The following is a 56762-nucleotide window of genomic DNA, read 5'->3' as shown; positions in this document are numbered from 1 at the left end:
CCGACCAGGATCACGCACGTCTCGCGCTCGCCGCGCGCGCCACGCAGGCTCGCGGAGGTGGCGAATGACCCGGCAAGCTGACGCGATGTTTTCCCTGCGCGAAGCCGCCGCGCTGATTCCGGGTGCCACCGTGCTGGGCGACGACAACGTCGCCTTCGAGCGCGTCTCGACCGATAGCCGCACCGCCGGTCCCGGCGATCTGTTCGTCGCGCTCAAGGGCGACCGTTTCGACGCGCACGATTTCCTGCCGGACGTGGCCGCGCGCCAGATTGCCGCAGCGCTGGTGACGCACGTGCCCGCCGACTGGCGGATTCCCGCGCTGAAGGTAGCCGACACGCGCGTCGCGCTTGGCGCGCTCGCGCGCGGCTGGCGCCGTCGCTTCACGATGCCGCTCGTCGCGGTGACGGGCAGCAACGGCAAGACGACGGTCAAGGAAATGATCGCGTCGATTTTCGCGGCGGCGGTTGGCGCAGACGCGCGGCTTGCCACTGCGGGCAATTTCAATAACGACATCGGCGTGCCGCTGACGCTGTTCCGCCTGAGCGCGGCGCATCGGTTGGCGGTGGTCGAACTCGGCATGAATCATCCGGGCGAAACGGCCTTGCTCGGCAAGCTCGCGGAGCCGACCGTCGCGGTCGTGAACAACGCGCAGCGCGAGCACCAGGAATTCATGGCCACCGTCGAGGCGGTCGCGCTCGAACATGCCAGCGTGATTCACGCGCTTGCGCCGGACGGCGTCGCCGTGTTCCCGGCGGACGACGCCTACGCGGGCATCTGGCGCGTCGCGGCTACCGGCAACCGCATCATCGACTTCGCGCTGAACAACGACGGCCGCGCGACCGAAGCCGCCGTCAAAGGCGTCTTTACCGGCGCTCTGCTGAGCGTCGATACGCCCGAAGGTCCGCTCGAAGTCACGCTGCAAGTGCTCGGCGACCACAACGCGCACAACGCGCTGGCGGCCACTGCCGCCGCGCTGGCCGCAGGCGTCACTCTCGACGCCATCAAGCGCGGCCTCGAATCGTTCGGCGCGGTGAAGGGACGTCTGCAGGTCAAGCGCGCGGCGCTCGGCTCGCTTGCGGGCGCCATGGTGATCGACGACACCTACAACGCGAATCCCGATTCGATGCGCGCCGCCATCGACGTGCTCGCTTCCCGTCCCGCGCCGCGCGTGCTGGTGATGGGCGACATGGGCGAAGTCGGCGATAACGGCCCGGCGTTTCACCGCGAAATCGGCGCATATGCGAAAGAGCGTGGCATCGACGCGCTGTACGCGCTCGGCGCCGCGTCGCGCGATGCCTGCACCGTGTACGGCGCGGGCGCGCATCACGTCGACGATGTCGCCACGCTCGTCGCCCAACTGCTGCAGGCCCCGGAGTTATCCGGCAAGGGCGCTGCCGCAACGCTTCTCGTGAAAGGCTCGCGCTTCATGCAAATGGAGCGCGTGGTGGACGCCGTAACGAGTCCACAACCCATCGCACCGGGCGCGGCGCCCGGTGCACATTGAAATAGAAGGACCGAAGCATGCTACTGGCGCTGGCGCAATGGCTGCAGAATGACGCAAGCTTCTTGCGCGTGATCAGTTACCTGACTTTCCGTGCGGTGGCGGCGACCATCACCGCGCTGTTGATCGGACTCGTCTGCGGCCCGGCGGTGATCCGCAAGCTGACCGCGATGAAGGTAGGGCAGGCTGTCCGCAAAGACGGCCCGCAAACTCACCTCGTGAAATCCGGCACGCCCACCATGGGCGGTGTGCTGATCCTGCTCGGCATCGCAGTGTCCACACTGCTGTGGGCCGATCTGACCAACCGCTTCATCTGGATCGTGATTCTGGTGACGTTCGGCTTCGGCGTGATCGGCTGGGTCGACGATTACCGTAAGGTGGTCTACAAAGATCCGCGCGGCATGTCGTCGCGCGAAAAGTATTTCTGGCAATCGGTGATCGGTCTGTTCGCCGCGGTGTATCTCGCCTTCAGCGTCTCAGAAGCGAGCAACGTGCGCGTGTACGACCTGTTCATGGCGTGGGTGCGCAGCGGCCTTTCCATGGGCTTGCCGCCGCACGCCGACCTGATGCTGCCGTTCGTCAAGTCGATTAGCTATCCGCTGGGCGTGTGGGGCTTCATCGTGCTGACGTATCTGGTGATAGTCGGCGCCAGCAACGCCGTGAATCTCACCGACGGCCTCGACGGCCTCGTGATCATGCCGGTGGTGCTGGTGGGCGCGTCGCTGGGCGTGTTCGCGTATGTGATGGGCAGCTCGGTCTATTCGAAATACCTGTTGTTTCCGCACATCGCCGGCGCCGGCGAGCTGCTGATTTTCTGCTCGGCCATGGGCGGAGCAGGGCTCGCATTCCTCTGGTTCAACACGCATCCGGCGCAGATGTTCATGGGCGACGTCGGTGCGCTGGCGCTGGGCGGCGCGCTCGGCACCATCGCCGTGATCGTGCGCCAGGAAATCGTGCTGTTCATCATGGGCGGCATCTTCGTCGCCGAAACGCTTTCCGTGATGCTGCAGGTGACGTGGTTCAAGTTCACCAAGCGCCGTTTCGGCGAGGGCCGGCGTCTGTTCAAGATGGCGCCGCTGCATCACCATTTCGAATTGTCCGGCTGGAAAGAGACGCAAGTTGTCGTGCGGTTCTGGATCATTACGTTGATGCTGTGTCTGTTCGGTTTGTCCACGCTCAAGTTGCGTTAAGCAGCACATAAAGGGAAGCAGGCGATGTTTGGCGAGAAGTTTCGGGATCGGCAAAAGCCGATGGTGCTCGTGCTGGGACTCGGTGAATCGGGTCTCGCGATGGCGCGCTGGTGCGCGCGGCACGGGTGTCGGCTGCGCGTGGCGGATACGCGCGAGGTGCCGCCGAATCTGTCCGCCCTGGAAGCGCATGGCGTCGACGCCGATTTTGTCGGCGGCCCGTTTTCGCCGGTATTGCTCGAAGGTGTCGAACTGGTGGCGATCAGCCCCGGTTTGTCGCCGCTCGCCGCCGACTTGCTGCCTTTGATCAACGAAGCGCGCGACAAGGACATCCCGGTCTGGGGCGAACTCGAATTCTTCGCTCAGGCGCTAAAGACGCTGGGTGAAAGCGGCTACGCGCCGAAGGTGATCGCGATTACCGGCACCAACGGCAAGACCACCACCACGAGCCTGACTGGCCTCCTGTGCGAACGCGCCGGCAAGAAGGTGGCGGTGGCGGGCAACATCAGCCCGGCCGCGCTCGACAAGCTCACCGAAGCCATCGACAACACCGCGTTGCCCGACGTGTGGGTGCTCGAACTGTCGAGCTTCCAGCTGGAAACTGCGCACACCTTCGCGCCGGACGCGGCGGTCATCCTCAACATCACGCAGGACCATCTCGACTGGCACGGCGGCCTCGATGCCTACGCCGCCGCCAAGGGCCGCATCTTCGGACCGCGCACCGTGCGCGTGCTCAATCGCGACGACGCGCGCGTCATGGCGCTCGCCGCGACTCCCGCAAAAGATGCCGCTGCGGGCGACGCCGTCGCGCCGGTGCTCACCTTCGGCGTGACCGAACCGACCCGTCTCGGCGACTACGGCCTGCTGCGCGAGAACGGCATCGTCTGGCTGGTCGAAGCGCACGACCGCGACGCCTCGGACGAACCCGCGCCAACGCGCCGTCGCAAGGGCGAAACCGCCGCGCCACCGAACCTCGGGCTCAAGCGCCTGATGCCGGCCGACGCCTTGCGCATCCGTGGCCTGCATAACGCCTCCAACGCGCTCGCCGCCTACGCGCTCGCGCGAGCCATCGATCTGCCGGGCGCGCCGCTGTTGCACGGCTTGCGCGAATATCGCGGCGAGCCGCATCGCGTTGAATTGATCGCGTCGATCGAAGGTGTCGATTACGTGGATGACAGTAAGGGCACCAACGTGGGCGCGACGGTCGCGGCGCTGGACGGTCTCGCACAACGCGTGGTGCTGATCGCCGGCGGCGACGGCAAGGGTCAGGAATTCGAACCGCTCGCCGCACCGGTGATGCGCTGGTGTCGCGGCGTCATGCTGATCGGCCGCGACGCGCCGCTGATCCGCGCCGCGCTCGCCGATACCGGCATCGCGATGACCGAGCACGCCACGCTCGAAGAAGCGACGCGTGCCGCAGCGGCGCTCGCGCAGGCGGGCGACGCCGTGCTGCTGTCGCCGGCCTGCGCGAGCTTCGACATGTTCAGGAATTATGCGCATCGCGCCGCGGTATTCCGCAGCACGGTGGAAGACATCGCGGCCGAACGGGGGACGATGATATGAGCTGGTCGGAACGCTTCGGTTCGCGCCTCTCCAAACAACGCGGCTCGGTCGGTGACGCCAGCGCCGGCCGCACCGCCAGCGGACTCGCGAGCGCCGTCAACGGCGTGCGTCCGCTGCGCTCGCGCATGCTCGATTACGACCACTCGCTGCTGTGGGTGGTGATCGCGCTGCTGGGCCTCGGTATCGTCATGGTGTACTCGGCGTCGATTGCGATGCCGGATTCGCCGAAGTATTCGTCATATCGCGACTGGGCTTTCCTGGTCCGCCAGATCATCTTCGTGGTGCTCGGCTCGGTGATCGGCGTGGTCGCGTTCCGCATTCCGGTTTCGACGTGGGACAAGTACGCGCCGAAGATCTTCCTGCTGGCGCTGGCCAGTCTCGTGATCGTGCTCGTGCCGCACATCGGCAAGGGCGTGAACGGCGCGCGCCGCTGGATTCCGCTTGGCATCACCAACATGCAGCCGTCGGAAATCATGAAGCTCGCGGTGACGATCTACGCGGCGAACTACACGGTGCGCAAGCAGGAGTACATGCACAGCTTCGCCAAGGGCTTTCTGCCGATGGCCTTCGCCGTCGGCGTGGTCGGCGCGCTGCTGCTGCTCGAACCGGACATGGGCGCGTTCATGGTGATCGCGGCCATCGCGATGGGCGTGCTGTTTCTCGGCGGCGTGAACGGCAAGCTGTTCGGCGGCCTCGTGGCCACGGCGGTCGGCACGTTCAGTTTGCTGGTGTGGGCGTCGCCCTGGCGTCGCGAGCGGATCTTCGCTTACCTCGATCCGTGGGACGACCGTTACGCGCAGGGCAAGGCATATCAGTTGACGCACTCGCTGATCGCTTTCGGGCGCGGCGAGTGGTTTGGCGTGGGTCTTGGCGGCAGCGTCGAAAAGCTCAACTATCTGCCGGAAGCGCATACCGACTTCATCCTCGCGGTGATCGGCGAGGAACTGGGTTTTGTCGGCGTGCTGGTGGTGATCCTGATGTTTTACTGGATCGTGCGCCGCTCGTTCGAGATTGGCCGTCAGGCGCTCGCGCTGGACCGCACGTTCGCCGGCCTGGTGGCGAAGGGCATCGGCCTGTGGTTCGGCGCGCAGACCTTCATCAACATGGGCGTGAACCTCGGTTTGCTGCCCACCAAGGGTCTGACGTTGCCGCTCGTCAGTTATGGCGGCTCGGGCATCTTGCTGAATTGCGTGGCGGTGGCGCTATTGATGCGCGTCGATTACGAGAACCGGGTGCTGATGCGCGGAGGGAAGGTATGACCCCCATGCAACAGCGCACGCTGATGGTGATGGCCGGCGGCACCGGGGGACACGTGTTCCCGGGGCTCGCGGTCGCGCATCTGATGCAGGCGTGGGGCTGGAAAGTCGTGTGGCTCGGCAATCCCGCGGGCATGGAAGCGACGCTCGTCGCCAAGCATGGCATTCCGATGGAATATGTGAGCTTTGGCGGTGTCCGCGGCAAGGGTGCGAAGACCAAGCTGATGCTGCCGCTCAATCTGCTGCGCGCCTGCACGCAAAGTCTCAGCGTGCTGCGGCGCGTGAAGCCCGATGTGGTGCTCGGCATGGGCGGCTACATCACGTTTCCCGCTGGTTTGATGACGGCCCTGAGCGGCCGTCCGCTCGTGCTGCATGAACAGAATTCGATTGCCGGCCTCGCCAACAAGGTGTTGGCGAAGCTCGCGCGGCGCGTGCTCGTCGCCTTTCCGAACGCGTTGCCGCATGCCGAATGGACCGGTAATCCGATTCGTGAGGAACTTGCGCGCACATTGGCACCCAAAGCACGCTACGCACAACGCAGCGGTCCGCTGAACGTGCTGGTGGTGGGCGGCAGCCTCGGCGCCGCGGCGCTCAATGAAATCGTGCCGCGCGCGCTCGCGATGCTCGATCCGCAGCAGCGTCCGCGTGTCGTGCATCAGGCGGGCGCGAAGCATATCGAGGCACTGCAGGCGAACTATGCGCAAGCCGGCTTGCAAACGGGTGCGGATGTCCAGCTCGTGCCTTTCATCGACGACATGACGAGCGCCTACGCGAACGCGGATCTGGTGATCTGCCGTTCCGGCGCGATGACCGTCGCCGAGATCGCGGCGGTGGGCGTGGCGGCGTATTTCGTGCCGTTCCCGTTCGCCGTCGACGATCACCAGACCACCAACGCAGCGTTTCTCGCCGATCACGGCGCGGCGCGGGTGGTGCAGCAACGCGACCTCACGGCGGATGGTCTCGCCGCCTGGTTGCGCGGCCAGAGCCGCGAGAGTCTCGCGGAAATGGCAGAGCGTTCGCGCTCGCTCGCGAAACCCGACGCCACGGAGCAGGTCGCGCAGATTTGCGCGGCCGTGGCAGGCGTAGTCCCGAGCGCGAGCCCGAGCACAGAAGGAAGGCAACAATGAAACACATCGTCAAACATATTCATTTCGTCGGCATCGGCGGCGCGGGGATGAGCGGCATTGCCGAAGTGCTGGTGAATCTCGGCTATCAGGTGAGCGGCTCGGACCTGTCGAACAACGCAGTGACCGATCGGCTCGCCGCGCTCGGCGCGCGTATCTCGATCGGCCACGACGCCGGGAACATCGAAGGCGCGAACGCCGTCGTCGTGTCGACGGCGGTGCGCAGCGACAACCCCGAAGTGCTGGCCGCGCGTCAGCGGCGCATTCCGATCGTGCCGCGCGCCGTCATGCTCGCGGAGTTGATGCGCCTGAAGCAGGGCATCGCGATTGCCGGCACGCATGGCAAGACCACCACCACCTCGCTGGTGGCGAGCGTGCTGGCGGCGGGCGGACTCGATCCGACTTTCGTGATCGGCGGCCGGCTGATCAGTGCGGGCGCGAATGCGCGACTCGGCACCGGCGACTTCATCGTCGCCGAAGCGGACGAGTCGGACGCGTCGTTCCTGAATCTGTTCCCGGTGATCGAAGTCATCACGAACATCGACGCCGATCACATGGACACCTACGGCCACGATTTCGCGCGGCTCAAGCAGGCGTTCATCGAGTTCACGCACCGGCTGCCGTTCTACGGCATCGCCGTGCTGTGCGTCGACGATCCGAACGTGAAGGAGATCCTGCCGTTCGTCTCGAAGCCGATCATCCGCTACGGTCTCGCGGCCGATGCGCAGGTGCGCGCGGTCAACGTCGAGGCGCACGACGGCCGCATGCATTTCACGGCGCTGCGCGAAGACGCGGCGCCGATCGACATCGTCCTGAACCTGCCCGGCACCCACAACGTGCAGAACGCCTTGGCCGCGATTGCCATTGCGACTGAACTTGAGGTGAAAGATGCCGATATCCAGCGAGCGCTGGCAGATTTCAACGGCGTAGGCCGCCGCTTCCAGCGCTACGGCGAGGTGCCGGTCACGACAGACGGCAAGTCCGGTGGGACGTACACGCTGGTCGACGACTATGGCCATCATCCGGTCGAAATGGCCGCGACGGTCGCGGCGGCGCGCGGGGCGTTTCCGGGCCGCCGTCTGGTGCTGGCATTCCAGCCGCACCGTTTCACGCGCACGCGTGACTGCTTCGAAGATTTTGTGAAGGTGTTGTCCACCGTCGATGCCCTCGTGCTGACCGAAGTCTATTCGGCCGGCGAGGCCCCGATCGTCGCCGCCGACGGCCGCGCGCTCGCCCGCGCGATCCGCGTGGCCGGCAAGACCGAGCCGGTGTTTGTCGAAACGGTGGATGAGGTGCCGGAGGCGCTCGCTGCAGTCGTGCGCGAAGGCGATGTGGTGATCACGATGGGTGCGGGTTCGATCGGCGGTGTGCCGGGTCGTCTCGCGCAAAACGAAGGTGTGAAATGAGCAGTATCGATCCCAAGACATTCGACAAAGTGGCCGTTCTGCTGGGCGGTGAATCCGCCGAGCGCGAGGTGTCGCTCAACTCGGGCCGCCTCGTGCTGCAAGGGCTGCGCGAAGCCGGTATCGACGCCCATCCGTTCGATCCCGCCGAGCGTCCGCTCGCGGCGCTGAAGGAAGAGGGTTTTGTGCGCGCGTTCAACGCGCTGCATGGCGGCTATGGCGAAAACGGCCAGATTCAGGGCGCGCTCGATTTTTACGGCATTCGCTACACGGGCAGCGGCGTACTCGGTTCGGCGCTCGGTCTGGACAAGTTCCGCACCAAGCTCGTGTGGCAGCAACTGGGCGTGCCGACGCCGCCGTTCGAAGCCGTGCTGCGCGGTGACGACTACGCGGCGCGCGCCGCAGATATCGTCGCCAAACTCGGCTTGCCTTTGTTCGTCAAGCCGGCGAGCGAAGGCTCGAGCGTCGCGGTGATCAAGGTGAAGAGCGCCGCCGCGCTGCCGGCCGCACTCGAAGAAGCCGCGAAGTTCGACAAGATCGTGGTGGTGGAAAAGAGCATCGAAGGCGGCGGCGAGTACACCGCGTGCATTGCGGGCGATCTGGACCTGCCGGTCATCCGCATCGTGCCGGCGGGCGAGTTCTACGACTATCACGCGAAGTACGTCGCCGACGACACGCAGTACCTTATTCCCTGCGGCATCGCACCGGCGGAAGAAGCACGTCTGAAGACGCTGGCGCGCCGCGCCTTCGACGTGCTCGGCTGCACCGATTGGGGCCGCGCCGATTTCATGCTGGACAGCGCGGGCAATCCGTATTTCCTGGAAGTGAATACAGCGCCGGGCATGACCGATCACTCGCTGCCGCCGAAAGCGGCGCGTGCGGTCGGCATCAGCTACAAAGAACTGGTCGTGAGCGTGTTGGCGCTCACGCTGAAGGACTGACGTCACCGTTATGTGGAACAACGTTCGCCAGCTCAATTTCGCCGCCAACGCATTGCATGCGTTGCTGGTGCTCGTGCTGCTGGCGGCCGGGGGAATCTGGCTGGTGCAGCGGCCGAGTTTCGCGCTGCGCGAAATCCAGATCGACGGCGACACCGAGCACATCAATTCGCCGACGGTCCGCGCCGGCGTCGTGGGCCGGCTGAAGGGCAATTTCTTCACGGTGGATCTGGATGCGGCGCGCCAGGCCTTCGAGCAGATGCCGTGGGTGCGTCATGCGAGCGTGCGGCGCGTGTGGCCGAATGCGCTGGCTGTCACGCTGGAAGAGTACAAACCGCTGGGAACGTGGGGCAGCGATCAACTGGTGAGCGTGGACGGCGAACTGTTCACGGCGAACCAGGGCGAGCTCGAAGCGGACCTGCCGGCCTTCGACGGCCCGGATGGCACCGCGCAGGAAGTGGTCGCACGTTACCGCGACTTCAAGAAGTGGTTTGCCCCGCTGGGCGCGACGCCGGACGAAGTGACGCTGTCGCCGCGTTATGCGTGGACGGTGAAGTTGTCGAACGGCACGCAGATAGAACTGGGTCGCGAGCGCAATCAGCAGACGCTGCTCGATCGCAGCAAGCGCCTGACAGCGGCGTGGGCAGCGGTGACGCAACGTTGGGGGAAGGATATCGAGTATGCGGACTTGCGCTATCCGAACGGTTTCGCGATTCGCGCAGCAGGGATGCGCTTTATCACCGAACCCGACAAGGGCAAGAAGTAACAGGACATCACACGCAATGGGCACGCTATGAGTAAAGACTATAAAGATCTGCTGGTCGCCCTCGACATTGGGACGTCGAAGGTCGTGGCCATCGTCGCCGAGCTGAAAGGCGAAGGTCACTACGAGGTGATCGGCCTCGGCCAGAGCGAATCGAAGGGGCTCAAAAAAGGCGTGGTGGTGAACATCGAGGCCACCGTGCAGTCTATTCAGCGCGCGCTCGAAGAAGCCGAGCTGATGGCGGACTGCAAGATCACCAACGTATTCACCGGGATCGCCGGCAGCCATATCCGCTCGTTCAATTCGAGCGGCATGGTGGCGATCAAGGAAAAGGAAGTGACGCAGGCGGACGTGGCCCGCGTGATCGAGACGGCCAAGGCGATCAACATCCCGACCGATCAGCAGGTGCTGCACATCCTGACCCAGGAATTCATCATCGACGGTCAGGAAGATGTGCGCGAACCGATTGGGATGAGCGGCATTCGCCTCGAAGTGAAAGTGCATATCGTGACGGGCGCGGTGAGCGCGGCGCAGAACATCGTCAAGTGCGTGCGCCGCTGCGGGCTCGAAGTGAACGATCTGATCTTGCAGCCGCTGGCGTCGTCGCTGGCGGTGCTGACGGAAGACGAGAAGGAACTGGGCGTGGTGCTGGTGGATATCGGCGGCGGCACGACGGACATCGCGATTTTCAGCGAAGGCGCGATTCGCCACACCGCGGTGATTCCGATTGCCGGCGACCAGATCACGAGCGACATCGCCATGGCGCTGCGCACGCCGACGCCGGATGCGGAAGACATCAAGGTCGACTACGGCATCGCCAAGCAGGCGTTGGCCGATCCGGACGAGATGATCGAAGTGCCGGGTCTCGGCGAACGCGGTCCGCGCACGCTATCGCGCCAGGCGCTGGCGGCGGTGATCGAGCCGCGTGTCGAAGAACTGTTTTCGCTCGTGCAGCAGGTGGTGCGCGAGTCGGGTTACGAGGAACTGCTGAGCTCCGGCGTGGTGCTGACGGGCGGTGCGTCGATGATGATCGGCATGGTCGAACTGGGTGAGGACATCTTCCTGAAGCCGGTGCGCATTGGCGTGCCGGAGTACGCGGGCGGTCTCGCGGACGTCGTGCGCAATCCGCGCTACTCGACGGCGATGGGCCTGCTGGTGGAAGGACGTTCGCAACGGATGCGCGGCCGCAAGGTGGCGGTGCAATCCGGCTCGATGGGCCAGGTGTTCACCCGCATGAAGGACTGGTTCCTCGGCAATTTCTAAAGCATTCGCGGTACGGGACAGTTTCCCGAAGAGTTTCGAAATACGCGCTGGTGCCGGCGGCTGGCGCGCGACAGGAGGTTGCCCGATCTCCTGCCGAATAACGGCCGAGTGGCTGCAATTTTTTATCTTGACGGAGGCAACATGGAATTCCAGATGCTGGAAACCGAAACCAACGGCACCATCATCAAGGTGGTCGGAGTCGGTGGCGCTGGCGGCAATGCCGTTCAGCACATGATCAACCGCGGCGTGCAAGGCGTCGATTTCATCGTGATGAACACGGACGCGCAGGCTTTGTCGCGTTCGCGCGCCACCGCGGTGATCCAGCTCGGCAACACCGGTCTCGGCGCTGGCGCCAAGCCGGAAATGGGCCGCGCCGCAGCGGAAGAAGCACGTGAGCGTATCGCAGACGCACTGCGCGGCGCGCACATGGTGTTCATCACCGCGGGCATGGGTGGCGGCACGGGCACGGGGGCAGCTCCGGTCGTGGCGCAGATCGCCAAGGAAATGGGTATCTTGACTGTTGGCGTGGTCAGCAAGCCGTTCGAATTCGAAGGCGGCAAGCGCATGCGTGTAGCAGAAGCCGGATCGCAGCAACTGGAGGATCACGTCGACTCGCTGATCGTCGTTCTGAACGACAAGCTGTTCGAGGTGATGGGCGATGACGCCGAGATGGACAAGTGCTTCCAGTGCGCGGACGACGTTCTGAACAATGCAGTGGCCGGTATCGCGGAAATCATCAACGTCGACGGTCTGGTGAACGTCGACTTCGAAGACGTGAAAACGGTGATGGGCGAGCAGGGCAAGGCGATGATGGGCACGGCGACGGTCGCCGGCGTCGATCGCGCGCGTCTGGCTGCCGAGCAGGCTGTCGCCAGCCCGCTGCTGGAAGGGGTGGACCTGTCGGGTGCGCGCGGCGTGCTGGTGAACATCACGTCGAGCCGTTCGCTGCGTCTGTCGGAAACCCGCGAAGTGATGAACACCATCAAGAGCTACGCGGCGGAAGACGCAACGGTCATCTTCGGAGCGGTATACGATGATGCAATGGGCGACGCGCTGCGCGTGACGGTGGTGGCGACGGGTCTGGGCCGTGCGGCGAAGAAGCAGCAATCGGCTCCGATGACGCTGCTGCGCACCGGCACGGACAACCAGCCGGTTGGTGCAATGCAACACGCGTATGCTCCGCAACACCACGCAAGCACGGCAGACTACGGCGCGTTGGATACGCCGGCGGTGTGGCGCACTTCGCGTGATACGGCGGCTTCGCATGTGCAGGCGCTGCAGGAAAAGGGCGTCGATACATACGATATCCCGGCATTCCTGCGCAAGCAGGCAGACTGACGCAACGAGCAGGCTTTCGCTGCGGCACGGAAATCGAGTTTTAAGTGCCGGCAGGGAATGCACGAGCGTGGCGGGTGGAACGGTAAAGCAGGCCGCGTTTTCCTGTGATACGCGGCAAGGACAGGTGCCCTCTTCGGATTCGCGAAGCGGAAGGGGTAGCTGTCGGCGGCAGGCAGCGCAACCGGTAGCAATAGGGGCGCGACTGCACGATCCACTGCGACACGACAACGTGCGGGCACGCTCCGCATCGATGTGAAGGACTGAGCAAAATGATCAAGGTGGGTGAAAAGCTACCCGACGCAACCGTCTTTGAATTGATCGAAGACGAGCGTGCGGGCTGCACGATCGGGCCGAACAGCTTCGACGTGCGTGAACAGACCGCGGGCAAGCGCGTGGTGATCTTCGGATTGCCGGGCGCGTTCACTCCGACCTGTTCGGCCAAACATGTACCCGGTTACCTCGAACACGCCGAGCAGTTGCGCGCGGCCGGCATCGACGAGATCTGGTGCCTGTCCGTCAACGACGCGTTCGTGATGGGCGCGTGGGGACGCGATCAGCACACCTCGGGCAAGGTGCGCATGATGGCGGACGGTAGTGCGGCTTTCACGCGGGCGCTTGGTCTGGAGCAGGACCTGTCGGCGCGCGGCATGGGAATCCGTTCCCAGCGCTACGCGATGGTGGTCGACGACGGCGTGGTCAAGACGCTGAACGTCGAGGCACCCGGCAAGTTCGAAGTCAGCGATGCAGGCAGTATTCTCGCGACGTTGAGCTAGTTCTCGAGTGCCGAACGGCCCCTTTCCCCGGCGCGACGTTGTGCCGCGGCAACGGGCGCAAGGCATTCGTGTGACAAGCCGTAACGCGGGCTGATGTCCGGAAACGCCTCCGTTCCGGGCATCGGCCCATCACGCTTTGTCGTTGGGTAATGTAGCGAAACAGATTGATACGCCCTCGGCAACGACGTCTCCCAGGGTAATGGAGTATACTTCGCGCTATGGAATAAAAAGTCCCGATTGGGATTTTCAATCGAATAGAAGATCACCATGTTGAAGCAGCGCACTATCAAGTCGATCGTCAAGACGGTCGGCATCGGCCTTCACTCTGGCCGCAAAGTCGAATTGACGCTCCGCCCGGCCGCCCCGAACACGGGTATCGTGTTCTCGCGCGTGGATTTGCCCACGCCGGTGGATATCCCTGCGTCCGCAATGGCGATTGGCGACACGCGCCTCGCCTCGGTTCTGCAGAAAGACGGTGCGCGCGTTTCGACGGTTGAGCATCTGATGTCGGCCTGCGCGGGCCTCGGTATCGACAACCTGTATGTCGATGTCACCGCGGAAGAAATCCCCATCATGGACGGCAGCGCAGCGTCGTTCGTGTTCCTGATCCAGTCGGCAGGCATCGAGGAACAGGGTTCGGCAAAGAAATTCATCAAGGTCATCAAGCCGGTGGAAGTTCGCGACGGCGACAAATTCGCCCGTCTGGAGCCGTTCTTCGGCTTCAAGCTGAAGTTCACCATCGACTTCCGCCACCCCGCCGTCGACAAGACCGGCCAGGCGCTGGAAGTGGACTTTGCGCATACCTCGTATGTGCGCGACATCGCCCGGGCGCGTACCTTCGGTTATGCGCACGAAGTGGAAATGCTGCGCGAAATGGGCCTTGCCCGCGGTGCGAGCATGGACAACGCAATCGCGCTGGACGAATACCGCATCCTCAACAACGACGGCCTGCGCTACGACGACGAGTTCGTGAAGCACAAGATGCTCGACGCAATCGGCGACCTGTACGTGGTCGGTCATCCGTTGCTGGCGTCTTATACGGCTTACAAGTCCGGCCACGGCGTGAACAACGCGTTGCTGCGCGAATTGCTGGCGCATGAAGACGCTTACGAAATCGTCACGTTCAACGACACGCAAAAGGCCCCGCGCGGCTTTGCGTACGACACGCAGACGGCGTTTGCCTGAACGCTTTCATGCAGGTGCGTCTTAGCGCCTGCGGGTGAAGCGGACACCCATAAGCAAATAAGCGGCCCCTCGGGGCCGCTTATTTTTTGGTTTCGCGATTGCGCAGATGCCGCGCCGCCATCCTGGCGAGCGCCTCCTGCAGAGGCGAGGGGGCGAGCGATTCGCTCAACGTTTGCAGCGCGTCGGCGCCGGCCGGCGTCATGCGGGCCTGCTTGACGGGAGGCGGCTCCTTGAGCGCCTGCGGCCGCACGCGAATGCGCAGCGCATTCACCGCCCAGCCGCGTTGCTGCAGATCGGACAACAACCGCGGCTCCAGATGCCGCAGACGGGCCGCCAGCGCGTTGTGCCCGGCAAATAGCGCCAGTACGCCTTCCTTGATAAAACCCGGCTCGACGCTCGCGCTCAAATAATCCGGCAACAAGGCACGCAGATCCTTCTCGAGCGCGGCAATCTGCTCCACGCCGGCACGCAAGGCGGCGAACGCATCGGTGCGCCTGAGCACCTCGGCGACCGGCTGCGGGCGGCGGGTGTTGAACTGCTTCGGCGGCGGTCTTGAAAACGACGGTGAGCGGCTCATGTAGGATAGTGACGGCGTGAGCGCGCACAATGCGCACCCACGCCCGGATTGTACCGCGCGGGATACGCTCGCGGCCGCCTGTGACGAGGGCCGGCCGGGGCTCGGCAGGCTCTCCCCACGTCGCGCCCTTGACACAGGCGCGCGCTGGGGCGCGTGCTAAAATGCCCGATTCGAATTCACTCTTGGACTAAGCCGCCGAGGCATTTCCGACCCCGGGCCAGCAGGTGGGTAAAACCGCCTGCCGTGAACCAGCCGAAGCCGCGACGCAGACACCGATCCGATGACCACCGGTTTTCTACAAAAGATTTTTGGCAGCCGCAACCAGCGGCTAGTCAAGCAATATCAAAAGACCGTCGCGGCGATCAATGCGCTCGAGCCGCAGATCGAGCAATTGACGGACGATCAACTGCGCGCCAAAACGGGTGAATTCCGCCAGCGCATCGCCAGCGGCGAGTCGCTCGACAAACTGCTGCCGGAGGCCTTTGCGGTCTGCCGGGAGGCGAGCAAGCGCGTGCTGAAAATGCGCCACTTCGACGTCCAGCTGATCGGCGGCATGGTATTGCATTACGGCAAGATCGGCGAAATGCGCACCGGCGAGGGCAAGACGCTGGTCGCCACGCTGCCGGTCTACCTGAACGCGCTGACCGGGCGCGGCGTGCACGTCGTTACGGTCAACGACTATCTCGCCCAGCGCGATGCCGAATGGATGGCGCGTCTGTACAACTTCCTGGGTCTGTCGGTGGGGATCAACCTGTCGCAGATGGATCACGCCATGAAGCAGCAGGCTTACGCGGCGGACATCACCTACGGCACCAACAACGAATTCGGCTTCGACTACCTGCGCGACAACATGGTCTACGAGACCGACGCGCGCGTGCAGCGGTCGCTGAATTTCGCCGTGGTCGACGAAGTGGACTCGATCCTGATCGACGAAGCGCGCACGCCGCTGATCATTTCCGGCCAGGCTGAAGACCATACTGATCTTTACGTGCGAATGAACGCACTGCCGCCGCTGCTGGAGCGCCAGATTGGCGAAGAAAAGGCGGACGGTACGGGCGTCGAAAAGCCGGGCGACTACACATTGGACGAGAAGGGCCGCCAGGTATTCCTGACGGAATCGGGTCACGAAAAGGCTGAGCGTCTGCTCGCCGAGTGGGGCCTGATCGGCGAGGGCGAGAGCCTGTACGCGCCGCAAAACATCACGCTGATGCACCACGTGTACGCCGCGCTGCGCGCTCACACGCTGTTCTACAAAGACCAGCACTACGTCGTGCAGAACGGCGAAGTCGTGATCGTCGATGAATTCACCGGTCGCCTGATGTCGGGTCGCCGCTGGTCGGACGGCCTGCACCAGGCTGTCGAGGCCAAGGAACACGTCAAGATCCAGAGCGAAAACCAGACGCTCGCCTCCATCACGTTCCAGAACTACTTCCGCATGTACGCGAAGCTGTCCGGCATGACTGGCACGGCGGACACGGAAGCATACGAATTCAACGAAATCTACGGCCTGGAAACGGTCGTGATTCCGACCAACCGCCCGCCCAAGCGGATCGACAAGCAGGATCAGATCTACAAGACGGCGAAGGAACGCTACGACGCCGTGATCCGCGATATCCGCGACTGTTACGAGCGCGGCCAGCCGGTGCTGGTGGGTACCACCTCGATCGAAAACTCCGAGCTGCTGTCGCATCTGCTGAAGCAGGCGGGCTTGCCGCATGAAGTGCTGAACGCGAAGCAACACGCGCGTGAAGCGGAAATCGTCGCGGAAGCGGGCCGTCCGCAACGCGTGACGATCGCCACCAACATGGCCGGCCGCGGTACCGACATCGTGCTGGGCGGCAATGCAGAGAAGCAGGCCACCTTCATCGAACTCGACGACGCCATCCCCGCCGACGAGAAGCAGCGCCGCATCCAGAAGCTGCATGACGAATGGCAAGAGCTGCACGACAAGGTGAAGGCCGCGGGCGGTCTGCACATCATCGGCACCGAGCGTCACGAATCGCGCCGCATCGACAACCAGTTGCGCGGCCGTGCCGGCCGTCAGGGCGACCCGGGTTCGTCGCGCTTCTATCTGTCGCTGGAAGATCCGCTGCTGCGTATTTTCGCCGGCGACCGCGTGCGCTCCATCATGGACCGCCTGAAGATGCCGGAAGGCGAGGCGATCGAAGCGGGCATCGTCACGCGCTCGATCGAATCGGCGCAGCGCAAGGTCGAGGCACGCAACTTCGATATTCGTAAGCAATTGCTCGAATACGACGATGTGTCGAACGATCAGCGCAAGGTGATCTATCAGCAGCGCAACGAATTGCTCGAGGCGCACGACATCACCGAAACCATCGGCGCCATGCGCCATGGCGTGATTACGGACATCGTCCATCAGTTCGTGCCGGCGGGCAGCATTGAAGAACAGTGGTCCGTGCCCGAGCTGGAAGAAGTGCTGCGCAACGAATGGCAACTCGATCTGGCCATTCAGGAAATGATCAACGAGTCGTCGTCGATCAGCGTGGACGAAATTCTCGAAGCCGTGATCGCCGCGGCCGACGAAGCCTACGAAGCAAAGGTCGCCCTGGTGGGCCGCGAAACTTTCAGCGGCTTCGAGCGTTCCATCATGCTGCAGACGCTCGACCGCGCGTGGCGCGAACATCTGGCCGCGCTCGACCACCTGCGTCAGGGTATCCATCTGCGCGGCTATGCGCAGAAGAATCCGAAACAGGAATACAAGCGCGAAGCCTTCGAACTGTTCGCGGCGATGCTCGACGCCGTGAAGCTCGACGTTACGCGCGTGGTGATGAACGTGCAGGTGGAGTCGTCGGAGCAGTTGGAACAGGTTGCTGAAGATCTGGAAGAACAGGGCGGTAGCCAGCTGGATCACGTCGAGTTTCGCCATGCCGAGTTCGTCGAAGCGGCCGCGCCGGTTGCCGCTGAGGCAGCGACTGCCGCCATGATCGGCGACGCCATGAACCACACGCATGCTGGCGGCGAGCCGCTGGGCGACAATGTGCCGAAGGTTGGCCGCAACGATCCCTGCCCGTGCGGCAGCGGCAAGAAGTACAAGCAGTGTCACGGCAAGATTGCGTGAGACTGAAAAGGCGGCGCGCGTAAAGCGCGCCGCGTCGTTTTACCCAGCGCTTTGCTGGTAATGCCACGGTGGTGAGGTCCACGCCGCACCGCCCTTTTACGATTTTCCGATGCCGGCTTCATGCCGGCATTTTCAACTTGGACAACAGGTCGCGACCATGGCTGTCAATTTCCCCTCCATCGATGCCGCCCAACTTCACCCTGTCGCCGGCGTTACGCTAGGCTGGGCCGAGGCGAACATCCGCAAACCGAACCGCAAGGACGTGCTCGTGATTTCCGTCGAGGAAGGCGCGACGGTCGGCGGCGTGTTCACCTCGAACCGTTTCTGTGCGGCGCCCGTCACGGTGTGCCGCGAGCATCTCGAACAGGTGCGTGCCGGCGGCAAAGGGATTCGCGCGCTGGTGATCAACACGGGGAATGCGAACGCCGGCACCGGCGAGCCGGGTCTCGTGATCGCGCGCGAAACCTGCGCCGAACTGGCGCGTCTGGCCGGTATCGCGCCGGAACAGGTGCTGCCGTTTTCGACCGGCGTGATTCTCGAACCGCTGCCGCTCGACCGCCTGAAGGCCGGCCTGCCGGCCGCGCTGGCGAACCGCCAGGCCGCGCACTGGTACGAAGCGGCTCAGTCCATCATGACTACGGACACGCTGCCCAAGGCGGCATCGCGTCAGGTGAGCATCGACGGCCATACGGTCACGCTGACCGGCATCAGCAAGGGCGCGGGCATGATCAAGCCGAACATGGCGACCATGCTCGGCTTCCTCGCCTTCGACGCCACCGTGTCGCAGCCGGTTCTCGACGCGCTGGTCAAGCATGTCGCAGACCGCTCGTTCAACTGCATCACCATCGACGGCGATACGTCCACCAACGATTCGTTCATCCTGATTGCTTCAGGCAAGTCCAGCCTGCCGTCGGTTACCTCCACCGATTCTCCCGCCTACGCGGCATTGCGCGACGCGGTGACTGACGTAGCGCAGACGCTCGCGCAACTGATCGTGCGTGACGGCGAGGGCGCCACCAAGTTCATGACGGTGCAGGTGGAAGGCGGCGCGAACGTCGCGGAATGCCGTCAGATTGCCTACGCGATCGGCCACTCGCCGCTAGTGAAGACGGCTTTCTACGCGTCGGACCCCAATCTCGGCCGGATTCTCGCGGCCATCGGCTATGCCGGCGTAACCGACCTCGACGTCGGCAAGATCGATCTGTATCTGGACGACGTGCTGGTGGCGAAGGCAGGTGGCCGCAATCCGGAGTACCGTGAGGAAGACGGGCAGCGCGTGATGAAGAAGGCGGAGATTCTGATTCGCGTCGTGCTGGGCCGCGGCGACGCGCACGCCACGATCTGGACGTGCGATCTGTCGCACGACTATGTGAGTATCAACGCCGATTACCGCTCGTAAGCCCGAGCCCCTACCTCACCCGATTTCACTCTTCGCCATGGATAAACTCGAACAGTTTTTGACCCGCGCCGAGGCCGTGCTTGGCCGTCTGGAAGCCATGCTGCCGCCGGCCACGCCCGAGGTCGACTGGTCGGCGGCTGTCGCATTTCGCTGGCGCAAACGCCAGGGGCGCGGCTATCTGCAACCGGTCACGGCCATCTCGGACATCACGCTTGACGATCTGCAGAACATCGACCGTCAGAAGGATCTGATTGAGCAGAACACGCGCCAGTTCGTGCGCAAGCAGCCGGCCAATAACGTGTTGCTGACGGGCGCGCGCGGCACGGGCAAATCGTCGCTGATCAAGGCCTGCCTGAACGCGTATTCCAAAGACGGGCTGCGTCTGATCGAAGTGGACAAGGACGATTTGCACGATCTCGGCGATATCGTCGACCTGATCTCGCAACGTCCGGAGCGCTTTGTCGTGTTCTGCGACGATCTGTCGTTCGAAGACGGCGAGTCGGGCTACAAGGCGTTGAAGGTGGCGCTCGATGGTTCGGTGGCCGCGCAATCAGATAACGTGGTGATCTACGCGACGTCGAACCGGCGCCATCTGCTGCCCGAGTACATGAGCGACAACGAGACGTACAAGCACACGTCCGATGGCGAGATTCATCCGGGCGAAGTCGTCGAAGAAAAGATCTCGCTGTCCGAACGCTTTGGCTTGTGGGTCAGCTTTTACCCGTTCAAGCAGGACGACTATCTGACGATCGTCGGACACTGGCTGCAGCACTTCGGCTGCGATCCCGCCGAGGTCGAGGCGGCACGCGGCGATGCGCTGGTGTGGGCGCTCGAACGCGGCTCGCGCTCGGGGCGGGTGGCATGGCAATTCGCCCGCGACCGTTCCGGCCGGAAGTCGCAAGGATGACAGGCATGACGGATTCCACGAGCCCAGCGACCCCCGCCAAGCCGGACGTCAATGCGGACGGCCGCCCGGTCACGGAAGTGGCCGTGGGGGTACTGGTGCAGCCGGACGGGCGCTATCTGCTGGCGCAACGGCCGGCCGGCAAGCCCTACGAAGGTTATTGGGAGTTTCCGGGCGGCAAGCTCGAACCCGGTGAATCAGTCGAGGCGGCGCTCGCGCGTGAACTGCACGAGGAACTGGGAATCGAGGTCAACGCAAGCCACCGCTGGCATACGCTCGAGCACGATTACCCGCATGCCTACGTGCGGCTGTACTTCTGCAAGGTAACGCAGTGGACCGGCGAGCCGCACGGACGGGAAGGCCAGGCGTTTGTCTGGCAGTCGCTGCCGGCCGAGGTGTCGCCGTTATTGCCGGCGACGATCCCGGTGCTGGAATGGCTGGCCGCTGAATAGCAGGGGCAGAGAGGTAAAAGTGACGCGGCCTTGAACGGCCGCGTACTTTTTTGCGCGACTTCGCGCGACGTATCGAGGCGTGCCTGGCTGGGCAGGCCTGAGCAGACGCGCTTAATGCGGGTTGTAATCGCCGCTCGGCTCGTCGTCTGACGGCGCTTCTTCATCCGTGCCGCCGATCTTGTACTTCTCAGCGGCCCAGGCGCCGAGGTCGATCTGCTTGCAGCGCTCGGAGCAGAAGGGGCGGAAGCGATTCTCGGGTGTCCAGCGGACATCCTTCGCACAGGTCGGGCATTTAACGACAGTAATCATTCGGTCAGGCGTCAATCGAAAACGGGACAAGCCTCTAATATAAGGGCATTTTCGCTGCCTGAAAGGCGCGGCCCTATCATTGCGCCAAGTAACGCAGCGGACGAGAGGTGTTGCCGTTACAGACTGCACAGCGTGAGCTGGAATGGAACGTCGACGTCCACGGCTCGCGGCCGCAGGTCGCCGTCCTGCACGGTGAAACGCACCCACAGCATGTACTTGTTGGCGCTCGCCTCGGGGATCACCCGCAATTCCGGCGAGACGCGCACCTGCATCAACTGATACGAGCGGCCCGACAGCATTTGCTGGTAGCTGCCCTGCATCGCCATGACCTTTGACGCCTGGCCGGATTCACGGGCGAGGCGCAACACGATGGTGGCGGCGTCGCGCAACGGCAGCAGCGGCGTGACCCATTTGGCGATGTCCTGACGGCGCTGGTCAGGATGCGTCTGTTGCCACGCGTAGTAGGACGGCAGGTCGAACTTGCAGGTGCCGCCCGGGATGATGGCACGGCTGCGGATGCTGGCCAGCCATTCATTGTCCGTCAGATGCTGGCCGGTTTTGCCCTGCATCTGCGAGAGCCCGGAGAGGGTTTGCTCGATCTCGCCGAGCACCGCCTCCAGGGCGTTTTGCTCGATGCCCGGATTGCCGCGGAACGGCGCAAGCGTTTGCCGTTGCCGCTCCAGCTCCTTCATCAGATCCGATTTCAGATCCGCGCGACCGGCGACTTCAGAGATTTCGAACAGCGTCGTCAGCGCGACGTGGTGTTCCCTGGCATCTTCCTGAGTCAGAAAGAACGTGAAGCGCTCGAACAGGTCTTCGAGGCGCAACAGCGTCCGGATTCGCTCGTTGAAGGGATACTCGTAAAGGATCAAGCGGGCTCGCCTCGGGCGTGGTCGGTGACGGGAATGCAGAACATTCTAATGCCGTGAGACTACCCTAGCAATCACACACTTTCCCGGGACGCTTTTGCGCGTTTTTACGCCTGTTTGACGCATCTTTGAGTGAGGCGCCCGTGCCTTATTGCGATAGCGGGGCGAGTCCCATCCGGGATGCGGCGACGATGCCGCCGCCCGGATCCATCTTTCACGCCCCGGCCAGTATCAGATATTGACGATGCTGCGCCTCGACCTGCGCACCGAGTTCCTCGACGGAAGTGTTTTCGTTGACGATGACGTCGTCCGCCGCGGCAAGACGCGCTTCACGGCTGGCTTGCCGCGCGATGATCGCCAGCACCTGTTCGCGGCTGAAGGCGTTGCGCCGCATGACGCGGCCGATCTGCGTTTCGACGCTGCAATCGACGCTCAGGACGCGGTCCACACGCGTTTTCCAGCTGCCCGACTCCACCAGCAACGGCACCACCAGCATGACATACGGACCACTGGCTTCATTCCTGGCGCGCTCGGTTTCGCTGCGGATCAGCGGGTGCGTGATGGCTTCGAGGCGGCGGCGCGCGTCGTCGTCGCTGAAGATCAGGGTGCGCATGCGGGCGCGGTCGAGCGAACCGTCCGCAGTCACGAAGCCGGCGCCGAATTCAGCGGCGATTTTCGGCATTGCGGAGCCACCGGGCGCCGTGATCCGATGCGCGATCAGGTCCGTGTCGACGATTGCCACGCCGCGCGCGGCGAACAGGTCGGCGACGGTCGACTTGCCGCTGCCGATGCCGCCGGTCAGTCCCACAGCAAACATGCGTCAGCCTCCGAGTGCCAGATAGAGGGGCGTGCCGAGAAACAGCGTGATCGCGCCGCCGGCCGCGAGAAACGGGCCGAACGGCAGCGGCTCGCCGAAGCGCATGCGGCCGCGCCAGGTGGCCGCCAGACCGACGACCGCGCCGGCCACCGCGGCGATCAGCACGATCTGCGGCAGGGCGATCCAGCCGAGCCACGCGCCGAGCGCGGCAAGCAGCTTGAAATCCCCATAACCCATTCCTTCGACTCCGCGCACGAGCTTGAACAGCCAATGCACCACCCACAGTACAAGATAGCCTGCAATCGCGCCCGCCACCGCGTCGTGCAGGCTCGTGAACATGCCGTTGAAGTTGACGATCAGACCGGCCCATAGCAGCGGCAGCGTCAACGAGTCGGGCAGAAGGTGCGTGTCGATGTCGATGGCGCTCATTGCCAGCAAGGTCGCGCAGAGGCCAAATGCAGCGAGCGCCATGAGGCTCGGTCCGAACACGGCGAGCGCGAGCGCCGCGCACGCGGCGCTGGCGATCTCCAGCAACGGATAGCGCGCCGAGACCGGCGCCTTGCACACGGAGCATCGTCCGCGCAGCAACACATAACTGATCACGGGGATGTTTTCCCACGCGTGCAGGACGTGGCCGCAGTGCGGACAGGCGCTGCGGGGCAGCCACAGGTTATAGCGCGCGGGCAGGCCGTCGCCTTCGAGCGGCTTGCCGGTTGCTTCGCTGACCTCTTCGTGCCACGCGCGTTCGAGCATGATGGGCAGCCGATGCGCCACCACGCTCAGAAAGCTGCCGATCACCAGACCGAACACGATGGCGAATGCAATCTGCAGGCCGGCCGGCAAGCTGCCAAAGGCGGCGCCGAAGTCGGCCGCGACATGGCCATGAAGCGCGCTGAAGGAGGTGTCTGACACGAGTGCTTGGGTAGTCGGCATGACGAAAAGGTTGGATTCGGCTGCGATGCTACACCACGTTGCCGAGTTGAATAATGGGAAGATACATCGCGACGACGAGGCCGCCGACCAGCGTCCCCAGCACGATGATGACGAGTGGTTCGCACAGGCTCGCCAGGGTGCCGATCTTTTCGTCGACCTGGCGATCGCTGAGCGAGGCGACGTCGATCAGCATGGTATCGAGTGCGCCGGATTCCTCTGCGACGGCAACCGGCTGCACTACCTCGGGCGGGAAGCAGCGCACGGCGCGCATTGCAGCGGCGAGCCGTTCGCCGCGCCGCAGGCGGGCGGCGATGTCGGCGGTGGCGCGGTCGAACCAGGCATTGCCGGTGGCGTGCGTCAACGAGTCGAACGCGTCGGCGAGCGGCGTGCCGGCGGATAACAGCGTGCCGAGCGCGCGGCTCCAGCGGGCGGCGCACAAGGTGGCGAGCAGCGTTCCGGCGACCGGCAACCGCAGCGACAGGCGGGCGAGCGTGACGCGGGCCGGTTCCGAGCGACGCAACAGGTATGTCATCGCAAAACCTGCACACGTACCTAGCGCAAGCGCCGGCAGGCTCCAGCGCGCGGTGGCCGCGGAGAGCGCCATCACCACCTGGGTCGGGACCGGCAGGCGCGCGCCGAAGCCGTCGAAGATCTGTTTGAAGGTCGGCACCACCCAGACCAGCAAGGCCGCTGTGATAGCGAGCGCCAGCAACAGGATCGCGACCGGATAGGTGAGCGCGGCCTTCACCTTGGCGCGCTGCGCGGCGCCGCGTTCGCGGTCGTCGGCGATGCGGGCCAGCACCGTGGGAAGCGCGCCGGCCGCTTCGCCCACCGCAACCAGTTGGCAATACAGCGCATTGAATTGCGCCGGATGCCGGGCCAGCGCCGCCGAGAAACTCAACCCGCTCGTGATGTCACGAGCCAATGCGCCGACGATGCGCGACATGCCGCGCTGGCGCGGTGCAGGCGCTTGCGCCAGCAGTTCGAGCGAAGGCGCGAGCGGCAAGCCGGCGCGCAACAGGCTGGCCAGTTGACGTGTGAACCGCGTGACCTCCGCGGCTCCCGCCAGAGGACGCGGCGCGGGGCCGCGGGCCGTGAGTTCGACGACGAACAGGTTGTCGCGCTTGAGCACGGCGCGCACGGCGGCCGCGTCTGCCGCGATCAGTGTGCCGCTACGTTGCGCGCCCGCAGCGTCCACGCCGCGCCATGCGAAACGCATTTCGTGTGCTTCAATTTCGGCCGTTGTCCGCGTGCTCATGCGAGCTCCGTCGCGCTGAGTGCTTCGGCGAGACTGGTCGTGCCGTCCCGCACGCGCATCAAAGCAGCGTCGCGCAGCGTGCCGACACCTTGGCTTTGTGCAAGCCGCGCGAGCGCGTGGGTTTCGGCATTGGCGACGATCAGTTCGCGCATCGCGTCCGACACCGGCATCACCTGATGAATGCCGACGCGGCCGCGGTAGCCGATGCCGTGGCACGCGTCGCAGCCAACGGCCACATAGGGATGCCAACCGTCGAGCTGGGCGTCGGCAAAGCCGGCCGCGCGCAAGGCCGCCGTGGACTGCGGCGCCGGCGTCCGGCATACCGGACATAGCCGCCGCACCAGCCGTTGCGCGGTGACCATGCGTAGCGCCGCGGCAAGGTTGTAAGGCTCGACGCCAATATCGATCAATCGGGCGATGGCGGCCGGTGCGTCGTTGGTGTGCAGCGTGGAGAGCACGAGGTGGCCGGTCTGCGCGGCCTTGACGGCGACGTCGGCGGTTTCTTCGTCGCGGATCTCACCGACCATGATCACGTCTGGATCCTGACGCAGAAACGCGCGTAACGCGACGGCAAAGGTGAGGCCGGCTTTCTCGCGCACGCTGACCTGGTTGATGCCGGCGAGCTGGATTTCAGCCGGATCTTCGACCGAGCAAAGGTTGCGCGATTCGGCATTGAGCATCTGCAGGAAGCAGTAGAGCGAGAGCGTCTTGCCGCTGCCGGTTGGACCGGTCACCAGCACGAGGCCGTGCGGTGCATGGATGGCCGTCTTGAGCGTCTCGCGCTGCGTGGGGTCGAGGCCGAGTGAGTCGAGCGAAAGCGTGGCCGGCAGTGCATCGAGGCGCCGCAGCACCAGCTTCTCGCCGAATAGCGTGGGCAGCGAGGTCACGCGGTAGTCCTCGAACTTGCCTGGCATCGTCGAGATGCGTAGCCGTCCGTCCTGCGGTACGCGCCGCTCGGCGATGTCCATGCGTGCCAGCACTTTCACGCGCGTGATGAAGGCATCACGTAGATGGGCCGGCGGCGCCGGGAGCGCGTGCAACACGCCGTCGATGCGCAGACGCATACGCCAGCCGTGTTCGGCGGGTTCGATATGCAGGTCGGACGCATTACGGCGCGTGGCATCCCGCAGCGTGTCGCTCAGCAGACGGACGGCGGGGGTGTCGTCGGATTCGGCGAGACCGGGCGCGTGGTCGCGCGCTTGAGTGTCTTCCCGGGATGGGTTGGTGAATGGGCGAGTGGATGGCTGGGCAGATGGAATTGGCTTGGCGCCAGACGCTGCCTCGAGTGCGGCAGCGGCCCGATAGGGCGCCCCCGTCGTAACAGGATCAGGCCGACGACTAGCAGAACCGGCCGGTGAGGAACGAGGTGGGGATGACATCTGAAACCGGCAGGAGCCGCCTGTAGAACATGACGGCTCCATCATCCGGCAAGCAGCTTGTTACCGCTATTCGGCCGAATGGCCAACGTAGCCGACGAAGGCCGTGCTGGCCGAACCACTAAAGGCGAGCACGCGCTGCGCCGGGCGCCGAGCCCATCACACCCGCAGCTTCTTCCCGCCCTTCGCCCCCGAGCGCGCGCCCGGCTTGAAAATCTTCACGGTGCGCACGGCCTGATCGTCGCTGCGCATCACTTCCAGCTTGATGCCGCCGATCTGCACGCACACGTCGCCATCCGGAATTTCTTCGAGGATTTCCAGAATCAGGCCGTTCAATGTCTTCGGCCCGTCTGTAGGAAGTGTGAGTTGCAGCCATCGGTTCAGTTCGCGCAGCGGCATGCTGCCGGCCACAATGCACTCGCCGTTCTCGTTCCAGCCGCCGCGCGAATTCGCGCTTCGCGGGATGGAGGTGGTGAACTCGCCGATCAGTTCCTCGATGATGTCTTCCGGCGTCACCAGCCCCTGCAATTCGCCGTATTCGTTCACGACGAGCGCGGTTCGGTGACGGCTCTCCTGAAAGTATTGCAACTGCTGGAACACCGGCGTGCCGCTCGGCACGAAATACGGTTCGGCGAGCAACTCACGCAGTGTCTCCCGTTCGAGTTCCTGGTTGTGCAGCGCCGAGAGCGTCTTGCGCACGTGCAGCACGCCGAGCACGCGGTCGATGTCGCCTTGGTAGACGATCAGCTTGTTGTGATAGCAGGTCTCGAGCTGATGCAGGATTTGCTCGAACGGTGCGTCGAAATCGAGGGCTTCGATGCGGCGGCGCGGAATCATCACATCGTCGACGGAGATGTTTTCCAGGTCGAACAGATTCAACAGGATGCTGCGGTGCTTGGTCGGCATGAAGCTGCCGGACTCGAGGACGATGGTGCGCAGTTCCTCGGTCGAAAGACGCTGGTCGTGCGCGCCTTTCGTATTGATGTGCAGCACGCGTAGGATGCCGTTGGCGAACAGGTTGACGAACCAGACGATGGGCTTGGTCGCGCGCATTAGCGGCGCGATCAGCAGACTCGCGGGCAGGGCGATTTTTTCCGGAAAGGTGGCGCCGACGATTTTCGGCGTGATTTCCGCGAACACGATGATCAGAAACGCGACGATGCCGGTGGCAATGGACAGCACCAGGTTATTGCGGCCGAACGTATGCAGCGCCACCGATGTGGTGAGGACCGGGATGATCGTGTTGAACAGGTTGTTGCCGATCAGGATCACGCTCAGCAGCTCGTCCGTGTGTGCGAGCAGGCTTTGCGTGGTTTTTGCACCGAGCGCGCCCTGATTGGAGAGATGCTTCAGACGGTGACGATTGAGCGCCATCATCGCCGTTTCGGAGATCGAAAAGAAACTGGAGCAGATAAGCAGCAAAACGACGGCGCCTATCTGCGCCCATAAGGGTAGTTGTTCCACGTGTCGCGAACTGTAAGGGGCAGGATGGGAAGAATATAGCAGAGGGGACCCGGCTCGCCTGCCTGGCCAAAAGGCATAGGACGGACGGGGCTTGCTGTGGCGCGCCATGAGGCGGCAGGGCCGGGAAAATGGGCTAACTGCGCGGACGAACTGCGCGGGCTAACTGTGAAAGGCAGGCGCGAACCCGGCACAAACAACGGACGAAAAAAAACCGCACGAAGCTGTGCGGTTTTTTCAAAATCTGGTCGGGGTGAGAGGATTCGAACCTCCGGCCTCTACGTCCCGAACGTAGCGCTCTACCAGGCTAAGCTACACCCCGATTTGTACTGCTCTCTACTCGGACTAAGTTTGCGTTTCAGTCTCGTTCAAGACTGTCTCGCCGTCGAGTAAGAACATAATTCTAGCAGGCTATCTTTGAAAATGGAATCGGGAAACGAAGAAATTGCTGCGGCTGCTGCCTGGGCTTCCTGCTTGGCGCATTCCAGCGTGTGATCCAGCGCGCCCGAGCGGGTGATCGCCTCAAAAATGGTCTCGAAACGGTCGGTGCCGCCCTGTTCGATCGCCTCGCGCGCCAACGCCGACTGTTCCGGCGTGCCGCGTTCGATCAGATAGATGAGCGGCAGCGTGGGCTTGCCTTCGCGCAGGTCGTCGCCGGCGTTCTTGCCCATGGACTCAGCCGTGCCCGTGTAGTCGAGCCAGTCGTCCATGATCTGGAAAGCCGTGCCGATGCGCCGGCCGAATTCCGCCGCGGCCGCTTCCGTGGTGGCGTCGACGCCGGCCAGCACCGCGCCGAGCTGAGCGGCCGCCTCGAACAGCTTGGCTGTCTTATATCGAATCACCTGCATGTAGCGGGCTTCGTCCACGTCGGCGTCGTGCATATTGAGCAGCTGCAGCACTTCGCCTTCGGAAATGATATTGGTGGCTTCTGACAAGATTTCCATGATGCGCATCTTGCCGACCCCGACCATCATCTGGAACGAGCGCGAGTACAGGAAGTCGCCCACCAGCACGCTCGCGGCGTTGCCGAACAGCGCGTTGGCGGTTTGCCGGCCGCGCCGCAGGTCTGACTCGTCCACCACGTCGTCGTGCAGCAAGGTGGCCGTGTGGATGAACTCGACCACCGCGGCCAGTTCATGCCGGTGCCCGGTGGTTTCACCGAGCGCGCCGGCTACCAGCAGCAGCAGCGCTGGCCGCAGGCGCTTGCCGCCGGCACTGATGATGTACTCGGAAATCTGGTTGATCAGCATCACCTCGGACGCCAGGCGGTGCCGGATGACGCGGTTCACCTGCTCCATGTCTTCGGCAATCGGGGCGAGCAGGCTGGCGGCGTTGGGGGAGGGGGTGGCAGTCGACGACATGGTGGCTGAATTGGGTAGTGCCGCGAATTATAAGGCGAATCGCGGAAGTTCCGGGCCGCTGCCGGCGCGATAGAGGCGCGGCGCCCCGCTGACGGGGTTCTGCGCAGCGCCGCGGCGATGCGTCAACGAGTTTTGACCGGAGAGCTAACTCTATGTATAATCACGGGTTTCCGCGCGTGGTGCGTGGGAAAAATGAACACAGAGTGAGGTTCTCAATGTACGCGGTCATAAAAACCGGTGGCAAGCAGTATAAAGTTGCCGTCGGCGAAAAACTTAAAGTAGAACAGATACCGGCAGACATTGACGCTGAAATCACGCTCGACCAGGTTCTCGCAGTGGGCGAAGGCGAATCGATTAAGTTCGGTACGCCGCTGGTCAGTGGGGCTTCCGTCAAGGCTACCGTCGTGTCGCAAGGTCGTCACGCAAAAGTGACCATCTTCAAGATGCGTCGCCGGAAGCACTACCAGAAGCATGGCGGCCACCGCCAGAACTACACCGAACTGCGCATTGACGCGATCAACGCGTAAGCGCAACGGTTAAGGAGCTATCAAATGGCACACAAAAAGGCAGGCGGATCGTCACGTAACGGCCGCGACTCCGAGTCGAAGCGTCTCGGCGTGAAGGTTTACGGCGGTCAAGCCATCAATGCTGGCGGCATCATCGTGCGTCAACGCGGCACGCGTATGCATCCGGGCGAAAACGTCGGCATCGGCAAGGATCACACCTTGTTCGCGCTGACGGACGGCCACGTCCAGTTCTCGACGAAGGGCGCAGCAAAGAAGCACATGGTCAACGTCGTCCCGGCAGCAGCCTGAGTTTAATCAGGCACGGGCTTCAGGACCGGAACAAAGGCCCCGCGAAGTTAGCGGGGCCTTTTTCATTGCAGATTCATAGCGGTATTTGTTGTCGTGAGCCCGCGCGCATAGGCCGATCGGTCGATTGTCCAACGCATGGCAGGCACGGCAAAATAGCGAAAACACGGGACGGAGTTACGCATGAAGTTCATTGACGAAGCGAGGATTGAAGTCATCGCCGGCGACGGAGGGGATGGCAGCGCGTCGATGCGCCGCGAGAAATTCGTCCCGTTCGGTGGTCCGGATGGCGGCGACGGCGGTCGGGGCGGTAGCGTCTACGCAGTGGCAGACCGCAACATCAACACGCTGATCGACTACCGCTACGCGAAGAAGCATCTGGCGCGCAACGGCGAAAACGGCCGCGGCGCCGATTGCTATGGCAAGGGCGGCGACGACATCACGCTGCGCATGCCGGTCGGCACAATCATCTCGGACATGGAAACTGGCGAGCTGATCGCCGACCTGACCGAGCACAACCAGAGCGTTTTGATCGCCGAAGGCGGCGCGGGCGGTCTCGGTAACCTGCATTTCAAGTCCAGTACGAACCGCGCGCCGCGGCAGAAGACCGACGGCAAGGCCGGCGAACGCCGCATGGTGCGCCTCGAGCTGAAGGTGCTGGCCGACGTGGGGCTGCTCGGTATGCCGAATGCCGGCAAATCCACCTTCATTTCGTCGGTGTCGAACGCGAAGCCGAAGATTGCCGATTACCCGTTCACGACGCTCGCGCCGAATCTGGGCGTGGTGCGCGTCGGCCCGAGCCGCAGCTTTGTGATTGCGGACATTCCGGGTCTGATCGAAGGCGCGGCCGAAGGCGCGGGCCTTGGGCACCAGTTCCTGCGGCACTTGCAGCGTACCGGCCTGCTCTTGCATATCGTCGATATCGCGCCGTTCGATGAGGCGGTCGACCCGGTCGCGGAAGCCAAGGCGATCGTCAACGAACTGCGCAAATACGACGAACTGCTGTTCGAGAAAACCCGCTGGCTGGTGCTCAACAAGATCGACATGGTGCCCGAAGACGAGCGCGCGGCGCGGGTCTCGGCGTTCCTCGAAGGCTTCGGCTGGGACGGTCCGGTGTTCGAAATTTCGGCGCTGACCGGTCAGGGCTGCGAGGCGCTTTGCTACGCGGTGTACGACCATATCGCCGCGCATTCGGATGCGCAGCGCCAGGCTGAAGCGGAAGATCTGGCCGCCGACGTGCGTTTCCGCGAGAAGGCGGAAGGCGCGCGTTCGGGCGAGCCGGCTGAGCCGCAGGAATAAAAGACCAGGCTTTGGCGCCGGCGTGGCAAGCATGAGCATGCCGGCGGCATCACGGATTATCTTGGGAGACCGCGCACAATGCATTCCGTCATCGCAGACTCCAGGCGATTGGTAGTGAAAGTCGGGTCGAGCCTCGTCACCAATGACGGGCGTGGTCTCGATCATGCCGCGATCGGCCGCTGGGCGGCGCAAATCGCCGCGTTGCGCGCGCAGGGCAAAGAAGTGGTGCTGGTGAGTTCCGGGGCGATCGCCGAAGGCATGCAGCGTCTCGGCTGGACCAAACGCCCGCGCGAAATCGACGAACTGCAGGCCGCCGCCGCCGTCGGGCAGATGGGGCTCGCGCAGGTGTATGAAAGCCGCTTCGCCGAACATTCGATCCGCACGGCGCAGATTCTGCTGACGCACGCCGACCTGGCCGACCGCGAACGTTATCTGAACGCGCGCTCCACCTTGCTGACGCTGCTGCGTCTCGGCGTGGTGCCGATCATCAATGAGAACGACACCGTCATCACCGACGAAATCAAGTTCGGCGACAACGACACGCTTGGTGCGCTGGTGGCGAATCTGATCGAAGGGGACGCGCTGATCATCCTCACCGACCAGCAAGGACTTTTCACCGCCGACCCGCGCAAAGACCCGTCCGCCACGCTCGTCCAGCAGGCCGACGCCGGTGCGCCGGAACTCGAGGCGATGGCCGGCGGCGCGGGTTCGAGTCTCGGCCGCGGCGGCATGCTGACCAAGATTCTCGCGGCCAAGCGCGCGGCGCACAGCGGCGCCAATACGGTAATCGCAAGCGGTCGCGAGCCTGACGTGCTGGTGCGGCTGGCCACCGGCGAGGCAATCGGCACGCAACTGATTGCGCGCACGGCGCGCATGGCGGCGCGCAAGCAATGGATGGCCGATCATCTGCAGGTGCGCGGCCATGTGGTGATCGACGACGGCGCGGTCGAAAAGCTCACGGCAGGCGGCAAAAGCCTGCTGCCGATCGGCGTGGTCGGCGTGCAGGGCGCGTTTGCGCGCGGCGAGGTGATCGCCTGCCTGAGCGCGGCGGGACACGAGGTCGCGCGCGGGCTGACGAATTACAGCAGCGCCGAGACGAAGCTGATCCAGCGGCGCCCGAGCGGCGATATCGAAGGTGTGCTGGGCTACATGCTCGAACCCGAGTTAATTCACCGCGACAACCTCGTGCTGGTGTGATCGCGGCGGAGCTTGCCGGTAGCCATCCACTACCGGCAGCAGAACAAGCCGCTTTCGGCGCGCTTTCGGCGGAAACAGACGCAAAAAAGCCGTTCCAGGCTGACTGGAACGGCTTTTTTATTGGCTTCAGGCCGGAGCCCGTCTTCAATGAATCTGCGAAGAAGCCGTGCGATGCACACGCATGTTGTCGGTGATCACCTTGGCGTTGCCCGTCGGCGCCCTGTTCGCGCAGAAGTAGTCCTGATAGAGCGCCGCCTGGTAGCCGTTCAGCGCGCTGTCTTCGATGCGGGCAAATGGCGTGGCGACGGTATCGTCCCAGCCGTCGTGATCCGCATTGAGACCGGCGTACTGGCGCCACTCATAGGTGTCGCAGCGAATCCCTTCGTAGTTCACGTTGTGCGCGCCGCTCGGGCTCGTCACGACCACCGTGTAGCGCACCACGCCGTCGTCGCCCACCGACAGCGACTTTGCATCCACCGCGAAGGTCAGCGGCGTGTTGCCGGACACGTCGAACGGAATCAGATTCGACGCCAGCGGCAGCGACGGTAGCACCTCGACCTTGTTTTCGGTCCAGTTGGGCTTGCGATCCAGCAGATACGTAAACGCGCTGTCATCCTTGTTGGTGGGTTTGCCGGCGCTCGAACAACCAGCCAGCAGGGCGCCGGTGGCGACGCACGCCACGACGAGAGCAAGTGCTTTCAATATGATTTCCTCGAAACGCCGGCGCGGCAGTCCATGTGCCGCACCGGCAGATGCGGCGCAGAAAGCCGCACCGGGTTTAGTCGCGCAGACCCGGCTGGGTCAGGGAGTGTCGTCAGACCCGCAGTCGGACCCGATCGTGGTGCTGATCGTAGTCTCGACCGTCACGGTCGTTACCGACATCTCCTGTAGTTCCGTCGCGGTCGACGCTATCCGGGGATAGCGAGGCCCGTGATGGCCACCGGGTTTTTCCGAACGCGGCGCAGCACGGCGTAGAAAACGGGATAGTTCCGTCAACGCCAACTGATATACATCCCGCTTGAACTCGATCACACAGTCGAGCGGCACCCAATACTCGTTCCAGCGCCACGCATCGAACTCCGGGTGATCGCAGGCGCGCAAGCAAATGTCGCAGTCGCGCCCCACCATCCGAAGCAGGAACCAGATCTGTTTCTGGCCGCGGTAATGACCGCGTACTTCACGCTTGATGAACTTGTCCGGCACCTCATAGCGCAACCAGTCGCGCGTGCGACCGATGATCTTGACATGCTCCGGAAGCAGGCCGGTTTCTTCGTGTAACTCCCGATACATCGCTTGCACGGGGGTCTCACCATACTTGATGCCCCCTTGCGGAAACTGCCAGGAATGTTCACGGAGCCGTTTGCCCCAAAACACCTCGTTGTGCGCGTTCAAGAGGATGATGCCGACGTTCGGGCGAAAGCCTTCACGATCCAGCATACAACCACCTTCGAATCCTTTAAAATTGCTTTGATTATAAACAGATAACGGACCTGACGCACCGGATCGCACCAGATTGGAACGATTCGCCGCAACAGGGGCGCGTTTGCGGTAGCCTGTGCCTGCGGGCCGTCCGGCGCAGCGGCATGGCCGCAGCAGGGTTGCGGCGGCATCGGCCTAAGGGTATGTCCGCAGGTTGGCCGCGCGTTCGTGACGTCTTCGTCGCACCTTTGTCGAATTCCCCACTGTTTTCACCTTTCGGGCGGTCGCTCCGGCGCCGCCGCTTTTGGAAAATCTGAATGAAAGCCTCCCGTTTCTTTATCGGTACCCTGAAAGAAGCCCCCGCTGACGCCGAGATCGTCAGCCACAAGCTCATGGTGCGCGCCGGCATGATCCGTCGCGTGGCCGGCGGTATCTATAACTACCTGCCAGTCGGGCTGCGCTCGATCCGCAAGGTGGAAGCCATCGTGCGCGAGGAAATGAACCGGGCAGGCGGCATCGAGCTGCTGATGCCGGCGGTGCAGCCGGCCGAGTTGTGGCAGGAATCGGGTCGCTGGGAGAAATACGGGCCGGAACTGTTGCGTTTCAAGGATCGCAAGCAGACCGATTTCGTGATCGGGCCGACGCACGAAGAAGTCGTAACGGACATCGCGCGCAATCAGATCAAGAGTTACCGTCAGATGCCGGTGAACTTCTACCAGATCCAGACGAAGTTTCGCGACGAGATTCGTCCGCGTTTCGGCGTGATGCGCGGCCGCGAATTCATCATGAAAGACGCCTACTCGTTCGACAAGGACCAGGACGGTCTGAAAGAGTCGTATCGCAAAATGTACGACGCTTACGTGCGCATCTTCACGCGCCTCGGTCTGGATTTTCGCGCGGTGGCGGCGGATAACGGCTCGATCGGCGGCAGCGGCTCGCATGAGTTTCACGTGATCGCCGATACCGGTGAAGACGCGATTGCCTACTGCCCGACCTCGGAGTTCGCGGCCAACGTCGAAGCGGCCGAAGCCCTGCCGCTGATCGCCGAACGCGCCGCGCCCGCCGAAGAGATGCAAAAGACCGCCACGCCGGGCAAGGCGAAGTGCGAGGCGGTGGCCGAGCTGCTGAACATCCCGCTCGAACGCACCATCAAGTCGGTCATCCTCGCCACGGAAAACGACGGCGCCGAGCCGACCATCTGGCTACTGATGCTGCGCGGTGACCACGATCTGAACGAGATCAAGGCGAGCAAGCTGCCGGGTCTGGCTGAATTCCGCATGGCCACGGAAGCGGAAATCGTCGCGACCTTCGGCACGCCGCCGGGCTATCTCGGCCCCATCAACACGAAGAAGCCGGTGAAGGTGATCGCAGATAGCACGGTCGCCAACATGAGCGACTTCGTGGTCGGTGCGAACGACGTGGATTACCACCTCACCGGCGTGAACTGGGGCCGCGATCTGCCGGAGCCGGTCGTCGCCGATATCCGCAACGTCCAGAAGGGCGATCCGTCGCCGGACGGCCGGGGCGTGATCGACATTTGCCGCGGCATCGAAGTGGGCCACGTGTTCCAGCTCGGCAAGAAGTATTCGGAAGCGATGAACGCCACGTTTCTGGACGAAAACGGCAAGCCGCAGCCGATGGAAATGGGCTGCTACGGCATCGGCGTCTCGCGCATTCTCGGCGCGGCGATCGAACAGAACTTCGACGAGAAGGGCATCATCTGGCCGGAATCGATCGCGCCGTTTGAAGTCGTGCTGTGCCCCATGGGCTATGACCGCAGCGAAGCCGTGCGTGAGCAGGCCGACAAGCTGTACGCGCAACTGGTCGCGGCGGGCGTGGACGTGATCCTCGACGACCGCGGCGAGCGCCCCGGCGTGATGTTCGCCGACTGGGAGCTGATCGGCGTGCCGCACCGTCTGGTGATTGGCGAGCGTGGCCTGAAAGAAGGCAAGCTCGAGTATCAGGGCCGCCGCGACACCGAAGCGACGCTGCTGCCGGTCGACGACGCCGCGCAAGTGGTGACGCAGAAGATTCGCGCCGCACTGGCGAAGTAAGCGGAGCGGACGGTGGAGTACACCTTTCTGTCTGCGACCGTCCTGCTCCTGCTGATCACCGACCCGCTCGGCAACATCCCGCTCTTCATCAGTTGTCTGCGCGGGGTGGCGCCCGAGCGGCGCGCGGTCGTGATCCTGCGGGAGGTGGCGATTGCTTTCGCGATCCTGCTGGCGTTCATGGTGGGCGGCGACCGCTTTCTGCGAATGATGAATCTCACCGATCAGTCATTGCGGATCGGCGGCGGCCTCGTGCTGTTTCTGATCGCCATCCGCATGGTCTTTCCGCATCCGGACGGCCCGTTCGGTAACGACACCAGGGGCGGCGAGCCGCTCATCGTGCCGCTCGCGATTCCCGCGCTGGCCGGCCCGTCGGCGCTGGCGACGGTAATGCTGCTGACCTCGCAGGCGCCCGGCAAGACGCTGGAATGGATCGGCGCGCTGACGGTGACGATGCTCGTCTGCGCCATCGTGTTGATGCTGGCGGAGCGCATCCAGAAATGGCTGGGCGAGCGCACGATGATGGCGTTCGAGCGCCTGATGGGGTTGTTGCTGGTGGCGATTTCGGTGGAGATGATTCTCGGAGGGGTCCGGTCTTTCGTGCATCAGCTGTGAGTGAAAGCCGCGCGTGGCGAGTGGGTTCGGCGCCGCGCGGCGAGCAACAAAAAAGCGGCCGAGGGGCCGCTTTTTTTATGCGCGCGGGTCGATCCCGCCGCGCTATCTATCGCCGCACGTGCTTTACAAGTGCTTCACGCGCCGTCCGTCAAGGCGCGGATCGTGGGCAGGTTGCGCCAATATCCCTTGGCATCCATGCCGCAGCCGAACACATAACGGTCCGGCACTTCGAAGCCGCAAAAGTCCGGGCGCAGCGGCTTGGCCTTCGGAATGATCTTCTCGCACAGCACCGCGCTCATGAAGCGCTGCGCGCCCATCGCGAGGATGCGGTCGCGGATCGCGGCCATGGTCTCGCCTTCGTCGAGGATGTCGTCGAGCACCAGCACGACACGATCCTTCACCGACTCGGCCGGCGCCACCCGCCATTGCATCTCGCTGCCGCCCTTGGTCGAGTTGCGATAGCGCGTGAGGTGGATGTAGTCGAATTCGAGCGGGAAGTCGAGATGCGGCAGCAGCATGCCGGTGAACACCGCCGCGCCGCCCATCACGGACAGCACGAGCGGAAACTCCCCGCTCATTTCGGCAGCAATGGCCGCGGCCATTCCGCTGATCGACGCGCTGACGTCCTGGGCCGAAACGATTTCTTCGGAGTGGCGGAATATGTGGAGAGCTTCTTCGCGATTCATGACGTCTGGCGGGTTGTCGCTGTATACATTAGTGTAGGAAAGAAAACCGGCGAGAACGACGGCGCGCGCTACAGCATATACCCGCGTTCCGAAACGCGCGCCCTGGTTGTCAAGAAGATCTGGCCGGCCCGGATCATCCGCCTCGGGGCATCACCCCAGGCGAGCCGCAGGCCTTAGCGCATGCCGGGCAGCATGCCCTTCATGCCGCGCATCATCTTCTGCAGGTTGCCGCCCTTGAGCTTTTTCATCATCGTGCGCATCTGCTCGTACTGATTCAGCATGCGGTTGACTTCCTGCACCTGCACGCCCGCACCCGCGGCGATGCGGCGCTTGCGGGTGGCCTTGATCAGCTCCGGCTTGGCGCGCTCGGTGGGAGTCATGGAATTGATGATGCCTTCCATGCGGCGCATCTGCGATTCGGCCATGCCCATGTTGGCGCCAGCGGCGGCCTGCTGGAACTGCGCCGGCAGCTTGTCCATCAGCGACGACAAACCGCCCATGCTCTTCATCTGCGTGAGTTGCGCGCGGAAATCGTTGAGGTCGAAGTCGCCGCCTTTCTTGACCTTGTTGGCGAGCTTCTGCGCGGCTTCCACGTCGACGCCGCGCTGCGCTTCCTCGACGAGGGCGAGAATGTCGCCCATGCCGAGAATCCGGTTCGCCATCCGGTCCGGATAGAAAATCTCCAGGCCGTCGAGCTTTTCGGCGACGCCGACGAACTTGATCGGCTTGCCGGTGACGTGGCGCACGGAAAGTGCCGCGCCGCCGCGCGAGTCGCCGTCGAGCTTGGTGAGCACCACGCCGGTGAGCGGCAGCGCGTCGCTAAATGCCTTGGCCGTGTTGACCGCGTCCTGGCCGAGCATGGCGTCGACCACGAACAATGTTTCCGATGGTTTCAACTCGCTGTGCAGCGCGGCGATTTCCTGCATCATCGCTTCGTCGATACCGAGACGGCCGGCCGTGTCGACCAGCAGCACGTCGTGATAATGGCGTTTGGCCCAATCTACCGCGGCGCGCGCGATATCGACCGGCTTCTGGTCTGGTTCCGAGGGGAAGAAATCCGCGCCGACCTGCTCGGTCACCGTCTTCAGCTGCGCGATAGCGGCGGGGCGGTAGACGTCGCACGAGACGGTCAGGACTTTCTTCTTGTACTTCTCGCGCAGCAGCTTGGCGAGCTTGCCGACCGTGGTGGTTTTACCCGCGCCTTGCAGGCCCGCCATCAGAATGACGGCAGGCGGCGTGACGGCGAGGTTGAGTTCGACCGCCTTGCCTTCGTAGTCGCCGCCGATGATCGCAGTCAGCTCGCGCTGCACCACGCCGACCAGCGCCTGGCCAGGCGACAGGCTGCTGATGACTTCCTCGCCGAGGGCCTTCTCCTTCACCTTGGCGATGAATTCGCGCACGACGGGCAGCGCCACGTCGGCCTCGAGGAGGGCAAGGCGCACCTCGCGCAGCATCTCCTGGGTGTTCGCCTCGGTGAGGCGGGCTTCGCCGCGCAGCGTCTTGACGACGCGCGCCATCCGTTGAGTCAGATTGTCGAGCATGGGGAGCGATGAACTGTGCGGCCGGAGAACGGCGCGACGCGGGACACGTCGTGGAACTGGGGCCTAGTGTAAACTTCGAATATGGATATTGTACTGTATGCCCTCACTGCGCTCCTGTACGGCGGTCTCGCCGTCGCGGGCTGGCGCGCGCACCGGCACACCGCGTTGCGCCCGGTGCTCGAGAGCGTGCCGGCGCTGCCGGCCATGGCCGGCGCGCCGGCGGCCTCAGGCCTTGGCGTGTTCAGCGCGCCGGGGCGCTTGCTGCTGTTCATCGCGCTGCTGGCGCACGGCGTGCTGCTGCATACCACCATCTTCCCGCAGAACGCCATGGTGTTCGGTTTCGCGTTCGCGCTTTCGGCCATGTTCTGGCTCGGCGCCGGCATCTACTGGATCGAGAGTTTTTTCTTTCCGCTCGACGGCCTGCAACTGCTGGTGTTGCCGCTCGCCTGCGTGGCTTCGCTGCTGCCGCTCGCCTTTGGTGGCGTGCACGTGCTGTCGTACGCGGCGGCCCCGATGTTCAAGCTGCACTTCCTGATTGCCAACATCGCCTACGGCCTGTTTGCGATTGCGGCGTTGCATGCGGTGCTGATGCTGCTGGTCGAGCGCCGCCTGCACGCGATGCGCGGCGGCGTGCTGCAGCGGCAGGGCGCCGCAGCCGGCAACGGCTGGCTGTCGAGCTGGCTGGATACCCTGCCGCCGCTGCTGACGCTGGAGAAGCTGCTGTTCCGCCTGATCAGTGCCGGCTTCGTGCTGCTCACGCTGACACTGCTCTCGGGCATTCTGTTCAGCGAGCAACTGGTCGACCGCGCGCTGCGGCTCGATCACAAGACCGTGTTTGCGATTCTGTCGTGGCTGATGTTCGGTGCGCTCCTGACCGCTCGCAAGGTGTCGGGCTGGCGCGGCCGCGCGGCGTTGCGCTGGGTGCTGGCGTCGTTCGTGGCGTTGCTGCTGGCCTACGTCGGCAGCCGTTTCGTTTTCCAGGTGCTGTTGCACCGTCCTGTAGTGTGAGCGGTTCATGCGACAAATCTTTCTGCTGATCCTGATGTTCGTCGTCGGCCAATGGCTGGTGAAGGCAATCCGCCGTTCCGAGGCGCAAAACGCGCAGCGTAGCGGCGCCGCTGGCGGGGCGGGTGCTTCCTCGGCGGCCGGGCGGCCCGGCGGCGGTGCGCAGGCGCGCGCGGCCAAGGCGCCGCAACTTCCCGAGCCGATGATCCGCTGTGTCGAGTGCGGCGTGCACGCGCCGGCGAGCGATTCGATCGTGGTCGCGGGCGAGCCGTTCTGCTGCACCGCGCACGCGCAGCGTCACGCCACCCGCCCGACAGGCCGCGACGCCCGATGAGCGGTGGCTTCACCATCGACGCACAGGGTTGGGTGACGGCCGCACGCAAGCTGCCGTCGCCGAACTTCGAGGCACGCCCTGAAGGCGCGGTGCCGAGCCTGATCGTGATCCACAACATCAGCTTGCCGCCAGGCGAGTTCGGTGGGACGGCTATCGCGGACCTGTTCCTCAACCGTCTCGATTGCGACGCCCATCCGTACTACGACACGCATCTGCGCGGCGTGCGGGTGTCCGCACATTTCGTGATCCACCGTGACGGCGCGCTGGAGCAATTCGTTTCCTGCGATCAGCGGGCGTGGCACGCGGGTGCGTCGAATTTTTTCGGCCGCGAGCGCTGCAACGATTTCTCCATCGGCATCGAACTGGAAGGCAGCGACGCCACCGCGTTCGAAGCGGCGCAATACGAGACACTCGGTGCACTCGTGAAGGCGCTGACGGCACGCTATCCCGTCACGGCGCTCGCCGGACACTCCGACATTGCCCCCACTCGCAAGACCGATCCAGGTCCTCATTTCGAGTGGCCGCGTCTCGCGCAGGACAGCGCGCTCGCGGATCAGTATTTCCCCTATCTCAAGTTTTCCAAAACGCCGTAACGCCCCCCTGCGCGACTTTGCCGCAAGCCCGCAGAGCGAGGCACAGCCTCGCTCTGCGGGAAGCGGCATCGCGTGGTGCGATGTGAAAAGTCAACCCCGCGAGGCCAAATAAATGAATTTGAACTGTCTCGAATCTCCACTATACTTGGTGCCACAAACTCAGTTACGCACTATATCTTGTGGTGTGCTGTGCATAACCGTGTGAATAACTGAGTGCATAGCGCGTGGATAAGTCTGTGGCGCCCGGTCCTCCGGGCAAGGCGCCGCAAGCCTTCACGGCAGCACAAAAAATATCCTTGCGGCGCGGCCGGAAGACCACCGGCGGCGTCCAGAAGTATTCAGGAAAGGGGCTTGGCAAGTGATCGCGACACAGACGACGAAGACCATCATCCATTCGAATCTGGCTTCACCGCTGTCGCATCCCGCCAACCGGCCCGGCCGGTCTCTTTCCTGCACCCCATCGCTTGCGCTCGCGCCGGCGCAGCGTTCGTACTAATCCGCGATTTCTCTTCGCACATTTCCAGGACCAGGAGCTTTGCACATGCAAACCACCGATAACGTGACGACCCGGTACGAGGGCGCACCCACTGGCCAGGCCTTCGGCCAGGCACAAGGCGCGCAAGCGCTCGCCCCGCAAGCGACCTTCGCCGACTACAAGGTGATCCGTCGTAACGGCAGCGTGGTGTCGTTCGAACCGTCGAAGATTGCCATCGCCGTGACCAAGGCATTTCTGGCCGTCAACGGTGGTCAGGGCGCGGCATCGGCGCGCGTGCGCGAACTGGTCGAGCAACTCACGCAAAGCGTGGTGCGCGCACTGCTGCGCAGCCGTCCGAACGGCGGCACCTTCCATATTGAAGACATCCAGGATCAGGTCGAACTCGCGCTGATGCGCGGCGGCGAGCACAACGTCGCGCGCGCCTACGTGCTGTATCGCGAGAAGCGCACCCAGGAGCGCGGCCACGACGCGGTCGAAGCGCCCAACGGCTCGCTTGGCCTCACCGTCACCGACGGCGGCGTGACGCGTCCGCTGGATATGGTGGCGCTGCGCGGCATCATCGAATCCGCCTGCGCGAATCTGGGCGACGCCGTGAGCGCCGAGCCGATCGTCGCGGAAACGGTGAAGAACCTGTACGACGGCGTGCCGATGAGCCAGGTCTACGACTCGGCCATCCTCGCTGCGCGCACGATGATCGAAAAAGATCCGGCGTACAGCCAGGTCACCGCCCGCATCCTGCTGCACACGATCCGCCGCGAGATCCTCGAAGAGGAAGTCACCCAGGCGGCCATGGGCGAGCGTTACGCCGAGTACTTCCCGAGCTTCATCAAGCGCGGCGTGCAAGCCGAGCTGCTCGACGAAAAGCTGCAACAGTACGACCTGAAGCGCCTGGGCGCCGCGCTCGACGCCGACCGCGACCTGCAGTTCGGCTACCTCGGCCTGCAAACGCTATATGACCGCTACTTCCTGCATCACGACGGCGTGCGGATCGAAATGCCGCAGGCATTCTTTATGCGTGTGGCGATGGGTCTGGCGCTGAACGAGATTGATCGCGAAGCGCGCGCCATCGAGTTTTACAACGTGCTGTCGAGCTTCGACTTCATGTCGTCCACGCCGACGCTGTTCAACTCGGGCACGCGCCGCTCGCAACTGTCGTCGTGCTATCTGACGACGGTGGACGACGACCTCGACGGCATCTACGAAGCGCTGAAGGAAAACGCGCTGCTGTCGAAGTTCGCCGGCGGTCTGGGCAACGACTGGACGCGTGTGCGCGCGCTCGGCTCGCACATCAAGGGCACCAACGGCAAGTCGCAAGGCGTAGTGCCGTTCCTGAAAGTGGTCAACGACACGGCCGTGGCCGTGAACCAGGGCGGCAAGCGCAAGGGCGCGGTGTGCGCGTACCTGGAGTCGTGGCACCTGGACATTGAAGAATTCCTTGAGCTGCGCAAGAACACCGGTGACGACCGTCGCCGCACCCACGACATGAACACGGCGAACTGGATTCCCGACCTGTTCATGAAGCGCGTGCACGAAGGCGGCGACTGGACGCTGTTCTCGCCGTCCACCTGCCCGGATCTGCACGACAAGTTCGGCGCCGAGTTCGAAGCAGCTTACACAGCTTACGAAGACAAGGTCGCGCGCGGCGAGATCAAGCTGTTCAAGAAGATTCCGGCGGCGCAACTGTGGCGCAAGATGCTCGGCATGCTGTTCGAAACCGGCCATCCGTGGATCACGTTCAAGGATCCGTGCAACATCCGTTCGCCGCAGCAGCACGTGGGCGTCGTCCACTCGTCGAACCTGTGCACGGAAATCACCCTGAACACCAGCGACGCCGAAATCGCCGTCTGCAACCTGGGCTCGGTGAACCTCGTCGCTCACCTGAAGACGCAGGCCGACGGCACCCTGGTGCTCGACCACGACAAGCTCAAGCGCACCATCAGCGTGGCGATGCGCATGCTCGACAACGTGATCGACATCAATTACTACGCGGTCGCCAAGGCGCGTAACTCGAACCTGAAGCACCGTCCGGTGGGTCTGGGCATCATGGGCTTCCAGGACTGCCTGCACCTGCTGCGCACGCCTTACGCGTCGGAACAGGCGGTGGCGTTCGCCGATACGTCGATGGAAGCGGTCTGCTATTACGCCTACTACGCGTCGACGGAACTGGCGCAGGAGCGCGGCCGTTACTCGAGCTACCGCGGCTCGCTGTGGGATCGCGGCATCCTCCCGCAAGACACGCTGAAGCTGCTGGCCGACGCGCGCGGCGGCTACGTGGAAGTGGATTCGAGCGAGTCGATGGACTGGACGGAGCTGCGTTCGCGCATCGCCACCTACGGCATGCGTAACTCGAACTGCGTGGCGATCGCGCCGACGGCGACGATCTCCAACATCATCGGCGTGTCGGCCTGTATCGAACCGACCTTCCAGAATCTGTACGTGAAGTCGAATCTGTCGGGCGAATTCACGGTGGTCAACGACTACCTGGTGCGCGACCTGAAGGCGCGCGGCCTGTGGGACGAAGTGATGGTCGCCGACCTGAAGTACTTCGACGGCACGCTCTCGCGCATCGACCGCATTCCGGCCGACCTGCGCGCGATCTACGCGACCGCGTTCGAAGTCGACGCAACGTGGCTGGTCGAGGCGGCTTCGCGTCGCCAGAAGTGGATCGACCAGGCGCAGTCGCTGAATATTTACATGGGCGGCGCGTCGGGCAAGAAGCTCGACGAGGTCTACAAGCTCGCCTGGCTGCGCGGTCTGAAGACCACGTATTACCTCCGCACGATGGCGGCCACGCACGTCGAGAAGTCGACGGTGGCGCACGGCGCGCTGAACGCGGTGAGCTCGGGCGGCAGCGAAGGCTCGGGTGGTGCGGGCGGCGTCGGTGGCGGCGCGGCAGGCGGCTTCGGCATTGCCGGCGGCGCTTCGTCGGGTGGTCTGCAAGCGGCGGCGGCAGCGCCGGCCGTGGCTGTCGAAGCCGCTGCGGAAGCCGATGGTCCGGTGTGCATGATGCGTCCGGGCGATGCGGGCTTCGACGAGTGTGAGGCTTGTCAGTAACACCACACGTGCCGATGCCTGGTGCTTCATCCAGGCATCGGCCGGGCGGGCACCCGTCTTGCGTCGGGTAATAAACGGCAACATGCAGCGACATGCAGCAGCACCGCGAGCAACATCGCCGCAGTAACGAGTGCAGTAACGAGCGCGGCGACGACGCGGCAGCAAATTACCAGGCAACCCGAAGCGCTCGACACGAAGCGCCCGACACGAAGCGCCCGGTGCGCGAGACACTCAGGCTCGCCAGCTCGCACGACACATTGAACTTCGCCTTGCTCGTGCTGACGAATCAGTAACAGCCAGGGCGTCTCAAAGAACACTCAGGCAGCTAACGCAACACAGTTTGCAGTGCATCGAAATCACTTCGATTCGATGCACGCTCGAGAGAGCGAAGCACTTCGACATCACACGTTTTGATCGCTTCACGTGAGGCATCAGAGACAGTCTGTTGACCAAAGTGTTGTATGAAGGTCGCAACGCGAATCGAAAACAGGATTTTTCATCAGCGAACTCTTTTATCGCTCGTGAAAAGATGGTACAAACCGTTCTAAATTGATGGTGACATTTATGCTCAACTGGGATGACGAGATCACTGCCGTAACTCCCTCGAGCGCTACGCAACTCAATGAGTTGCGCAACGCTGCGGGAACGGCTGTCGGTACGCAAGCAGCAACGCGTTCCGCTCCTCACGCTCCCTCGGCTCAGGAAATCTTCGCGAACGACATCGCTGTCGCTCCCGTCGTTACCCGCGCCGCTCCCCAATCTGCCGCTCAAGGAACCGCCGCCGCTCCGGTCGCCGTCTCCGAAGCGCGCGTGAATGTCGCCGACAAGCGCATCATCAACGGCCAGACTGACGTGAATCAGCTGGTGCCGTTCAAGTACAAGTGGGCGTGGGAGAAGTATCTGTCCGGTTGCGCGAACCACTGGATGCCGCAGGAAATCAACATGTCCCGCGACATCGCCCTGTGGAAAGACCCGAACGGGCTGACCGAAGACGAGCGCCGCATCGTCAAGCGCAACCTCGGCTTCTTCGTCACGGCCGATTCCCTCGCCGCCAATAACATCGTGCTGGGCACCTACCGCCACATCACGGCGCCCGAATGCCGCCAGTATCTGCTGCGCCAGGCGTTCGAAGAGGCGATCCACACGCACGCTTACCAGTACATCGTCGAGTCCCTCGGTCTCGACGAAGGCGAAATCTTCAACGCGTATCACGAGGTTTCCTCGATCCGCGCCAAAGACGAATTCCTGATTCCCTTTATCCATCCGCTGACGGACCCGGCCTTCAAGACCGGTACGCTCGAGACAGACCAGACGCTGCTGCGCTCGCTGATCGTGTTCGCCTGTGTGATGGAAGGGCTGTTCTTCTACGTCGGCTTTACCCAAATCCTGGCGCTCGGCCGTCAGAACAAGATGACCGGCGCGGCGGAACAGTACCAATACATCCTGCGCGACGAGTCGATGCACTGCAATTTCGGCATCGACCTGATCAACCAGATCAAGCTCGAAAACCCGCACTTGTGGACGGCTGAGTTCCGCGCGGAAATCCGCGAAATCTTCAAGCAAGCGGTCGACCTCGAATATCGTTACGCAGAAGACACGATGCCGCGCGGGGTGCTCGGCCTCAATGCGTCGATGTTCAAGAGCTATCTGCGCTTCATCTGCAACCGCCGTTGCCAGCAGATCGGTCTCGATCCGCTGTACCCGAACGAGGAAAACCCGTTCCCGTGGATGAGCGAGATGATCGACCTGAAGAAGGAACGCAACTTCTTCGAGACACGCGTCATTGAATATCAGACCGGCGGTGCACTGAGCTGGGAGTAATCCCGGGTGTGTCGCCGATGAATTCGTCGATGGGGATGCCGCAGGCAAGGGCCGCGGCAGTTATGGTTAGGAGCAGAACCGCCTGATGCAGAGCGTGCCCGGTGCCTTAGCGGCCCACAAACATGACAGGCACTTTGCGAACCCTTCAGTGGGATGGGCAAACTTCCCCCCGGAAAAAGCCGTTGGCCGGATGGCCGACGGCCCGATCAAACGATTGCCGGCGTCGAAATCCGACGCTGACTGGACTTGGCGCGCGGTGCCCAATGGCACGGCGCGCCTTACCGTATTCATTAGCGTAAGCGCGCAGCACCTGCGTACGCCGATGAATAGCCCGCTTCGTAGCGCCCGCCTTGAGAAGCGTCCGCGGGAAGCGGGTTTTGACGAAGGGTGTAGTTTGAACTGACTCTCATCTGAAAACCTGAAGGAGAAAATGATGGCAACTGCAAAAAAAGCCGCCGCTAAGAAAGTCGCTGTGAAGAAGGTTGCAGCGAAGAAAGCAGCACCGGCAAAGAAAGTCGCTGCTAAGAAGGTCGCAGTGAAGAAGGTTGCAGCAAAGAAAGTTGCTGTGAAGAAGGTTGCAGCGAAGAAGGCTGCACCGGCCAAGAAGGTCGCAGCGAAGAAGGTTGCAGCCAAGAAAGTCGCAGTGAAGAAGGTTGCGGCGAAGAAGGCAGCACCGGCCAAGAAGGCTGCTGCAAAGAAAGTTGCAGTGAAGAAGGTTGCAGCGAAGAAGGTCGCCAAGAAGGCAGCACCGGCGAAGAAGGCCGCTGCCAAGAAGGCGCCGGCGAAAAAGGCTGCCAAGGCTCCTGCTGCGAAGAAGGCTGCCAAGGCTCCTGCGAAGAAGGCCGCCAAGGTCCCCGCTGCGCCTGCCAAGAAAGCCGCTGCACCGAAGAAGGCTGTTGCGAAGAAGGCTGCTCCGGCACCTGCCGCTCCCGCAGCAACGAGCGCAGCACCGGCGGCTACGGTGAAGACCGCGTTGAATCCGGCTGCAGCATGGCCGTTCCCGACCGGCAGCCGTCCGTAATTTGCTGACGAGTCGTTAGGCACATTCCGATGTGTCCGATGATTGAGTAGCCAGTCAGTCCCGCTGCTCAATCACCGTCCCGTCGCCGGGTTTCCGGCGGCGGGATTTTTTTTTGGCCTTTTTTTGGCCTTTTTTTGGCCTTTTTTTGGCCTTGGTCTGGCCTTTGTCGACCTTATGGATCGGCAGCGACGGGCAGGGAAGCTAATGCGTGCCGCCGGTTTGCGCCATTACGGCAGGTCGTAGCCAAACGCCTGCTTGAACCGTTCGCTGATCTCCGCCTTGGTGGGCGCGTAGTTTTGCGGTCCCTGGTGTTCGATCTTGAGCGCGCCCATCAGGCTCGCGAGGCGGCCGGTGGTGGCCCAGCCGAGTTGCTTTTCGATGCCGTAGAGCAGGCCGCCGCGGAAGGCGTCGCCGCAACCGGTGGGGTCGAGCACCTGCTTCGCGGTGACGGCGGGGATGTCTTCCGTGCCGCCGGCGTGATGGATTTGCGCCCCGTGCTCGCCAAGCGTGACGATCAGCGCGTCGACGCGGCTCGCGATCTCTTCGAGCGACCAGCCGGTCTTGTCGCTCACCAGTTTTGCTTCGTAGTCGTTGACCGCCAGGTAGGTGGCGAGTTCGATCATGCGGCGCAGCGTGGCGCCGTCGAACAGCGGCAGGCCTTGGCCCGGATCGAATACGAACGGCACGCCGGCTGCGGCAAGCCGTTCGGAGTGCTGCGTCATGGCGTCGTAGCCGTCCGGACCGACGATGGCGAGCGTGATGTCCTTCGCTTCGTCCGCGTGGTTCAGGTGCGCCTGCATCATCGCGCCGGGGTGGAACGCGGTGATCTGGTTGTTTTCGAGATCGGTGGTGATCATCGCCTGCGCGGAGTAGGTGTCCGGCAGTACCAGCACGTGCTCGCGCGACAGGCCGAGCTGGTCGAAGCGATCCAGGTAAAGCTGCGCGTCGACCTCGCCGAGCGCGCCCATGATGCGCGCGTCGCCGCCCAGCAGGTGCAGCGAGTAGCCCATGTTGCCCGCGCAGCCGCCGAATTCGCGGCGCATTGTCGGCACCAGAAAGCTCACGTTGAGGATATGGACCTGCTCGGGAAGGATGTGCTCCCGAAAGCGGCCCTCAAAGGTCATGATGTTGTCGTAGGCGAGCGAGCCGCAAATCAGCGTAGCCAAGATGAGTGGTCCTATAGGAATCTGATGGGTGAAAACGTCGCAACCGTAGCAACCCTGAAACGCCCGTTGATGTAAAAGCGCCGCGCACAGGGCGCGGCGCAGATCCGGGCGAGCGGTGCTTACTTCAGCGCGCCAAGCGCCGCGTCGTAGTTCGGTTCGTTCTTGATTTCGCTGACGAGCTCGGCGTGCACCACCTTGTCGTTTTCGTCGATGACGACCACCGCGCGTGCCGTCAGGCCGGTCAGCGGACCGCTCGTGACGTCGACGCCGTAGGCCTTGGCGAACTCATGGCCGCGGAAAGTCGACGCGGTCAGGACGTTTTCGATGCCTTCGGTGGTGCAGAAGCGCGCGGCTGCGAACGGCAGGTCGCCCGAGATCACGATCACGGCGGTGTTGGCCAGCTTGCCGGCGGCTTCATTGAACTTGCGCGTGGAGGTGGCGCAGGTCGGCGTGTCGAGGCTCGGCACGATGTTCAGCACCTTGCGCTTGCCGGCGAAATCGGCGAGCGTGACCGGCTTGAGATCCTTGCCGACCAGCGAGAACGCAGGCGCGTTCTGGCCCACGGTCGGGAACGTGCCGGCTACATCGATGGGGTTGCCACCCAGCGTGACTTGACTCATGTTGTGCTCCGAAGATTTGTCAGGGATTGACGGTGAACGCGCCCAATGTCCCCCGGGCGCGCAAAAAGTTGCTGTTCTATTCAGGGATAAAAAATCTGCACGCGGAAATTCGAGGCCACCGCGTTGCCGGTATCCAGATGCACGATCATGGTCTGCGTCGTGTGGGCCGGCAGGCCGGCGACGATCGGCGTGCCCGGGTTGACGTAGTCCTGCGGCCACAGCACGCGGCGCACGGCGACATTGTTCTGGTCGTCGAGCAAGGTGAGTTCGATGGCCGGATACGCCAGCGCGACGTTATAGCGGTTGCGCAGCGGCATCTTCAGTTCGAGCTTGTGCGGGCCGTCGATCTGCCGCAGATCGGACGGCTCGACCTGCAGGCCGTCGATGTCGTGCGGCGGCAAGATCAGGCAGCCGAGCGGCTCGCAGGCCTGCGCGTAGAGCGGTCGCGAGACCGGCCACGCCACCATGATGGCCTCGCGTTGCCACCAGGCGAGCTGTGCGAGCAGGCCCACCAGCAGGATCAACGCGACCAGCACGCCGACAATGCGCCAGCCGAGACGGCGCGGCGGCGGCGCGCGGGTTTCGCGTACCACCGGGAACGGGTCGGCTTCGTCGGCGGGCGGGTTGGTGGCGAAGGGTGTCGCGCTGGCGCCGAAATGCGGCTCGTGGTCCGGCGCGCTGCGCAGGGTCGCGGCTGCGGCGGCCGCGTCCGGTAGTGCGGGTTCGTCTTCGAGCGGCTCGGCAGCGGGGCGCTCGATTGGGCGCCAGACCGGGGCTTGCGGTTCGGGTGGCAGCGTGGCTGCCGTAGCGGCCGCGGCTGCGTTTGCATTATCAAGCGCGGCTTCGTGCGCGCTTTCGGACACAAAGTGCTCGGGTTCGGCGCGGAAGGTTTCCGGCGCCGTCTCGGCCTCCGCATCTGCCTGCGGCGCAAAGAGAGGTTCGTGATACGCGACGTTTTCTTCGACAGCCGCCGCCGGCAGCTCGCGTTCATTGGCAGGCCGCGGCGTCACCGTGACGCTGGCGGCGATAGGCGCAAGCGGGAGATTGGCGACGTTGTGACGCAGCCGGTTGTCGATGACCGCGTCGGCCGCCGGCGCCCACGGGTCCCACGTCCCGGCGCTGAAATCGGGCGGCTTCGGATTCGCCGCGCCCACGTTCAGCGCAGCGACGGCGGCAGGGGAAACCGGCTTGGCTGAGGCGAAGTCCGCGCCTTCGGCGGTTTCGTACAGGCTGCTTGAGGCGTCGAACACTTCCTGGCAGTGTCCGCAGCGCACAAGGCCGCGGCGCAGCGCCAGTTGCGCCGGATCGAGCCGGAAGACCGTTTCGCAGAAAGGACAGCGCGTCGCCAGGAGCATATTGAGCCGATTGGCCGCAGGGCCGTTAGTTGGACAATACGTCTTATTCTAATGGCTTTCCCGACGCATTCCCGTCAGGCATACCCAACCTTCGTGTTCACGCCACACGGCGATGTCGATCCACTGTTGATAGACCCGCGCCACTTCGTCTGCCTGACGCGCGAGAATGCCCGACAGCGCGAGCCGGCCGCCCGGCTTCACCTTCGACGACAGCATCGACGCCATCAGCTTGAGCGGGTTGGACAGAATGTTGGCGACGACGATGTCGAACTCTCCCGCCGGACAATCTTCGGGCAGGCCGTAGATGACTTCGGCGCGATTGCGCTCGCTGTTATGGCGGGCGGATTCGACGGCTTGCGGATCGATGTCGATGCCGTAGACGGGATTGGCGCCGCACTTCTTCGCGAGGATGGCGAGAATGCCGGAGCCGCAGCCGTAATCGAGCACGGACTGGTTCGGTTCGACCGACTGCTCGAGCCATTCCATGCACAGGCGCGTGGTGGGATGACTGCCGGTGCCGAAGGCGAGGCCCGGGTCCAGTTCGAGCACCAGCGCGTCCGGGTCCGGCGCGTCGTGCCACGACGGCACGACCCAGATGCGCTCGCCAATCGGAATCGGATCGAACTGCGACTGCGTAAGCCGCACCCAATCCTGTTCCGCGACTTCGCGCACGCTGAAGGCGGGCGCGGGCTTCAGACCCAGTTCGTTGGCCGCGGCGGTCAACAGGACCGCGGGCTCGTGCTCCGTGGCCAGCAGCGCGATCACGCGCGAGCGCTGCCAGGCCGTGCGATCAGGCGTGAGACCGGGCTCGCCGAAGAGCGGCTGCTCGTCGGGCGTATCGGCATCCGCATCTTCCACCGACACGGACAACGCACCCAGCTCAAGCAGCGCGTCGGACAATTCCTCCGCGTGCTCGCGCGCCAGCTCGACGATCAGTTCCCGGTAACTCATGACTTACGCCTCTTCCGGCGCGGCCTGCAGCTTCGCGGCCAGACGGTTTTCGAGGTAGTGAATGCTGGTGCCGCCTTCGACGAACTTCGCGTCGAGCATCAGCTCGCGGTGCAGCGGGATGTTGGTCTGAATGCCTTCCACCACCATTTCCGACAGCGCAATGCGCATCCGCTTGATGGCCTGCTCACGGGTCGCGCCGTAAGCAATCAGCTTGCCGATCATCGAATCGTAGTTCGGCGGCACGAAATAGCCGTTATACGCGTGCGAATCGACGCGGATGCCAGGGCCGCCCGGCATATGCCACGAGGTCAGGCGTCCCGGCGAAGGCGTGAACTTGAACGGATCTTCCGCGTTGATGCGGCATTCGATCGCATGCCCCTTGAACACGATGTCGCGCTGACGGAAGGCGAGTTTTTCGCCGGCCGCAATGCGGATCTGTTCCTGCACGATGTCGACGCCGGTAATCAGTTCGGTCACCGGATGTTCGACCTGCACGCGCGTGTTCATCTCGATGAAGTAGAACTCGCCGTTTTCGTACAGGAATTCGAACGTACCGGCGCCAAGATAGCCCATCTTTTTGCAGGCGTCCGCGCAACGATCGCCGATGCGGTCGATCAGACGGCGCGCGATACCCGGCGCCGGCGCTTCTTCGATCACCTTCTGGTGGCGGCGCTGCATCGAGCAGTCGCGCTCGCCCAGCCAGATGGCATTGCGGAACGAGTCGGCCAGCACCTGGATTTCGATGTGCCGCGGGTTCTCCAGGAATTTCTCCATGTAGACCTGCGGGTTGCCGAAGGCGCGGCCGGCTTCTTCGCGCGTCATGTTGACCGCGTTGACGAGCGCCGCTTCCGTGTGGACCACGCGCATGCCGCGGCCACCGCCGCCGCCGGCCGCCTTGATGATCACCGGATAGCCGACCTGGCGGGCAATTTTCACGATCTCTTTGGGATCGTCGGGCAACGCGCCTTCAGAACCGGGCACGCAGGGCACGCCGGTCTTGATCATGGTCTGCTTGGCGGTGACCTTGTCGCCCATCATCCGGATGGTTTCCGGGCGCGGGCCGATGAAGGTGAAGCCGGACTGCTCGACGCGCTCGGCGAAGTCGGCGTTTTCCGACAGGAAGCCGTAGCCGGGGTGGATCGCTTCGGCATCGGTCACCTCGGCCGCGCTGATCAGCGCCGGCATGTTCAGATAGCTCAGGTTCGAAGGCGCCGGGCCGATACAGACGGCTTCGTCGGCGAGCTTCACATACTTGGCTTCCTTGTCGGCTTCGGAATAGACGACGACCGTCTTGACGCCGAGCTCACGGCAGGCGCGCTGGATACGGAGCGCGATCTCGCCGCGATTGGCAATGAGAATTTTTTCGAACATAGCGGGTTTTCGACTCATCAATGGGCGCCGCTGGGCAGCGGCCGCCTCAGGAGGCCCCCAAACCTTGGCGCTTCGCGCCAGGCCCCTAGAGGAGGTCAATCCCCCGAGGGGACTTCCTCCGGGGCGGAAAACTTGGGGCGGCCCGTTTTCTTGGACGGATCTGTCGCGCGCCCCGATCAGGCGGGCGCACGGACGGCAAACGCAAAGCGTGCCGCGTTAGCCGACCACGAACAGCGGCTGGCCATACTCGACGGCCTGGCCGTTTTCGACGAGGATTTCCTTGACCACACCGGACTTGTCCGACTCGATTTCGTTGAGCAGCTTCATCGCTTCGATGATGCAGATCGTCTGGCCTTCCTTGACCGTGTCGCCCACCTGCACGAACGGCTCGGCGCCCGGCGACGGCGCGCGGTAGAACGTGCCGACCATCGGCGAGGTCACCACGTGGCCCTGCGGCGCGACCGGTGCCGGCGTGGCCGGAGCCGCAGCCGGCGCGTCTGCTGCCGGACCCGCAGCCGGTGCCGGCGCGGCGTACTGCGGAGCGTAGGACGCGGACGGCTGGACGTAAACCGGCGGCGCATTCTTGACGATGCGGACCTTGCCTTCGCCTTCGGTGACTTCCAGTTCCGAAATGCCGGACTCGGAGACGAGGTCGATCAGAGTCTTCAGTTTACGTAGATCCATTGGGCACATCCCCTTTCAATACATGAAGTGCCGGCGGCGCTGCCTGCCGGCTCAAGATAATTTGTTGGAATCAGCCGCGTTGCGAACCGGCGGCGAGCCGGTCGAGCGCGAATTCGAGTGCGTACAGATATCCCTTCCAGCCAAGGCCGCAAATGACGCCCTCCGCCTGGTCGGAGAAATACGAGTGATGCCTAAACGGCTCCCGACGATGCACGTTCGACAGATGAATCTCGACGAACGGGATGCCGATTCCCGCCAGTGCGTCCCGGATCGCCACGCTGGTATGCGTGTACGCCGCGGGATTGATCACGATGAAATCGGTCTTCTCGGCGCGCGCGGCCTGAATCCGGTCGACCAAAGCCCCCTCATGGTTGCTCTGGAACGTCGCAAGTTCAATGCCGGCGTCCGCTGCACGGTCTGCCAGCGCCTGATCGATCTGCGGCAACGTCACGCGACCGTAGACCTCCGGTTCCCGGGTGCCGAGAAGATTGAGGTTGGGTCCGTGCAGTACCAGCAGTCGCGTCATGGTCGCTTCTATTTCCGTGGAATTGGGCGCACTTTAGCGCTGATTAGAGAAACTTGTCTAGTTTCCCGCGCACATGCTTTGATTCCGGCGGCTTTCCGAGAAGCGATCCGATGCGCATCTTCTCGCAATTTTAGGCAATTTGCGTGCAATCCGGCCTGTTTCGACCGCAACTAAAGGTTAGGCAAATGTGAGATCTAGAGGGCGTCCAGGGTCTGTTTGAGCTCTTTCGGCTGGATTTGTCCTAATTTTGTCGACCGAACGTTGCCTTTTGCGTCGATGACGACCGTAAACGGCAGCCCGCCCGCATTATTGCCGAAGGCCCGCGCGAGGTCCGCGCCACCGAAGCCGATGACGTAGACCGGGTAGTCCACCGGCACCTTCTGCAGGAAGGCTTTGACGTTTTTATCCGAATCGACGCCAAGTCCGACGAATTCGATGCCTTTCTTCGCGTATTCACGATGCAATTGCGCGAGCGACGGCATTTCCTCGACGCACGGACCGCACCACGATGCCCAGAAATTGATCACCACCGGATGGCCCTTGAAGAGGCTCAGCGACTGTGCCTTGCCGTCCGCATTGGTGACCGGCGCGGCCCACAGCTGCGCGACCGGGCTCGGCGATTGCGGTTGCGCGGCTTGCGCGACATCCACGCCGCCCGCATTCAGCGGGCCATGTCCGGCGAACACGCCGACACCGGTGGCGAGGATCGCCACGAACACACTTGCCAGAATCCGCTTGCTCTTCATTGTTGTCCGATCAGTTGTTGGGGGTGGGTACACGGCTTTCGTCGAGCAGCGCCTGCACCGCCTGCGCGCTGGCCCGGGCGTGGCGGCCGTTGGCGTCGGCGCGCACCGCGCCGCGCAGATCGTCGGCGTCGTACAGGGCGACGTGGATGCCGACCGGTCCGGCGCCGTGCGCCTCACGCTCCGGGCGCCACAGGAAACTCAACGTCTCGACGTAGCCGCGGCCCGCGAAATGGCGCGTCTCCGAAACGTCGTATTGCACGTTGGCGTTGAGGAAGTAGATGGCGACGTCTTTCGGGTTGTCGCAGAAAGCCTGCAGATAGACATCCGAATGGTCGCCCGCCGTGCCGTTGAGCACCGCGCCGGTCAGGTACGGATTGAAGGGCGCGAGCCGCTGCATCCAGTCGAGCGCGACACCGCGTAGCCGGCGCAGCACGGCCGGCTGGCTGTCGCCCTGAAAGAGCGACTGGTATTCGCGGATTTCGTCTTCGATCTGGTCGTTATCGGGCAGCCATTCTCCGGCCACACGCGTCTCCCCGACGACTTGCCGCGCAGCTTTGCGCTTGGCCGTCGAGTAGTCCAGACCGTCCTCGGCGATCATCCGCGCAGCGGCGATGGCGATTTCCTCGCGCACCCGCTGCGGATCGAAATGTGATTTGCGAACCATCTCACAATCATACTAGAGAATGATGACGGGCCTTTTTGGCTCCGGCGGGGCGCGGCGGGCTCCGGGCCGCGCGGGCGCGTGCGCCTGCCGTGCTCCCGGCGGCCAATGGTGTGGCCAATCGTGGCCAACGGCGGCCAATGCGCGGACGTGGCGACAGGACGCCCGGCGCGGGGCGATCGAAGGGCGTCGGTTACAATAGCGTCCTTTGCAGACGGACCTTTTCGGCCCCTCCTGCGCATCTCCCTCCCACGCAAAATATGCCCGCGCGGCACGACAGGCTTATGCATATCCACATCCTCGGCATCTGCGGCACGTTCATGGGTGGCCTCGCGGTACTCGCGCGCGGCGCCGGGCACACGGTCACCGGCTGCGACGCCGGCGTCTACCCGCCCATGAGCACGCAGCTCGAGGCGCAAGGCATTCGTCTCATAGAGGGTTACGGCGCGGAGCAGCTCGATCTGAACCCCGATCTATTCGTGATCGGTAATGTGGTGTCGCGCGGCAATCCTCTGATGGAAGCCATCCTGGATCGCGGCCTGCCTTATGTGTCCGGTCCGCAATGGCTCGGCGAGCATGTGCTGAACGGCAAGTGGGTGCTGGCGGTGGCCGGCACGCATGGCAAGACCACCACGAGTTCGATGCTCACCTGGCTGCTCGAAGACGCCGGCCTGAATCCGGGCTTTCTGATCGGCGGGGTGCCGCTGAATTTCGGCGTCTCGGCGCGCCTGACCGATTCGAGTTTCTTCGTGATCGAAGCGGACGAATACGATACCGCCTTCTTCGACAAGCGCTCGAAATTTGTCCATTACCGGCCGCGCACGGCGATCCTCAACAACCTCGAGTTCGATCATGCCGACATCTTCCCGGATCTCGCCGCCATCGAAACCCAGTTTCATCATCTGGTGCGCACGGTGCCGGGCCTTGGCCGGATCGTCTCGAATGGCCGCGAGGCCGCGCTCGACCGGGTTCTGGCGCGCGGCTGCTGGAGCGAAGTGGAACGATTCGGCGTGCAGGGCGGCTGGGAGGCCTTGCCGGCGGAAGACGGCGTGCCGGTCGACGAGCGCTTCGCGGTGTATCACAACGGCGAGCGCGCGGGCGTGGTCGAGTGGCAGGTGCAGGGCGAGCACAACCGCATGAACGCAATCGCGGCCATCGCCGCGGCGCGCAGCGTGGGCGTGCCGCCCGCGCAGGCGGCGCAGTCGCTGGCGGGCTTTCGTAATGTGAAGCGCCGCATGGAAGTGCGGGGCAGCATCGACGGCGTGACCGTCTACGACGATTTCGCGCACCATCCCACCGCGATCCAAACCACGGTGGCCGGTCTGCGCACGCGCGTCGGCCGCGAGCGCACGCGGATTCTCGCGGTGCTGGAGCCGCGCTCGAACACCATGAAGCTGGGCGTGATGAAGGCGCAGTTGCCGGCGAGCCTCGCCGACGCCGACCTCGTGTTCGGCTACGGCGCGCCCACGGGCCGCGACGCGCTCGGTTGGAATCTCGGCGAGGCGCTGGCGCCGCTCGGCGACAAGGCGCGGGCCTTCGACAACCTCGACGCTCTCGTCAAAGCGGTGGCCGCGGCGGCGCAGCCCGGCGACCAGGTGCTGGTGATGAGCAATGGCGGCTTTGGCGGCGTCCACCAGAAGCTGCTCGAC

Annotated in this window: 54 protein-coding genes and 1 tRNA gene (2 of these 55 running past the window's edge); 32 read left to right on the top strand and 23 right to left on the bottom strand. The window is 63.8% G+C overall.

Going from position 1 to position 56762, the window contains the following annotated elements:
* From FQ755_RS35860 to lpxC, 13 genes are all read left to right on the top strand, one after another.
* Positions 1–68 carry the final stretch of a UDP-N-acetylmuramoyl-L-alanyl-D-glutamate--2,6-diaminopimelate ligase gene (locus FQ755_RS35860; protein ID WP_144162765.1) on the top strand. 1492 nt of this gene lie to the left of the window's left edge, so only the last 68 of its 1560 coding nucleotides appear in the window; its start codon lies beyond the left edge, outside the window; the stop codon is at positions 66–68.
* Positions 65–1504, top strand: coding sequence for a UDP-N-acetylmuramoyl-tripeptide--D-alanyl-D-alanine ligase (murF, locus tag FQ755_RS35855; RefSeq protein ID WP_144162763.1), 1440 nt, complete (start codon positions 65–67; stop codon positions 1502–1504). The genes FQ755_RS35860 and murF overlap by 4 nt, the downstream gene beginning before the upstream one ends.
* A 17-nt stretch (positions 1505–1521) precedes the next feature.
* A complete protein-coding gene (mraY, locus tag FQ755_RS35850) occupies positions 1522–2691 on the top strand; it encodes a phospho-N-acetylmuramoyl-pentapeptide-transferase (RefSeq protein WP_144162761.1) in 1170 nt (389 codons plus the stop codon).
* 24 nt (positions 2692–2715) lie between these two features.
* The gene (murD, locus tag FQ755_RS35845) at positions 2716–4251 is read left to right on the top strand and encodes a UDP-N-acetylmuramoyl-L-alanine--D-glutamate ligase (RefSeq protein WP_144162759.1); all 1536 of its coding nucleotides are present in this window, start codon (positions 2716–2718) and stop codon (positions 4249–4251) included.
* On the top strand, positions 4248–5510 hold the full coding sequence (gene ftsW / locus FQ755_RS35840) for a putative lipid II flippase FtsW (RefSeq protein ID WP_144162757.1): 1263 nt from the start codon (positions 4248–4250) through the stop codon (positions 5508–5510). Before murD ends, ftsW begins: the two co-directional genes overlap by 4 nt.
* Positions 5507–6634 (top strand): undecaprenyldiphospho-muramoylpentapeptide beta-N-acetylglucosaminyltransferase, encoded by a 1128-nt coding sequence (gene murG / locus FQ755_RS35835; RefSeq protein WP_144162755.1) that lies wholly within the window; start codon positions 5507–5509, stop codon positions 6632–6634. Before ftsW ends, murG begins: the two co-directional genes overlap by 4 nt.
* Positions 6631–8037 carry a UDP-N-acetylmuramate--L-alanine ligase gene (gene murC / locus FQ755_RS35830; protein WP_144162753.1) on the top strand — a complete coding sequence of 469 codons (1407 nt, stop codon included), beginning with the start codon at positions 6631–6633 and terminating at the stop codon, positions 8035–8037. The genes murG and murC overlap by 4 nt, the downstream gene beginning before the upstream one ends.
* The gene (locus FQ755_RS35825; RefSeq protein WP_144162751.1) at positions 8034–8975 is read left to right on the top strand and encodes a D-alanine--D-alanine ligase; all 942 of its coding nucleotides are present in this window, start codon (positions 8034–8036) and stop codon (positions 8973–8975) included. The genes murC and FQ755_RS35825 overlap by 4 nt, the downstream gene beginning before the upstream one ends.
* Positions 8976–8985: 10 nt before the next feature.
* Positions 8986–9738, top strand: coding sequence for a cell division protein FtsQ/DivIB (locus FQ755_RS35820; protein WP_144162749.1), 753 nt, complete (start codon positions 8986–8988; stop codon positions 9736–9738).
* A 27-nt stretch (positions 9739–9765) separates the two neighbouring features.
* Positions 9766–10998 carry a cell division protein FtsA gene (ftsA, locus tag FQ755_RS35815; RefSeq protein ID WP_074262553.1) on the top strand — a complete coding sequence of 411 codons (1233 nt, stop codon included), beginning with the start codon at positions 9766–9768 and terminating at the stop codon, positions 10996–10998.
* 141 nt (positions 10999–11139) lie between these two features.
* Positions 11140–12336 carry a cell division protein FtsZ gene (ftsZ, locus tag FQ755_RS35810; protein ID WP_144162747.1) on the top strand — a complete coding sequence of 399 codons (1197 nt, stop codon included), beginning with the start codon at positions 11140–11142 and terminating at the stop codon, positions 12334–12336.
* A gap of 269 nt (positions 12337–12605) precedes the next feature.
* Positions 12606–13109, top strand: a complete 504-nt coding sequence (locus FQ755_RS35805) for a peroxiredoxin (protein ID WP_144162745.1) — start codon at positions 12606–12608, stop codon at positions 13107–13109.
* Positions 13110–13376: 267 nt separating this feature from the next.
* Positions 13377–14294 carry a UDP-3-O-acyl-N-acetylglucosamine deacetylase gene (lpxC, locus tag FQ755_RS35800; protein WP_144162743.1) on the top strand — a complete coding sequence of 306 codons (918 nt, stop codon included), beginning with the start codon at positions 13377–13379 and terminating at the stop codon, positions 14292–14294.
* Positions 14295–14373: 79 nt separating this feature from the next.
* On the opposite strand, the gene FQ755_RS35795 is transcribed toward lpxC, so the two are convergent.
* Positions 14374–14871 (bottom strand): DciA family protein, encoded by a 498-nt coding sequence (locus FQ755_RS35795; RefSeq protein WP_144162741.1) that lies wholly within the window; start codon positions 14869–14871, stop codon positions 14374–14376.
* Between the two features lie 280 nt (positions 14872–15151).
* On the opposite strand from FQ755_RS35795, the gene secA reads away from it, so the two are divergent.
* The 4 genes from secA to FQ755_RS35775 all read left to right on the top strand — a co-directional run bounded on the left by secA (position 15152) and on the right by FQ755_RS35775 (position 20705).
* Positions 15152–17950, top strand: a complete 2799-nt coding sequence (gene secA / locus FQ755_RS35790) for a preprotein translocase subunit SecA (protein ID WP_144162739.1) — start codon at positions 15152–15154, stop codon at positions 17948–17950.
* A gap of 157 nt (positions 17951–18107) precedes the next feature.
* Positions 18108–19349, top strand: a complete 1242-nt coding sequence (argJ, locus tag FQ755_RS35785) for a bifunctional glutamate N-acetyltransferase/amino-acid acetyltransferase ArgJ (RefSeq protein WP_144162737.1) — start codon at positions 18108–18110, stop codon at positions 19347–19349.
* 37 nt (positions 19350–19386) lie between these two features.
* Positions 19387–20256: an ATP-binding protein gene (locus tag FQ755_RS35780; protein WP_144162735.1), complete on the top strand. Its 870-nt coding sequence runs from the start codon at positions 19387–19389 to the stop codon at positions 20254–20256.
* A 5-nt stretch (positions 20257–20261) separates the two neighbouring features.
* Positions 20262–20705 (top strand): NUDIX domain-containing protein, encoded by a 444-nt coding sequence (locus tag FQ755_RS35775; protein WP_144162733.1) that lies wholly within the window; start codon positions 20262–20264, stop codon positions 20703–20705.
* 111 nt (positions 20706–20816) lie between these two features.
* Here the strand turns inward: FQ755_RS35775 and yacG are convergent, their stop codons facing one another.
* The 9 genes from yacG to FQ755_RS35730 all read right to left on the bottom strand — a co-directional run bounded on the left by yacG (position 20817) and on the right by FQ755_RS35730 (position 29089).
* Complete coding sequence (gene yacG, locus FQ755_RS35770; protein ID WP_144162731.1) at positions 20817–21014, bottom strand: DNA gyrase inhibitor YacG; 198 nt, start codon at positions 21012–21014, stop codon at positions 20817–20819.
* Between the two features lie 116 nt (positions 21015–21130).
* Positions 21131–21886, bottom strand: a complete 756-nt coding sequence (gene zapD, locus FQ755_RS35765; RefSeq protein ID WP_144162729.1) for a cell division protein ZapD — start codon at positions 21884–21886, stop codon at positions 21131–21133.
* A gap of 211 nt (positions 21887–22097) precedes the next feature.
* The gene (gene coaE, locus FQ755_RS35760; RefSeq protein ID WP_144162727.1) at positions 22098–22700 is read right to left on the bottom strand and encodes a dephospho-CoA kinase; all 603 of its coding nucleotides are present in this window, start codon (positions 22698–22700) and stop codon (positions 22098–22100) included.
* A 3-nt stretch (positions 22701–22703) separates the two neighbouring features.
* The gene (locus tag FQ755_RS35755; protein WP_144162725.1) at positions 22704–23633 is read right to left on the bottom strand and encodes a prepilin peptidase; all 930 of its coding nucleotides are present in this window, start codon (positions 23631–23633) and stop codon (positions 22704–22706) included.
* A 28-nt stretch (positions 23634–23661) separates the two neighbouring features.
* A complete protein-coding gene (locus FQ755_RS35750) occupies positions 23662–24891 on the bottom strand; it encodes a type II secretion system F family protein (RefSeq protein ID WP_144162723.1) in 1230 nt (409 codons plus the stop codon).
* Positions 24888–26270 carry a GspE/PulE family protein gene (locus FQ755_RS35745; RefSeq protein ID WP_260859026.1) on the bottom strand — a complete coding sequence of 461 codons (1383 nt, stop codon included), beginning with the start codon at positions 26268–26270 and terminating at the stop codon, positions 24888–24890. Before FQ755_RS35745 ends, FQ755_RS35750 begins: the two co-directional genes overlap by 4 nt.
* A gap of 156 nt (positions 26271–26426) precedes the next feature.
* Positions 26427–27731 (bottom strand): HlyC/CorC family transporter, encoded by a 1305-nt coding sequence (locus FQ755_RS35740; protein ID WP_144162721.1) that lies wholly within the window; start codon positions 27729–27731, stop codon positions 26427–26429.
* Between the two features lie 242 nt (positions 27732–27973).
* A tRNA-Pro gene (locus tag FQ755_RS35735) sits at positions 27974–28050 on the bottom strand.
* A gap of 46 nt (positions 28051–28096) precedes the next feature.
* A complete protein-coding gene (locus FQ755_RS35730; RefSeq protein ID WP_144162719.1) occupies positions 28097–29089 on the bottom strand; it encodes a polyprenyl synthetase family protein in 993 nt (330 codons plus the stop codon).
* Positions 29090–29304: 215 nt separating this feature from the next.
* On the opposite strand from FQ755_RS35730, the gene rplU reads away from it, so the two are divergent.
* The 4 genes from rplU (at position 29305) to proB (ending at position 32397) form a co-directional block, all read left to right on the top strand.
* Positions 29305–29616, top strand: coding sequence for a 50S ribosomal protein L21 (rplU, locus tag FQ755_RS35725; RefSeq protein WP_007180329.1), 312 nt, complete (start codon positions 29305–29307; stop codon positions 29614–29616).
* 24 nt (positions 29617–29640) lie between these two features.
* The gene (gene rpmA / locus FQ755_RS35720) at positions 29641–29904 is read left to right on the top strand and encodes a 50S ribosomal protein L27 (protein ID WP_144162717.1); all 264 of its coding nucleotides are present in this window, start codon (positions 29641–29643) and stop codon (positions 29902–29904) included.
* Positions 29905–30084: 180 nt separating this feature from the next.
* Positions 30085–31200 carry an Obg family GTPase CgtA gene (gene cgtA, locus FQ755_RS35715; protein WP_144162716.1) on the top strand — a complete coding sequence of 372 codons (1116 nt, stop codon included), beginning with the start codon at positions 30085–30087 and terminating at the stop codon, positions 31198–31200.
* 78 nt (positions 31201–31278) lie between these two features.
* Complete coding sequence (gene proB / locus FQ755_RS35710) at positions 31279–32397, top strand: glutamate 5-kinase (protein ID WP_144162714.1); 1119 nt, start codon at positions 31279–31281, stop codon at positions 32395–32397.
* Between the two features lie 144 nt (positions 32398–32541).
* Here the strand turns inward: proB and FQ755_RS35705 are convergent, their stop codons facing one another.
* Both FQ755_RS35705 and FQ755_RS35700 read right to left on the bottom strand, forming a co-directional pair.
* Complete coding sequence (locus FQ755_RS35705) at positions 32542–33099, bottom strand: CNP1-like family protein (protein ID WP_144162712.1); 558 nt, start codon at positions 33097–33099, stop codon at positions 32542–32544.
* 99 nt (positions 33100–33198) lie between these two features.
* Positions 33199–33834 carry an RNA pyrophosphohydrolase gene (locus FQ755_RS35700; RefSeq protein WP_260859025.1) on the bottom strand — a complete coding sequence of 212 codons (636 nt, stop codon included), beginning with the start codon at positions 33832–33834 and terminating at the stop codon, positions 33199–33201.
* Positions 33835–34133: 299 nt separating this feature from the next.
* Between FQ755_RS35700 and FQ755_RS35690 the strand changes: the two genes are divergently transcribed.
* The gene (locus tag FQ755_RS35690) at positions 34134–35870 is read left to right on the top strand and encodes a proline--tRNA ligase (RefSeq protein WP_144162708.1); all 1737 of its coding nucleotides are present in this window, start codon (positions 34134–34136) and stop codon (positions 35868–35870) included.
* Positions 35871–35882: 12 nt separating this feature from the next.
* Positions 35883–36482, top strand: a complete 600-nt coding sequence (locus tag FQ755_RS35685) for a MarC family protein (protein WP_144162706.1) — start codon at positions 35883–35885, stop codon at positions 36480–36482.
* A 134-nt stretch (positions 36483–36616) separates the two neighbouring features.
* On the opposite strand, the gene FQ755_RS35680 is transcribed toward FQ755_RS35685, so the two are convergent.
* On the bottom strand, positions 36617–37168 hold the full coding sequence (locus FQ755_RS35680) for a hypoxanthine-guanine phosphoribosyltransferase (RefSeq protein WP_144162704.1): 552 nt from the start codon (positions 37166–37168) through the stop codon (positions 36617–36619).
* Positions 37169–37341: 173 nt separating this feature from the next.
* The gene (gene ffh, locus FQ755_RS35675; protein WP_144162702.1) at positions 37342–38709 is read right to left on the bottom strand and encodes a signal recognition particle protein; all 1368 of its coding nucleotides are present in this window, start codon (positions 38707–38709) and stop codon (positions 37342–37344) included.
* 81 nt (positions 38710–38790) lie between these two features.
* Between ffh and FQ755_RS35670 the strand changes: the two genes are divergently transcribed.
* The 8 genes from FQ755_RS35670 (at position 38791) to FQ755_RS35630 (ending at position 47033) form a co-directional block, all read left to right on the top strand.
* Positions 38791–39717, top strand: coding sequence for an inner membrane protein YpjD (locus FQ755_RS35670; protein ID WP_144162700.1), 927 nt, complete (start codon positions 38791–38793; stop codon positions 39715–39717).
* A gap of 7 nt (positions 39718–39724) precedes the next feature.
* Positions 39725–40048, top strand: coding sequence for a PP0621 family protein (locus FQ755_RS35665; protein WP_144162698.1), 324 nt, complete (start codon positions 39725–39727; stop codon positions 40046–40048).
* Positions 40045–40641 carry a 1,6-anhydro-N-acetylmuramyl-L-alanine amidase AmpD gene (gene ampD, locus FQ755_RS35660; RefSeq protein ID WP_144162696.1) on the top strand — a complete coding sequence of 199 codons (597 nt, stop codon included), beginning with the start codon at positions 40045–40047 and terminating at the stop codon, positions 40639–40641. Before FQ755_RS35665 ends, ampD begins: the two co-directional genes overlap by 4 nt.
* 541 nt (positions 40642–41182) lie before the next feature.
* A complete protein-coding gene (locus FQ755_RS35655) occupies positions 41183–44191 on the top strand; it encodes a ribonucleoside-diphosphate reductase subunit alpha (protein ID WP_144162694.1) in 3009 nt (1002 codons plus the stop codon).
* Between the two features lie 92 nt (positions 44192–44283).
* Positions 44284–44484 carry a hypothetical protein gene (locus tag FQ755_RS35650; RefSeq protein ID WP_144162692.1) on the top strand — a complete coding sequence of 67 codons (201 nt, stop codon included), beginning with the start codon at positions 44284–44286 and terminating at the stop codon, positions 44482–44484.
* 271 nt (positions 44485–44755) lie between these two features.
* Positions 44756–46012, top strand: a complete 1257-nt coding sequence (locus FQ755_RS35640) for a ribonucleotide-diphosphate reductase subunit beta (protein WP_144162690.1) — start codon at positions 44756–44758, stop codon at positions 46010–46012.
* Positions 46013–46097: 85 nt separating this feature from the next.
* Positions 46098–46415: a hypothetical protein gene (locus FQ755_RS35635; RefSeq protein WP_144162688.1), complete on the top strand. Its 318-nt coding sequence runs from the start codon at positions 46098–46100 to the stop codon at positions 46413–46415.
* Positions 46416–46445: 30 nt separating this feature from the next.
* A complete protein-coding gene (locus tag FQ755_RS35630; RefSeq protein ID WP_074302573.1) occupies positions 46446–47033 on the top strand; it encodes a histone H1-like DNA-binding protein in 588 nt (195 codons plus the stop codon).
* Positions 47034–47260: 227 nt separating this feature from the next.
* Here the strand turns inward: FQ755_RS35630 and FQ755_RS35625 are convergent, their stop codons facing one another.
* The 9 genes from FQ755_RS35625 to FQ755_RS35585 form a co-directional block, all read right to left on the bottom strand.
* Positions 47261–48199: a carbohydrate kinase family protein gene (locus FQ755_RS35625; protein WP_144162686.1), complete on the bottom strand. Its 939-nt coding sequence runs from the start codon at positions 48197–48199 to the stop codon at positions 47261–47263.
* A 119-nt stretch (positions 48200–48318) separates the two neighbouring features.
* Positions 48319–48819 carry a thiol peroxidase gene (tpx, locus tag FQ755_RS35620; RefSeq protein ID WP_144162684.1) on the bottom strand — a complete coding sequence of 167 codons (501 nt, stop codon included), beginning with the start codon at positions 48817–48819 and terminating at the stop codon, positions 48319–48321.
* 80 nt (positions 48820–48899) lie between these two features.
* Positions 48900–50174: a DUF3426 domain-containing protein gene (locus FQ755_RS35615; RefSeq protein WP_144162682.1), complete on the bottom strand. Its 1275-nt coding sequence runs from the start codon at positions 50172–50174 to the stop codon at positions 48900–48902.
* Between the two features lie 48 nt (positions 50175–50222).
* The gene (prmA, locus tag FQ755_RS35610; protein ID WP_144162680.1) at positions 50223–51125 is read right to left on the bottom strand and encodes a 50S ribosomal protein L11 methyltransferase; all 903 of its coding nucleotides are present in this window, start codon (positions 51123–51125) and stop codon (positions 50223–50225) included.
* Positions 51126–51128: 3 nt separating this feature from the next.
* Positions 51129–52496, bottom strand: coding sequence for an acetyl-CoA carboxylase biotin carboxylase subunit (gene accC, locus FQ755_RS35605; protein ID WP_144162678.1), 1368 nt, complete (start codon positions 52494–52496; stop codon positions 51129–51131).
* Positions 52497–52712: 216 nt separating this feature from the next.
* Positions 52713–53180, bottom strand: coding sequence for an acetyl-CoA carboxylase biotin carboxyl carrier protein (gene accB, locus FQ755_RS35600; protein WP_144162676.1), 468 nt, complete (start codon positions 53178–53180; stop codon positions 52713–52715).
* A gap of 70 nt (positions 53181–53250) precedes the next feature.
* Positions 53251–53706 (bottom strand): type II 3-dehydroquinate dehydratase, encoded by a 456-nt coding sequence (gene aroQ / locus FQ755_RS35595; protein ID WP_144162674.1) that lies wholly within the window; start codon positions 53704–53706, stop codon positions 53251–53253.
* Positions 53707–53900: 194 nt separating this feature from the next.
* Positions 53901–54452, bottom strand: a complete 552-nt coding sequence (locus FQ755_RS35590) for a TlpA family protein disulfide reductase (protein ID WP_144162672.1) — start codon at positions 54450–54452, stop codon at positions 53901–53903.
* Positions 54453–54462: 10 nt separating this feature from the next.
* The gene (locus tag FQ755_RS35585) at positions 54463–55116 is read right to left on the bottom strand and encodes a UDP-N-acetylmuramate--alanine ligase (protein WP_144162670.1); all 654 of its coding nucleotides are present in this window, start codon (positions 55114–55116) and stop codon (positions 54463–54465) included.
* 281 nt (positions 55117–55397) lie between these two features.
* Here FQ755_RS35585 and mpl point away from each other — a divergent pair, with 281 nt between their 5' ends.
* A protein-coding gene (gene mpl, locus FQ755_RS35580; RefSeq protein WP_144162668.1) for a UDP-N-acetylmuramate:L-alanyl-gamma-D-glutamyl-meso-diaminopimelate ligase crosses the window boundary here: on the top strand, positions 55398–56762 show its 5' portion. 45 nt of this gene lie beyond the right edge of the window; 1365 of the gene's 1410 nt are visible here — the first part of the coding sequence; it begins with the start codon at positions 55398–55400; the stop codon falls past the right edge of the window.

This window comes from Paraburkholderia sp. BCC1885 (assembly GCF_900996235.1).
GTDB lineage: Bacteria > Pseudomonadota > Gammaproteobacteria > Burkholderiales > Burkholderiaceae > Paraburkholderia.
Note: the sequence above shows the minus strand (reverse complement) of the source record. Positions and strands in the feature narration are given on the sequence as shown.

What these genes read in the sequence shown, in the direction of transcription:
- murD (WP_144162759.1), top strand. Translation starts at nt 2,716, where the DNA reads ATGTTTGGCGAGAAGTTTCGGGATCGGCAAAAGCCGATGGTGCTCGTG.
- FQ755_RS35825 (WP_144162751.1), top strand. Translation starts at nt 8,034, where the DNA reads ATGAGCAGTATCGATCCCAAGACATTCGACAAAGTGGCCGTTCTGCTG.
- FQ755_RS35590 (WP_144162672.1), bottom strand. Translation starts at nt 54,452, where the DNA reads ATGAAGAGCAAGCGGATTCTGGCAAGTGTGTTCGTGGCGATCCTCGCC.
- FQ755_RS35700 (WP_260859025.1), bottom strand. Translation starts at nt 33,834, where the DNA reads ATGCTGGATCGTGAAGGCTTTCGCCCGAACGTCGGCATCATCCTCTTG.
- ftsW (WP_144162757.1), top strand. Translation starts at nt 4,248, where the DNA reads ATGAGCTGGTCGGAACGCTTCGGTTCGCGCCTCTCCAAACAACGCGGC.
- murG (WP_144162755.1), top strand. Translation starts at nt 5,507, where the DNA reads ATGACCCCCATGCAACAGCGCACGCTGATGGTGATGGCCGGCGGCACC.
- ftsA (WP_074262553.1), top strand. Translation starts at nt 9,766, where the DNA reads ATGAGTAAAGACTATAAAGATCTGCTGGTCGCCCTCGACATTGGGACG.
- FQ755_RS35750 (WP_144162723.1), bottom strand. Translation starts at nt 24,891, where the DNA reads ATGAGCACGCGGACAACGGCCGAAATTGAAGCACACGAAATGCGTTTC.
- FQ755_RS35665 (WP_144162698.1), top strand. Translation starts at nt 39,725, where the DNA reads ATGCGACAAATCTTTCTGCTGATCCTGATGTTCGTCGTCGGCCAATGG.
- murC (WP_144162753.1), top strand. Translation starts at nt 6,631, where the DNA reads ATGAAACACATCGTCAAACATATTCATTTCGTCGGCATCGGCGGCGCG.
- tpx (WP_144162684.1), bottom strand. Translation starts at nt 48,819, where the DNA reads ATGAGTCAAGTCACGCTGGGTGGCAACCCCATCGATGTAGCCGGCACG.
- FQ755_RS35635 (WP_144162688.1), top strand. Translation starts at nt 46,098, where the DNA reads ATGCAGAGCGTGCCCGGTGCCTTAGCGGCCCACAAACATGACAGGCAC.
- prmA (WP_144162680.1), bottom strand. Translation starts at nt 51,125, where the DNA reads ATGAGTTACCGGGAACTGATCGTCGAGCTGGCGCGCGAGCACGCGGAG.
- FQ755_RS35780 (WP_144162735.1), top strand. Translation starts at nt 19,387, where the DNA reads ATGGATAAACTCGAACAGTTTTTGACCCGCGCCGAGGCCGTGCTTGGC.
- FQ755_RS35650 (WP_144162692.1), top strand. Translation starts at nt 44,284, where the DNA reads ATGCAGCAGCACCGCGAGCAACATCGCCGCAGTAACGAGTGCAGTAAC.
- proB (WP_144162714.1), top strand. Translation starts at nt 31,279, where the DNA reads ATGCATTCCGTCATCGCAGACTCCAGGCGATTGGTAGTGAAAGTCGGG.
- murF (WP_144162763.1), top strand. Translation starts at nt 65, where the DNA reads ATGACCCGGCAAGCTGACGCGATGTTTTCCCTGCGCGAAGCCGCCGCG.
- aroQ (WP_144162674.1), bottom strand. Translation starts at nt 53,706, where the DNA reads ATGACGCGACTGCTGGTACTGCACGGACCCAACCTCAATCTTCTCGGC.
- secA (WP_144162739.1), top strand. Translation starts at nt 15,152, where the DNA reads ATGACCACCGGTTTTCTACAAAAGATTTTTGGCAGCCGCAACCAGCGG.
- mraY (WP_144162761.1), top strand. Translation starts at nt 1,522, where the DNA reads ATGCTACTGGCGCTGGCGCAATGGCTGCAGAATGACGCAAGCTTCTTG.
- FQ755_RS35680 (WP_144162704.1), bottom strand. Translation starts at nt 37,168, where the DNA reads ATGAATCGCGAAGAAGCTCTCCACATATTCCGCCACTCCGAAGAAATC.
- FQ755_RS35820 (WP_144162749.1), top strand. Translation starts at nt 8,986, where the DNA reads ATGTGGAACAACGTTCGCCAGCTCAATTTCGCCGCCAACGCATTGCAT.
- FQ755_RS35640 (WP_144162690.1), top strand. Translation starts at nt 44,756, where the DNA reads ATGCTCAACTGGGATGACGAGATCACTGCCGTAACTCCCTCGAGCGCT.
- accB (WP_144162676.1), bottom strand. Translation starts at nt 53,180, where the DNA reads ATGGATCTACGTAAACTGAAGACTCTGATCGACCTCGTCTCCGAGTCC.
- yacG (WP_144162731.1), bottom strand. Translation starts at nt 21,014, where the DNA reads ATGATTACTGTCGTTAAATGCCCGACCTGTGCGAAGGATGTCCGCTGG.
- FQ755_RS35630 (WP_074302573.1), top strand. Translation starts at nt 46,446, where the DNA reads ATGGCAACTGCAAAAAAAGCCGCCGCTAAGAAAGTCGCTGTGAAGAAG.
- FQ755_RS35730 (WP_144162719.1), bottom strand. Translation starts at nt 29,089, where the DNA reads ATGTCGTCGACTGCCACCCCCTCCCCCAACGCCGCCAGCCTGCTCGCC.
- FQ755_RS35755 (WP_144162725.1), bottom strand. Translation starts at nt 23,633, where the DNA reads ATGCCGACTACCCAAGCACTCGTGTCAGACACCTCCTTCAGCGCGCTT.
- lpxC (WP_144162743.1), top strand. Translation starts at nt 13,377, where the DNA reads ATGTTGAAGCAGCGCACTATCAAGTCGATCGTCAAGACGGTCGGCATC.
- FQ755_RS35670 (WP_144162700.1), top strand. Translation starts at nt 38,791, where the DNA reads ATGGATATTGTACTGTATGCCCTCACTGCGCTCCTGTACGGCGGTCTC.
- FQ755_RS35775 (WP_144162733.1), top strand. Translation starts at nt 20,262, where the DNA reads ATGACGGATTCCACGAGCCCAGCGACCCCCGCCAAGCCGGACGTCAAT.
- accC (WP_144162678.1), bottom strand. Translation starts at nt 52,496, where the DNA reads ATGTTCGAAAAAATTCTCATTGCCAATCGCGGCGAGATCGCGCTCCGT.
- FQ755_RS35615 (WP_144162682.1), bottom strand. Translation starts at nt 50,174, where the DNA reads ATGCTCCTGGCGACGCGCTGTCCTTTCTGCGAAACGGTCTTCCGGCTC.
- argJ (WP_144162737.1), top strand. Translation starts at nt 18,108, where the DNA reads ATGGCTGTCAATTTCCCCTCCATCGATGCCGCCCAACTTCACCCTGTC.
- rplU (WP_007180329.1), top strand. Translation starts at nt 29,305, where the DNA reads ATGTACGCGGTCATAAAAACCGGTGGCAAGCAGTATAAAGTTGCCGTC.
- FQ755_RS35795 (WP_144162741.1), bottom strand. Translation starts at nt 14,871, where the DNA reads ATGAGCCGCTCACCGTCGTTTTCAAGACCGCCGCCGAAGCAGTTCAAC.
- FQ755_RS35690 (WP_144162708.1), top strand. Translation starts at nt 34,134, where the DNA reads ATGAAAGCCTCCCGTTTCTTTATCGGTACCCTGAAAGAAGCCCCCGCT.
- cgtA (WP_144162716.1), top strand. Translation starts at nt 30,085, where the DNA reads ATGAAGTTCATTGACGAAGCGAGGATTGAAGTCATCGCCGGCGACGGA.
- ftsZ (WP_144162747.1), top strand. Translation starts at nt 11,140, where the DNA reads ATGGAATTCCAGATGCTGGAAACCGAAACCAACGGCACCATCATCAAG.
- rpmA (WP_144162717.1), top strand. Translation starts at nt 29,641, where the DNA reads ATGGCACACAAAAAGGCAGGCGGATCGTCACGTAACGGCCGCGACTCC.
- coaE (WP_144162727.1), bottom strand. Translation starts at nt 22,700, where the DNA reads ATGTTTGCTGTGGGACTGACCGGCGGCATCGGCAGCGGCAAGTCGACC.
- FQ755_RS35745 (WP_260859026.1), bottom strand. Translation starts at nt 26,270, where the DNA reads ATGTCATCCCCACCTCGTTCCTCACCGGCCGGTTCTGCTAGTCGTCGG.
- FQ755_RS35585 (WP_144162670.1), bottom strand. Translation starts at nt 55,116, where the DNA reads ATGGTTCGCAAATCACATTTCGATCCGCAGCGGGTGCGCGAGGAAATC.
- ampD (WP_144162696.1), top strand. Translation starts at nt 40,045, where the DNA reads ATGAGCGGTGGCTTCACCATCGACGCACAGGGTTGGGTGACGGCCGCA.
- FQ755_RS35655 (WP_144162694.1), top strand. Translation starts at nt 41,183, where the DNA reads ATGCAAACCACCGATAACGTGACGACCCGGTACGAGGGCGCACCCACT.
- FQ755_RS35805 (WP_144162745.1), top strand. Translation starts at nt 12,606, where the DNA reads ATGATCAAGGTGGGTGAAAAGCTACCCGACGCAACCGTCTTTGAATTG.
- ffh (WP_144162702.1), bottom strand. Translation starts at nt 38,709, where the DNA reads ATGCTCGACAATCTGACTCAACGGATGGCGCGCGTCGTCAAGACGCTG.